Origin of the sequence: Paraburkholderia sp. BR14312, assembly GCF_040948675.1 — a bacterium.
GTDB lineage: Bacteria > Pseudomonadota > Gammaproteobacteria > Burkholderiales > Burkholderiaceae > Paraburkholderia > Paraburkholderia nodosa_A.
On the sequence record NZ_JBFPKI010000011.1, the window covers coordinates 226,906 to 284,576 of the forward strand.

Here is a 57,671-nt window from a genome sequence, read left to right on the forward strand (position 1 = left end):
GGCAGCCCGCGCTGCTGGTCGAACAGGAAGCGGCGCTCGTGCGTAATCTGCTGGCCGTGCTGGGCGGCAATGCGAAAAGCACGCCGCCCGCAGGCGACAAGCGTTTCGCCGACCCTGCGTGGCAGGACAACACGTGGTATCGCATGGCGCTGCAGGGCTATCTGGTATGGCGCGACGCCCTGAGCGGTTTTGTCGACCGCTCGACACTGGACCCGAAGAGCAAGGAGCGCGCGCAATTCGTGATGTCGCTCTTCACCGATGCGCTTTCGCCCACGAACACGCTGCTCGGCAACCCGGCGGCGCTCAAGAAGGTCGTCGATTCGGGCGGCGCGAGCCTGATTGGCGGGCTGAAGAACGCCATGTTCGACATGCTGAAGAATCAGGGCATGCCCGCTCAGGTGGACAAGAGCGCCTTCGAGGTGGGCAAGAACCTCGGTACTTCGCCGGGCGCGGTGGTGTTTCGCAACGAAGTGCTGGAGCTGATTCAGTACAAGTCGGCCACGGAGCAGGTCTATGGCCGTCCGCAATTGATCGTGCCGCCGCAGATCAACAAGTTCTACGTGTTCGACCTCTCCGAAGGCAAGAGCATGGTCGACTACCTCGTGAAGAACGAGTTCCAGGTGTTCGCGGTGAGCTGGCGCAATCCCACGGCAGCCCAGAGCCACTGGGATATGGATACGTACGTCTCGGCGCTGCTGGAGGCCATCGAGGCGGTGCGCGACATCACTGGCAGCGACGATGTGAACCTGCACGGCGCATGCTCCGGCGCGATGACGATTTCGGCACTGCTCGGGCACCTCGCGAGCCGCGGCGACAAGACGGTCAACGCCACTACATTGATGGTCGCCGTGCTGGACAGCACCGCCGATTCGCAGCTCGGCCTCTTCTGCACGCCCGAAGCGATCGCGGCGGCCAAGCAGAACAGCCTTGCGCGCGGCGTGCTCGCGGGCGAGGAGATGGGGCGCGTGTTCGCGTGGATGCGGCCCAACGATCTGGTGTGGAATTACTGGGTCAACAATTACCTGCTGGGCAAGGCGCCGCCCGCGTTCGACATCCTCTACTGGAACAACGATACGACCCGCTTGCCCGCGCGCTTTCACGGCCAGCTGCTCGACATTTTCACGGGCAACCTGTTCAGCAAGCGCCACGCGCTTACGGTGCTCGATACGCCGATCGATCTCTCCGAGGTCACGTGCGACACCTACGTGGTTGCGGGCATGACGGATCACATCACGCCGTGGAAGGGTGTTTACAACACGGCGCGGACGTTCGGCGGCAAGACGCGCTTCGTGCTCAGCTCGAGCGGTCATATCCAGAGCCTGATCAACCCGCCGGGCAATCCGAAGGCGAAGTACTTCATGAACCCGGAACTGCCTGCGGATGCGGATGCGTGGCTCGCAAGCGCCAAGCCCGAAAAGGACTCGTGGTGGGGCAACTGGCGCGAGTGGCTGGCCAGCCGCTCGGGTGAGCGCCGCAGCGCGCCGGCATTGCTCGGCAACGAGCGTCACGCTGCGCTCGCCGACGCACCGGGAACGTACGTGACCGAGGCCTGATATACGACCCGTCGTCCTTACGCTGTGCATTGTTTTTTCAACGTAGTACTAATGGAGCTTCAATCATGGAATCTACCAATCCGACTCATCTTTTCGCCGAATACACGAAGGTTCTCGGCCAGTTCAAACTGCCGGGTGTCGATGTGGCCGCTATTCTCGAATCGCGCCGCAAGGACATCGAGGCGCTGGCCCAGGCCAACAGCGCGGCGCTTGCGGGCGTGCAGTCCCTCGGTCTGAAACAGGCTGAAATCCTGCGCACGACCATGACCGAGCTGCAGTCGCTCGTGGCGAAGCTGGGCGCGCAAGGCGCGGCGCCGGGTGCGAATGCGGGCGAAGTCGTGCAGCAGGCGCTGCATAAGGCGCTCGTCGACATGCAGGAACTCGCGGATACGGCTTACCGAGCGCAGTCGGACAGCATCGCAGTCGTGACGAAGCGTGTGGCCGAGCACGTCGAGGAGCTGAAGGCGCTCCTGCAGCCGAAGAAGTAAGAGGGTACGGCGATGCAAAACGCCGATGTTTCCAATGACGCGTCCCGCAGCGAGACACCCGTGCAAGAGGTCGAGCAGATGAGAGCAGAGGCTTGCAGTCCCGATTCGAGCGGTGGCCCGGCCAGCATGCAGGTCCAGACCGTCGACATTGACGGTCAGGTCCTGCGCGTGGGCGTCCGTCACGGCAGCGACGCTTCCCCGCCGCTGCTCCTCTTCAACGGCATCGGCGCGAATCTCGAACTGGTGGAGCCGTTCGTCGAGGCGCTGGGGGACGTGGGCGTCGTCATCTTCGACGTGCCCGGTGTCGGCGGGTCGCCCGTGCCGCTCGTGCCGTACCGCTTCTCGACGCTTTCCGTGCTCGCGGACAAGCTCCTGACGCGGCTCGGCTACGACGGGCCGGTCGATGTGCTCGGGGTCTCGTGGGGCGGGGCGCTCGCGCAGCAGTTCGCGCGCCTCTACCCCACGCGTTGCCGCAGGCTCATTCTCGCGGCGACGTCGCCGGGCGTCATCATGGTGCCGGCGCGGCTCTCGGTGCTCGCGAAGATGATCGGACCGCGCCGCTACACCGACCGCAGCTATATGAAGCAGGTGGGCGCCGAGATTTATGGCGGTGCTTACCGGCGCGATCCCAGGTTGCTGGAGGAACATAGCCGGCATATCCATCCGCCGCGCGGCCGCGGCTACCTCTATCAGCTGCTGGCCGCGTCCGGCTGGACCAGCCTGCCGTGGCTCGGTGCGCTGCGTCAGCCCACGCTCGTGATGCACGGCAACGACGACCCCATCGTGCCGCTGACCAACGCGAAAATCCTGGCGGCCCGCATCCGCAACTCGACGCTCTACGTGATCGACGACGGTCACCTGTTCCTGATCGCGCGTGCGAAGGAAGTCGCGCCCGTAGTGCGCCGTTTCCTGCGCGAGGAACTGGCGTGAACGAGTCAGTCAGCGAACAAGTCAGCGCGATGACCGACGGCGACGAAAGCCGGCTGAATGCGGCTGACCAGGCACTGGCAGCACGCAAGACGCGGCGTCTCAAACGCATGCAGCGCACCGCGACAAGTCTGCTCGCGGTCGTGTTCACGGTGCTGCTCGCCTGCGTTTTCCTGCAGGCGAAATATCCTTGGCTGGCCGGACTTCCCTGGCTCAGGGCATTCGCGGAAGCCGGCACGGTGGGCGCGATCGCGGACTGGTATGCGGTGGTCGCGCTGTTCCGGCGGCCGTTTGGCCTGCCGGTTCCGCATAGCGCGATCATTCCACGAAATCAGCAGCGCATTGCGGTGAGCCTCGGCAAGTTCGTCGAGGCCAATTTTCTCGCGCCCGAGCTCATCATTGGCCGGCTGAGCGGGCATAACGCCGCGCAGGCGCTGGCCGTGTGGCTCGCCGAGCCGCGCAACAGCCGGGCCATCGGCGACGTGGTAGCCGACTCGCTGCCGCGCCTGCTGAACGGCATCGACGACGCGCACGTCGAGCAGTTCTTCGAGCGCGTGGCCACGCCGCAACTGCGCAAGCTCGACGTTTCCCGCGCCATGGGCGAAATCCTCGAAGTCCTGACCGAAGGCAATCATCATCAGCCGCTGCTGGACCGGGGGCTGGCAGGACTGGAGCAATGGCTCGCAGCTAACGTAGACCTCATCAAGGCCAAGTTCAGCGAAGCGTCGAGATACACGCCCGCGCCGCTCGATGCGTATATCGTGAGGAAGTTCGTCGAGGGCATCGTCGCGCTGCTGCATGAAGTGGCGGCGAGCCCGGAGCACGAGCTTCGACACCAGTTCGACGAAGCGGTGCAGGACCTGATCGTCCAGTTACAGCGTTCGTCCGTGTACCGGCGTTTTGGCCGGTCGCTGATGCGCGACTGTCTCCGCCATTTCAGAAACGAGGCCTATGCGCAGCGCTTGTTGGACCACGTGCGCGCGCGCGTGATCGCCGATGTCGAACGTGACGATTCCATTGTGCGCGGCGCGCTGGCAGGCGTGCTCGCAACGCTTGGCAGAAGCGTGAGCGAGGAGAGCGCGATCCAGAACAAGCTCAACGCGTGGTGGCTGGAACTGGCGCGCGAGCTGGTGGTGCGCTATCGCCATCGACTCTCGGCGCTGATCACCGACGTCGTGAAGGGCTGGAACGCGCAGGAGGTCAGCGGCAAGATCGAGGCGGAGATCGGCCATGATCTGCAATACGTGCGGATCAACGGCACGCTGGTGGGCGGGATGGTCGGCGTGCTGCTGCATGGGCTCGCGCTCGTGATCGTGAGGTGACGCCGGTGCGATTCAGACGGTCCCCACCAGTCCCAGCGATTGGGCCCGCGCCACCGCCTGCGCGCGCTTGTCCACCGAGAGCTTCACGAAGATGCTCTTCACGTGCGACTTGACGGTCTCCGGCGCGATGCCGAGCGTGCGCGCGATTTCCTTGTTCGACTGGCCGTGCGCAATCAGCCCGATGATGTCGCGCTCGCGTGCACTGAGTGCCTCGCGCTCCGAATTGCGCGCGCGCGTGTCGCCTGGCTGGTACAGTGCGCGGCTGCCGTCCAGCAGACGATCGACGTAGGCCAGCAGCGCCTTCGCTTGCGCCTCGCCGCGCAGCGCTTCACGCACGGTCTGTAGCAACGGCACGATCTGCGGCCCCTGATCGACGATGGACTGGTAGAGCCCCGCGGGCGCGGCGGCCTTCAAGACTTCGCGAAAGGTCTCGACGGCCCGCGCGCGCTCGCCTGCCGCCATCCAGACGAGCGCGAGCACCGTGCGCAGGCGCAGCGCGAGATAGCAGCCGTGCCGGCACTCGATGGCTTGCAGCGAGGCCGTCAATGTGTCGGCGGCGTCCTGCGTGCGGCCCTGTTCCATCGCGAGATATGCGCGCGCGAGCCCACGGTAGGTGGCGATCTCGGGAGCCGCGGACGTTGCGGCAGCGCTGGCCGCATCCGCAAGCCGGTCGAGCTGCGCCACGCTGGCCGCGGCTTCCACGATGCGGCCTTCAGCGAGGTTGAGCCGCGTGCGTTCGACGAGGGCGCCGGCGCTCAGGCGGTCCCATTTGCGCGCGTAGGCCAATGCCTGCGCCCGATCGATCAACGCATAGGCTTGCACGGTATCCGAACGCGCCCCGGCGGTGCGGATCAGCATCCGGTAGGCCATCAGGGCGCTGTCGAGCAGCACGGCCGCGTCGATCACGGGCATCAGGTCGCTCACCAGCGCCTCGGCTTCGTCCAGCCGGCCTTGCTCGTAGCGCAGTTGCCCGATCATCGGCGCGACCTGCGCGACGGCGATGGACTTCGGGCCGGCGTGCCGCTCCGCGAGCCGCATGGCTTCCTGAAAATAGCGCTCGGCCAGCGGGAAGTGCAGTTGCTGCATCTCCACGTGGCCCAGCAGCGTGAGCCGGTAGACCGACGCGAACACGTTGCGCGAGTCCTCTTCGATCGAATACGGAACCCACGGCACCGCGTAGAGCGCTTCCAGACTGCCCATTTTCCAGTGTGCGAAGCGCGCGACGTTTGAGGCCACGTTGGTGGTCCAGACGTCGGTCGATGGCCGCCTGAGGCAGCTTTCGGCAAGCGCGAGGCAGGCGTGCGCGTCGTCCTGAAGGGCGGCCACGACAGAGCGGATCGCCTGGCATTCCCAGTGCACTGAGTCGGGATCGGCGCTCGACGCGGCGTCTTTCTCGATCGTATCGAGCATGGGGAGCGCTTCGTCAAAGCGCATGGCGAGCGCCATTCCCCAGGCGATGGCGAGTGTGACCTTGATCTGCGAGCGCATCAGGTGCGCCGGGAACTGCCGCTGCCAGCCGAGCAGTGTGAGCAGGTCGCCTTTCGTGACCAGCGCCATTGCGCACCGGCCAATCAGCGAGACCGCCTCTTCGGCATCCCCCGCGGCGATGGCATGCCTGACCGCGTCTGTCCATTGCGCTTCCTGCGCGTACCACTGGCATGCGCGGCGATGCAGGTTGGCGACCTCGTCGCGGTGCTGTGTTTGCAGGCGCCGGTGCAGGTATTCGCCCATCAGATGATGGAAGCGGAACCAGGTGCCGTCGAGATCGAGCGGTTCGAGCAGCAACTGGCGCGCGGCGATCGACTCCAGCATGGCCTGGCTCGTCCTGACGCCGGTGAGCGCCTCGCACAGCGGCGCGCTCAGCCGCTCGAGTATCGAGGTGCGCAGCATGAATTCGACCATGCCGCCCGGCAGGCGCTTGACCATGTCCTCCAGATAGGCCGCAAAGGGGCGCGACGCGCCCGAGGCCGGCGCGACCTCCGCATCCGGTTTGTGTGCGGCGCGCGCCAGCACCGATGCGGAAATGCGCAATGCGGCGGCCCATCCCTCGGTGCGGGTAAAGAGCGACTTGATGCTGGATGCATGCAGCTTGCCCGGGCATTCGTGCTCGACAAAGCTGCGCGTTTCGTCGAAGTCGAAGCGCAACGTGGAGGCGTCGAGCTCCAGCAGGCTGTTGCCGGCTCGCAGGCGGCCGAGCGGCAGCGGCGGGTCGGTGCGCGTGCAGATCACCACGTGGACGTGCGACGGCGCGTTTTCGACCAGAAACGACACCGCGTCGTGGACGGCCGGCAGGCTGATCAGATGGAAGTCGTCGAGGAAGATGCAGACCTCGTCGGCGACCTCGACGAGCTCGTTGATGAGCGTCGAGACGATCGCCTGTGCCGGCACCAGCGACGCCGCTGTCGTGAGCCCGATAGCCGACGCGCCGACGTTGTCGCACGCCTGCTGCAGGGCCTGCGCGAGGTGATAGAGGAAGCGCGCGGGCTCGTCGTCTTCGCTGTCGAGCGACAGCCACGCCACCAGTACGCCCTCCCTGCGCAAGCGCTCGAGCCAGGTCAGCGCAAGCGAGGTCTTACCGAAGCCCGCCGGGGCCTTGATGACGGTGAGACGTTTGTTCTCAGCCTCCCCGGCGAGGCAGACCAGGCGCGGGCGGTCGATCAGGCCCGCGGGCAGCCGGGGCGGAAAGATCTTCGTCGCGAGCAAAACGGGAGGTCTGGCCGCGAATGCTCCTCCAGTCACCGCTCCTGACGCTTCGGTCACGTGCATGGGCTGCTCCGTGTCAGCGGGTTCGCCCCGGCTGCGTCCCCTTTTTTTTCGATCGGTCACCCCTGTATGGGGGATATTGCACCGCGTCAGCCTGAGAGACCATGGCATCTAACGAAGCGGACGGAAAAATGATAGCCCAACCGCTACGAAGCTGGTGCGGTTGAGCGCGACAAATTACGTTGCAGCGCACAAGGCCACAGCGTGGGAAGCACGGAGAACAGTTCGTTCTCCATACCATTGGGATGATCTAAAGGAGCGGAGCAGGCAATGAAAGTACTTGTACCAGTCAAGCGCGTCGTCGATGCAAACGTGAGAGTGCGCGTGAAAGCCGACGGCAGCGGTGCGGATGTCGCAAACGTGAAGTTCTCGATGAACCCCTTCGACGAGATCAGCGTGGAGGAGGCCGTTCGCCTGAAAGAGGCCGGCGCCGCGACGGAAGTGGTCGCCGTGTCCTGCGGCGTGCAGGGCTGCCAGGAAACGCTGCGTACGGCGATGGCGACGGGCGCCGACCGCGGCATCCTCGTCGAAACCGATGTGGAGCTGCAGCCGCTCGCCGTCGCGAGGCTTCTGAAGGCGCTGGTGGACAAGGAGCAGCCGCAGCTGGTGATGCTCGGCAAGCAGGCCATCGACGACGACGCGAACCAGGTCGGCCAGATGCTGGCTGCGCTGCTTGACTGGCCGCAGGCGACGTTCGCCTCGAAGGTGGAGATCGAAGGCGGCAAGGCGGTCGTGACCCGCGAGATCGACGGCGGCCTGGAGACGATCGAAGTCGACCTGCCCGCGGTCATTACCGCCGATCTCCGTCTGAACACGCCGCGCTACGCGAGCCTGCCCAACATCATGAAGGCGAAGAAGAAGCCGCTCGACGTGGTGAAGCCCGATGCGCTCGGCGTGGACGTCGCCCCGCGACTGCAAACACTGAAGGTCACCGAACCGCCGAAGCGCGAACCCGGCGTGCGCGTGGCCGACGCCGCGGAACTCGTGGCGAAGCTGCGCAGCGTGGCCCAAGTGATCTGATACGCCAAGGAAAAGGAAACAGAAATGACAGTCCTCATCATTGCAGAGCACGACAATCAGGTGCTCAAGGCAGCGACTCTGAACGCCGTGACCGCCGCCGCGCGTCTCTCGGACGACATCCATGTGCTCGTGGCCGGTTCGCAATGCGCGAACGTGGCCGAACAGGCGGCGCGCGTTGCCGGCGTGACCCGCGTACGCGTGGCCGATGCTGCCCATTATGGCCACGCGCTGGCCGAAAATCTCGCGGCGCTCGTCGTGAAGGTCGCGCCTGAATATAGCCACGTGCTCGCGCCGGCCACCACGACCGCAAAGAACGTGATGCCCCGCGTCGCCGCGCTGCTCGATGTCGCGCAAGTCTCGGACATCATCGCCGTCGAATCCGCCGATACGTTCGTGCGCCCCATCTACGCGGGCAACATTCTCGCGACCGTGCGCAGCGCCGACCGCATCAAGGTCATTACCGTGCGTACGACGGCCTTCGACGCCGCGAGCACGCAAGGCGGCGGCGCTGCCGTCGAACCGCTGGAGCCGGCGCCTGAAATGCCCGGTGCCCGTTTCGTGAGCCAGCAACTGACACACTCCGAGCGGCCGGAGCTGACCGCTGCGCGACGCGTGGTTTCAGGCGGACGCGGGATGGCGTCCGGAGAGAACTTTGCGCTGCTCGAAGATATCGCCGGCAAGCTTGGCGCAGCGGTGGGCGCTTCGCGCGCGGCGGTCGATGCGGGGTTCGTGCCCAACGACTATCAGGTGGGACAGACCGGCAAGGTGATCGCGCCGCAACTCTACGTCGCGGTGGGCATTTCGGGTGCGATCCAGCATCTGGCCGGCATGAAGGACTCGAAGGTGATCGTTGCGATCAACAAGGATGAGGAAGCGCCGATTTTCCAGGTCTGCGATTACTGGATCGTCGGCGACCTTTTCAAGGTGCTGCCCGAACTCTCGCACGAACTGGACAAACTGCAGCAAGGCTGACGAAGGAGCCGACCATGACGACCTATATTGCCCCCCTGCGCGACATGCGCTTTGTGATGAACGAACTGGCTGGCCTCGAGGCGATCGCGGCATTGCCCGGTTTCGATGACGTCTCGCCGGAACTCGCCGATGCCGTGCTCGACGAGGCGGCGAAGTTTGCGACCGAAGTGCTCGATCCCCTCAACAAGCCCGGCGACGCACAGGGTGCGCGCCTGACCGGGCATGGTGTGGCTGCCGCCGACGGATTCGCGCGTGCCTATGAGCAGTATGTTTCGGGCGGCTGGTGCGGCCTCGCCGGAGACCCGGAATTCGGCGGACAGGGCTTGCCTGAACTGATGCATGCAGCCGCGGTGGAGATGTGGAATTCATCGAACATGGCGTTCGCGCTGTGCCCGATGCTCACGGCGGGCGCAACGGAAGCGATCCGCCTGCACGGTTCGCAGACGCTGAAGGAGCGCTATTTGCCGAATCTCGTGAGCGGCGAATGGACCGGAACGATGAACCTGACCGAGCCACAAGCCGGCTCGGACCTCGCGGCGGTAAGAACGAAAGCCGTGCCTGAGGGGGAGCACTATCGTATCCACGGCCAGAAGATCTTCATCACGTGGGGCGATCACGACATGACCGGCAACGTGATCCACCTCGTGCTCGCGCGCCTGCCTGACGCGCCCGAAGGCGTGCGCGGCATCTCGCTCTTCCTCGTACCCAAGTTCCTGCTGAACGACGACGGCACGCCCGGCGCCAACAACGACGTGCGCTGCATCTCTCTTGAGCACAAGCTCGGCATTCATGCGAGCCCGACTTGCGTGATGAGCTTCGGCGAAAACGGCGGCGCGATCGGTTACCTGGTCGGCCAGGAGAACAAGGGCCTGGCGCACATGTTCACGATGATGAACGAAGCACGCCAGAAGGTGGGTATCCAGGGCCTCGCGATGGCGGAGCGCGCCTGGCAGCAGGCCCGCGAATACGCGAAGGAACGCGTGCAGGGGCGCCTCGCGAGCGGCAAGTCGCCCAACGCGGTGGCGATCGTGCATCACCCGGACGTGCGCCGCATGCTGATGACGATGAAGGCGCAGGTCGAAGCGATGCGGGCCTTTGCCTACGTGATGGCAAGCGACATGGATCGTGCGCACCGGCATCCCGACGGCGACGAGCGTGCGCGTCACCAGGCTCGCATCGATCTGCTGATTCCGGTGCTCAAGGGCTGGTGTACCGAACTGGGTGTCGAGATCGCGTCGATGGGCGTGCAGGTGCATGGCGGCATGGGCTACATCGAAGAAACGGGCGCCTGCCAGTTCCTGCGCGATGCGCGGATCGCGACGATCTACGAAGGCACGACCGGCATTCAGGCGGCAGATCTGGCCGGCCGCAAGCTGGCGGCCGATCGCGGCGCGGCAATGGCAGCGCTGATTGCACAGCTGCGCGAAGTCCTGCCCGCACTGGAGCGCAACGCCGATGCGCAAGTCGTATCGATCGGCACGCGTTTTGCCGCGGCCGTGCAGGCACTCGAAGACGCTACCGCCTGGATGCTGGGCGCGTTCGCCAAAGACGCCGATGAAGCACTCGGCAGTTCGGCGGATTACCTGATGCTCGTGGGCTATGTGTGCGGCGGCTGGCAGATGGCGCGCGCGGCGGCGGTGGCGTCGCAGAAGCTGGCGGCGCAGGAAGATCCGGAGTTCTATCAAGCCAAGCTCGCCACCGCACGGTTCTACGCGGAAAAGATCCTGCCCAAGGCGTCTGCGTTGCTGGAGGCGATCAAGGCCGGCACATCGGGCGCGGTCGTCATCGAACAGCTGTAAAGCAGTTGCACGGAATTTTCAGAAACCTCCGTTGAAGTCAATTCGGAATCCATATCAAAATGAAAGTGAAGAAATTCGTATGTCTCGCCCTGATGCCCGGGGCGATATGCAGTAGCGCGATGGCCCAGAGCGCGGGCAGCCTCATCACCAGCGTGGGTGGGGCGTGGCTCGACTTTGGGCAATCGTCGGCGACGCCCATGACAAGCACCACGGCGTTCGGCACCTATACTTCGCCGGGCACGGGCGGGCAGATCCACAATACGTTCACCGCCGAACTCTCGATGACGTATTTCGTCACGGACCACATCGCGCTCGATCTGGCGAGCGGCATACCGCCCAAGCTCAAGCTCTATGCGCAGGGCAGGGTGACGCCAGTCGGGCCGAGCGGTCCGGGGCTCGACCTGGGCAACCTGCAGCCGCTCGCCACCACGCGATCATGGCCGCCGATCCTCTTCGTGAAGTATTACCTTGGGGATGCGCAGTCGAAATTCCGGCCGTTCGCGGGCGTGGGCGTGAATTACACATGGTATTCCCATACCGAACTCAACTCGACTTTTAGCGGCGCATTGCAGCGGTTCGCCGGGCCGGGCAGCCATGTCGAAAGTTCCTTGAGTCCGTCCTGGAATCCAGCGTTCAATGCGGGCGCCTCGTACAATTTCAGCAAGAACTGGTACGCCACGGCGTCGGTCACCTATTTACCGCTCAAGACGAATGCGACAGTGACGGCCTATGCCGCCAATGGACAGCCTGCGCTCACGAACAAGACGCGAATCACTGCGAATCCATGGATTACGTTCGTGGGGGTTGGATACCGATTTTGATCAGACTGGGTGCGCGACTCGTTCGGCCCGGCGCTCGCGCCCCCCTCCATCGACATGGATACGCGGCTAACACCATTGTGCAATTGAGTTGCGGACCGCTTTGCGCTTAAGCTTCCATTGCTGGTCGAGCCGGCGAGCCGATCGTTCAAGGAGAAGATGCTCGTGAAAGTCTCTCATTTGCCTCGATGCGTCGCCCTCGGCGCAGCGTTCGTCTCGAATGCGATTTATGCACAGGAGATCGGCGCCAGCCTCGATTGCCATCTCGGTCCCCACACGTTCATCGAGCAACTGGTCGATGAAAAGGAGATCGATCCTGTACCCATGAAAGTGTCGGCCAACTCGGTCAACGCGTACCGGCTCAGGCCGAATCAGAACTTGACGGCACTCGGATTCAAGGTGCGGGCCGTCTTCGGCTTTTCCCCGAACGACGCCATGTTCACCCAGAAAATCAGCGAAGGTGAAACGCCCCATCGCGTCTATGGTGTCGTCGTCATGGCAGGGAAAGAGGCGGTCAGCGAACGCATTCGCGAAACGGGTAGCCCGGCGACGGTAAGGGAAGTCATGCCGCTCGTCATGACGGCGGTCGTTTGCGACAAATAGCCTTGCCCCCGAACACATCATACCCCGTGAATCATTCCCGCCGGCCGGTCAGAATAGCGGGTGACACTCGAAGGTCAACTCCGTTCCTTGTTGTTCCAGTTCGCGCCCGCTGCGTATGAAATCCAACCGGGTGCCGACCTGCATGCCGCGTTTGGTGCAGTAGTCACTGGCGCTGCTGACGGCCTTTCGATATGCGCTGACCCACGACAGTCGAGCGCCCCGCGTACTGGCGGTGACGGTAAACACATTCGGCTTGTCGGTAGCGGCGACATCCGAAGTGCTCGTGCAGGCCGCCAGTGATAGGACACAGGCGGCGAGCGACGAGCAGATGAGCGGATTTTGCAATCCGCTCCGGGCGATACCCAACAGGTCGAGGCTGCTCACAGCGACTGCCCGGATGCGACGGTCGCAGACGGCGCCTCGGCAATGGCCGCTGCGCGCTGCGCGAGAATCTTGACAATAAAGTCCCAGGCCATCAACAGGGCACCCATGGCGAACACGATGTCACCCGGCATGCGCATCCACTGCCAGAAGGTGGTGGTGCTGTAGAACTCGAGGCTTCGCGCATACGCATAGCCGTGCGTGTAAACCGCCAGCAGTTGCGGCCAGCCAACCGGGTAGAAGTTCATCGCGATCCACATTACGAGGCCGGCGTTGTAGAGCCAGAATGCCCATACGCCGCAGCGGTCGCTCCACGCGCGATGGCCGTTCAAATAGCGCAGGACCATGTAGATCAGACCAATGGCGAGCAACCCGAACGCGCCGAACATCGACGTATGCGCGTGGTTCAGCGTGAGGAAGGTGCCATGCTCGTAATAGTTGACCAGCGGCGCATTGAGCGTGCCGCCGCCGAACACCCCGGCGCCCACGAAGTTCCAGAATGCAGAGCCGAGAATGTAGAGATAGGCAAGTCGATACGGGAAATCCTTTTCGTGCTGGATGTGACGCTGCTGCTCGATGGCTTCCAGCACCAGCAGGAACAGCGGCAAGACCTCGAGGAACGAGAACATGCTGCCGAAACTCACCCAGAGGCTCGGTTCGCCTGCCCAGTACATATGATGGCCAGTGCCGAGCACCCCGCCGACCATAATGAGGATCCATTCGAACAGCACTGCGCGCTCAACCATCTGCCGCGACACCAGTTCCAGCGCCATGAGGAAGTAGCCGGTCACCGCTGCTGCGAACAACTCGAAGGCAAGCTCGACCCAGAGGTGCACGACCCACCAGCGCCAGAAATCGGTGATCGAGAACGACGGGTTGGGCGAGCCGAACGGAATCATGCCGAATACATAGAGCACCGTGACGCTCAGCGTGGCGGCCCAGAGAAGATGCTCGATGCGGAACAGGCCGTAGAGCGTTCCGCCGCTTTGCCTGAACAGCGCTTTGAGGGTGGGCCAGAATGCACGCAGCAATACCAGACACCAGACGGCGAGGCCAACAAAGAAGAGGATCTGCCAGAAGCGGCCCAACTCGAGATACGACAGTCCCTGGTTACCGAACCAGAACCAGTGTGCGCGGATGATGCCCATCACACCGAGGTAGTCGCCGATCAGCGCCCCCGCCACGATGACCACCAGTACCCAGAAGATGAGGTTCACCATCGCACGCTGCCCGGCAGGTTCACGCTTGCCGATCAGAGGCGCGAGGAAGAGTCCTCCAGCGATCCAGCTCACGCCGATCCACACGATCGGCGCCTGCAGGTGGACGCTGCGCAGGGCGGCAAACGGCAGCCATTTGTCCACTTCGATGCCGTAAAAGCTGGTGCGATCGGTGTAGTAGTGCGCCATGATCGAACCCGCGAGAATCTGCACCAGCAGGACAGCGGCCACCACCAAAAAATACTTCCAGAGCGCACGCTGACTGGGCGTGGGTTCCTTGAAGCCTCGCAGCACCGGTTCGAAAGTCTCATTCGCGGCCTTGGGCTCGATCCAGAGGCGAAAGATCATCAGGATCGCGCCAATCGCGAAAAATATCATCGTGAACGAAATCCACGTCCACTGGAACGTGGCAGCAGTGGGGGAGTTGCCGACCAGCGGCTCGGGCGGCCAGTTGACTGTCCACGAATAGTCCTTGCCGGGGCGGCGGGCGACGGTCGTGAGCGACGAATACAGGATGAAGCTCGCGGTTTGCGTTGCTGAGGACGCGTCGAGCGAACGTGCCCCCGTATACCCTTGCGCAAGGTTGTCGCTGAGCAGCGCTGCGCTGATGCGTGGCCGCAACGTCTGAATCGCCTGAGCCACGCTGTCCGGAAGCACAACCTGCTGCTGACTCAGATCGATGCCCTGAAGTTGTGCCTGCATGGTACGCGTGACGCTTGCCTGCTGATCGGCCGTCGCGGCGTCAAAGGACTTGCCGTAGCGAGATAACGCCAGATTGTTGCGCACCTCCTTCGCCAGCTCGACGAGGTACTTGGCGGTGAAATCCTCGCCAAAGTAGGACCCCATGCCGTACAGGCTGCCGAAATCCATCAGATCCGCTTGCTGAAATCCCGACTTGCCCGCGACGATGTCGGCGTAGCTCATCACCGGTGCGCGGTTGGGCGCGACCATCTGCTGTGGCAGTGGCGCTGCCTGCTGATAGGTGGCGCGCGTTGCCAGGATCATTCCCACCCAGCAGAGCGCGGTGACCACGATGAAAACCCAGATCAGGACCCGGCTCGTGCGATCTTGCGGACAACGATTGCCCGCGGTGAGCGGCGGCTTTGCATTCATGGTTCCATTCCTTCGCGAAATGCCCGTGGACAGTCTTCGGCGATCAAATACTCGTTTGCGTTCCGAGTATCAGTCCTTTGCGGCTGCCAAGTGGCGGATTGGATAGATCTGGAGGGTGATCGATTTCAATTTCAACAAGTGATAAGGAGTCCAAATGCGGGTGATAGCAATTGACCTCCTGCGCCACGAGAGCCGTGCAGCACCCGGAGCGGATATCATCATGTCGCAATTGCGAAAACAAGAAAATCGTACCAACGGCTCGCGTAGCCCCCCAGAAGGGTAGTGGGATCATACATGTGTATGTTGGGAGTCGTTCCGGGTTAGAAAAACGCGTTGCACGTTTCAGGCCGGTTGCGCCGGTGCGATTTGGATGGCTATGAATTCATTGCGGGGGACTTGTCATTGCGTGGCGGCGCGCCATGCCGAGCCACCACGATTCACTCAGCGTTGGCGCTTGCTTCAATCAAGGGCAATCGACATTGAAACGTTGCACCGTGCCCGGCGTTGTTGAATGCCAATATGGTTCCGCCATGTGCATCGATGATCGAACGGCACATCGCGAGACCTATCCCCTTGCCACCGCGTGTCGTCGTGAAAAAAGCGTCGAACAACCGATAGGCATGCTCCGGCGCGATTCCGATGCCGGTATCGCGCACGCTGACGGTCGAACTGACCGTCGCCGCGATCATCGACAACTGGGTCTCTGGCAGGGGGCGAGACGGCCATACCAGACGCAGTCTCTCGATGAAGCGCAAGCCGCGGTAGGCGCATCGCCGTGCCGGACCGCCTGTCTGCGGGAGGCTCACGCCACCTGCAAATCACTCGAGTTGTAGAGAACCAGTTGAACGTTCTTGCTGGATTCAGCAAAACTGCCTTTCAGATGTTCAACCCACGTTCTCACCTTTGCGTCGAGAAACATCTTCGACGCAAAGAGTGCGTAGATGCCAACGTGTTCAAACTGGCAGGCAGGCAGTATGTGCACGAGGCGTCCATCGCGGAACGCATCAACGGCTGCATGCAGCGGCAGTAAGCCCACTCCCATCCCAAGTTCGAGGGCATTGGCAAGCGAAGATTGTGAGCTGATGCACAGCCCGGGTTGAACGGAAACCGTTTCGCAGCCGTTTGCCCCTTGCGACGTCAATTCGACGTTGTCCGACCAGGAGGGGGCGAGACAAACGAGACTATGGTTCGAAAGGTCAGCGAGCCTGTTGATCATCGGATGCACGTCGAGATAGTTTGGAGACGCGCACATCACGCTGTAGGAGCTGCCAAGACGCGTACCGATAAGCGAAGAGTCGCGCAGCACCTCGGTCGCCACGACGGCCATGTCGAATTCACCGGCGAGAAGGTTGACCGGAGAGTCCGATAGCGTCAGCCCAACCTGCACGGACGGATGCCGCTCCCGATAGGATCTCACTGCGGGAACCAAATAGTGTTGCGCAAGCGATTGGGAGGCGTGAACCCTAAGGCAGCCTGTGGGACTGATGTGAATCGATTTGGCTTCAGCTTCTGCCTCGTCCAGGGCTTCGAGAATCGAGTGGCAACGCGCCAGATAGCGCTTGCCCGCGGGCGTCAAGGCAATCCGCCGCGTCGTGCGATGCAGGAGTCGCGTGGCAAGATGCTGCTCGAGGTCGAAAATGAGCCGCGAGACTGAACCCGTACTCATGTTCAGCTCCCGAGCCGCCAACGTATAGCTTGCGCCGTCGGCCACACGCTCAAAAATCCGCATGCTCTTCAACAAATCCATAATCGTCTCTCCGCTCCGGAGTTCAGTCCGAACCTCGATGAAAACCCTTTCGAAGGTTCGAGCCATGCATGTCGATTCGTACCGGATAAAAGGTAACGTAGAGGCGTTCTGGTTACAAATGTGGGATCGGTTGTGGAGATCACGTGATAGGCCAGGTGAATCATACGTTCGTATAACCGTGCGGAATGAAGCTTCGCTGCCATGCAGCGATTTCCCGCCAAGCGAAACGAGACACCTTGCTATGGCGCGTGCAGACCGGATTTTCGACCATGAATGGCATGCTCAGACCATCCAGACCGTGGGGGCAGGGATATTCTCACGATACGGGACCGTTGTATTCACCAATACGGGGCGCGGCTGCGCCGGTAACGTGGAATCGGTTTGCCTGTGAGTGGAGGTGCAGAGCGTAGCGGTTCGCAAGTCAGGTGCGGGAGAACGAGATGCGTGCTGAGCCGGTTTCGGCCGTTACGAACATGAACCCTGCCGACGGTCTGGTCTCGATGGTATACGTGATCGACGACGACGAGGCGATGCGCATTGCGCTCGTTGACCTGTTGCATTCAATCGGGCTACGCGCCCAGGCGTTCCCGTCCTGCCGCGAATTTTCGGCATTCCATAAGGAGCACGTACCGAGTTGCCTGATTCTGGACGTCAGGTTGCACGGCGAGACTGGGCTCGCATTCCAGGATGAACTCGTGAAGAGCGGTATTCGGATGCCAATCATCTTCATGACCGGGTATGGCGACGTCGCCATGTCGGTGAAGGCGATGAAAGCCGGTGCAGTAGACTTTCTCCCTAAGCCTTTCCGCGACCAGGACATGCTGGATGCGGTCACCGATGCGTTGACATGCGATAGCGAGCGGCTCGCGGCCCACCGGGCGCTCGCCGCGCTACGCACTTGCTACGATTCCTTGAAGCCTCGGGAGCAGCAGGTGATGCTGTTCGTCGTGGACGGCTTGATGAACAAGGAAATCGCCAACGAGCTGAAGCTCAGCGAAATCACCGTCAAGATTTATCGCGCTCAGGTTATGAGAAAAATGGCCGCGCGCTCGGTGGCGGATCTCGTCAGAATGACTGCAGCGCTCGGGATAGAGACGCCAAAAGGCAAGCCTGCATGGGTTGCTTGTGACGCGCAGGATAACTATTGATCTCCATCGCTTTCAGCGGCATGTCGGGCGGCTGTGTCGCTCGAAACGGTGCCGCTGCGCATACGCAATTGCTGCGGTGTAACCCCCATCCTTCTGCGCACCACGCGGGTAAAGTGCGACGCATCCGCAAAGCCAGCGCGGCGCCCTATTTCACCCACCGTTATCCGCGCGAATATCTTCGATTCGAGCATCCGCAGCGCACAATTCATCCTCGCATCGAGCAGTTGATCGGCGAAGGTCTGCTGGCATCCCGTTAGCGCTCGATGTAGTGTGCGCACCGAGATGCCGAGCGAGTCGGCGACAGCTTCGGCGGTCAGGCCATGCTCGTGGCAGCGCTGGGCGAGGCAGTCGCTCACGCGATCCCGCAACGATCGCTCGGCAGGCTTGCTGTGCGGCTCCTGGCCGCTCATCTCATGGGCGATGAGCGCCAGCAGGGCGCCCACCTGGTCGGCGAGCACGCTGCGCGGGATGGGCGCGTTCGCAACCGCCTCAGGCAACAGTTGGACCAGGTAGGCGGCAAGGGCGGCACCCCAGTTGGAATTGCCCGGAATGCGCCTTCCGACAAGAAAACCAACGTCGGGAACCCAGCGCCTGAGCCACTCGACGGGAATGCCGATATTAAGAAATTCGTACCGGCGCATCAGATCAATGCCGCAAATGAGGTCCGAATCGACGAGTACGAGGTCACCGGGCGCGAGGCGCAGATCATTGCGATGCGAGACGTGATAGGTGTGGTTGAGGCTCATCATCAGGTGATACTGGCGCTGGCCGCTGCGCGCCAGTTCGCTGCGCCCCCGTCCGCAGGTGTGCGGGGTGCCCGACTGCAGCACTACTGTCAGCGGCCCGCAGGCCGCCACAGTCATGTTCGCTTCGAACTCGCGTGGATTGCTGGCCCGGACATACACGGGAATCATGGCCGAAGTCAGCACATCCGCCCAGACATCGAGACGGTGCGGGGCAGGCAGGTCGCGGGTCGACCGCCGCGCGACCTTTGCAATTCCAATGCCACTCATGAGCGAACCCCCGGGTTGGGTGGGAATGGGAAAAGGGCTGCCACGCCGCTGCAAGAAGTATAGGTGCTCGCCCAGACGAGGTTGTGCACAAGGCGGCGCGCCGTTGTAGCGAAATCCTTAATGAAGACTCGCAACGGCAGACTAAGGCTGGCGTAAAGCATGATTCAACCACCGCTCCAGTTCGTCGGGATCCATTGGCTTTTCGAGCAAGGCAAACGCTCCCGTTGCCAGAACTTCGGCACGCAGAGAGGCAGTTGCAGCCGCGGTAACGAAAACGGCAGGAGGCGCGAGTCCCAGCTCCAGGAGGCGGCTGTACATTGCCAGCCCGGACATGCCCGGCATTTTGATATCCGAAATGAGGAATACCGTGTTGTGAACGTCCTCTGAATCCAGGAATCGCTCCGCGGAATCGAATGCCCGCACGATCCACCCGTATGCTTGCACGAGGCGCGCAGTCGCCGAGCGGAAAGGCTCGTTGTCATCGACGATAGAAACGACCTGGGGCGCACGCATGCAGCGATCCCTCGATTAGCTTTGCTCAGTGAACGCTACGCCATCGTGCATCGGTACCAGGCTGCGAGCCAAGCGATGAAGATTGTTCGTTGGTGTAATCGGCTTACACCAAAGTATGACTTGCCTGGCACTCGTATGGGCAGCGCTGGTACATACCATCGCGACTTCGCCCGCTGAATTGCAGTCCGTTCGATTTTCCCACCGTCGAGTTGATCACGGTACGGGAAAATCGGGCGGATTAGTGCGTAGATAGTGCGTGACCGGCAATCCCGGTGGTGGTGAAATCGTCCGTGAGTTGAACAGTTCGTGTGGAATCCACAGACTCATGGAACAGACACTTGCACACCAATCGTTCGAAACGATTGTCTATGAACAGCGGAACGCATCCGCGCTCATCATGCTGAATCGCCCAGAGGTCCTCAATGCGTTGAACCAGAAGGCCATCCGAGAATTGAAAGCGGCATTCGAATACGCGCGGGACGATGCGCGCATTGGCGGGGTCATCGTGACCGGCGCAGGCGATCATGCATTCATTGCGGGAGCGGACATCGGCGAACTGGCCGCCGCAACGCCTGTCGAGGCAGTGCATGCAGCACGCGCCGGACAGGCTTTGCTCGATCTCGTCGAAAACCTGGGCAAGCCCGTCATCGCGGCAGTCAATGGTCTCGCGCTCGGCGGCGGATGTGAAACGGCGTTGGCGTGCACGATCCGCCTGGCAACCCCTAACGCGAGATTCGGGCAGCCCGAGATCAAGCTCGGTCTCATTCCCGGCTTCGGCGGAACGCAGCGCCTTCCTCGCGTGGTTGGCAAGAGCGTTGCCCTGCAACTCATCCTCACGGGCGAAATGATTCCAGCGGAAGACGCACTGCGCATTGGGCTCGTGAGCGAAATTGTCGAGCCATCGAAATTGATCGACCGCGCGCAGGAAATGCTCGCGAAGATCAACGCCAATGCGCCGCTTTCGGTGCGCCATGCGATTGCGGCGGTCAATCGCGGTCTCGATGGCTCACTCTCCGAGGGGCTTGCGCTCGAAGCGGCCTTGTTTGGGGTATGTGCCTCCACCGATGACAAGACGGAAGGCACGAAAGCCTTCCTGGAAAAGCGGCCTCCGAAGTTCACAGGTCGATAAATCGCGGCTCTCGCCACTCCCTTCACGACCGTTTGCGCCGGGCGCGCAAGCGATCGGAAGCGGGCAGAACAAAATTATGGAGGTGACTCGATGAACGTCGGCAATCACATCTTCTCCGGGTTGAAGGTGCTCGACCTTGCGAGCTATATTGCGGGCCCTGCCGCGACGACGATCCTTGCGGACTTCGGCGCCGACGTGATCAAGGTCGAGCCGCCGGGCACCGGAGATGTCTACCGCTACTTTTCGGCGATGCCGCCAAACCCGACGAGTGACGTCAACTATGCGTGGCAACTGACGAACCGCAACAAGCGCGGCATCGCGATCGATCTGAAGAAGCCCGACGCCAAAGAAGTGCTGCATCGCCTCGTGCGCTGGGCCGACGTGGTCGTCGTGAACTTTCCTCCGCGTGTCAAGGCATCGCTCGGCTGCACCTACGAAGACTTCGCGCCGCTCAACGACAAGCTCATCTACGCCGACGTCACGGGATATGGCTCCGAAGGCCCGGAGGCCGACACGCCGGGATTCGATGTCACCGCATACTGGGCGCGCTCCGGCCTGATGGAAGTGACGCATGACGCCGGCAGTCCGCCGACGCTACCGATCCCGGGAATTGGCGACCATGCGACGGCCACGACGCTCTATGCAGCGATCGTGACCGCACTCTACGTGCGTGCTACGACCGGCAAGGGCAGCCATGTCTCGACCTCGCTGATCGCCAACGGTATCTGGGCCGCGGGCGCGTGGGTCGAGGGCGGCCTGAACGGCGGCCACTTCTTCGCTCAGCACGACCGCAAGTCGCCGCCCAATGCGCTGCTCAATCCTTACCAGACCGCCGACAAGCGCTGGATTCTGCTCGTCGCGGCGCAGCGCAAGGACTGGCCGGGCTTCTGCAAGGCGATCGGCAAGCCCGACCTGCTGGAGGACCCGCGCTTCGTCGACGAAAACCGCATCGCCAACTCCGCACAACTGGTCGAGATTCTCGACCCGATGTTCGCGAGCCGGCCGCTCGCGTACTGGAAGCAGGTGCTCGATGCCGGCCGCGTGATCTTCGGTGTCGTTCAGGTCGCACGAGAAATCATCGACGACCCCCAATTGCCGGCCAACGGGATCATCGTACCGCTCGCGCAGCCCGGCGGGAAAGTAGCCCGCACCGTCAGCAGCCCGTTTCAGGTGTTCGGCTCGCCGAAAGTGAAGCCCACTGCGGCCCCGCAACTCGGCGAACACGGTGCGCAAATCCTGCAGGAACTGGGGTTCGACGACGCCGAGGTCGCACGCCTGAACGATGCGGGCGCCGTCGCACGATTCAAGCGCGCGTCGTGAGCGAGGCCGTCGCGCCTTTCACCCCGCACGGCAACTATGGAGCATTCCATGACTGAAGACGAAGTGCGCGCATCGGCCTACGCGATGCCCTTGACGAGCCCCGCCTATCCCAAAGTGCCGTACCGGTTCGTCGATCGCGAGTTCGTGATCATCACCTATCGCACCGATCCAGAGGCGCTTGCGCGAGTGGTCCCGGCTCCGCTCATGCCTGGCGAGCCGATCGTCAAGTACGAGTTCATCAACATGCCCGATTCGAGCGGGCTGGGCTCGTACACCGAATCCGGCCAGGTGATTCCCGTTACGCTCAACGGCGTGGCCGGCGGCTTCACGCATGCGATGTATCTCGACAGCGAGGCGGGCATCGCCTCCGGCCGCGAACTGCTGGGTTTTCCCAAGGTGCTCGCGCAACCGAAGCTGGAGGTGCGCAACGACGCGCTCGTTGGCACGCTCGACTATAACGGCGTGCGCGTTGCCACGGCCACGATGGCCTACAAGTACAAGGCGCTCGATCTCGCCTCGGTCAGGAAGACTCTCGAGGCGCCAGGCTATCTGCTTAAGATCCTGCCGCACGTGGACTGCACGGCCCGGGTGTGCGAGATCGTCAGGTATTACATCGAGGATCTGACTGTAAAGGGCGCGTGGACAGGCCCTGCCTCACTGGAACTGCATCCGCACTGCTTCGCGCCCGTCGCCAAGCTGCCGGTGCTCGAGGTTCTGTCGGCCGTGCATCTGCTGACCGACCTGTCACTCGGCAACGCCGAAGTGGTCTACGACTATCTGTCCCATACGCAGTCCTGATCATCACCAACGAGACACACCATGCCAGAAACAAAGCTTCCTCACGCGCTGCCAGCGCCCGATAGCGACTTCTACATGATCCACCAGGTCTTGAGCGACGATGAGCAGGCGCTCCTCAAGAAGGTGCGGAGCTTCATGGAAGGGACCGTGGCGCCCGTCATCAACCAGTACTGGGCCGACGACAAGTTCCCGTTCGAGCTGATCCCCGGCATTCAGGATCTGGATATCGTCGGCATTGGTTTCGAGGGCTATGGCTGCCCCGGCGGCAGCGTTCTGCTCGACGGCTTCATGGCCATGGAAATTGCGCGTGTCGACGCCTCGATCGCCACGTTCTACGGTGTGCACAGCGGCCTCGCCATGGGTTCCATTTACCTCGGCGGGTCGGAAGAGCAGAAGCAGAAGTGGCTGCCGCCCATGGCCCGTCTCGAGAAGGTGGGCTGCTTTGGCCTGACCGAGCCGCTGGTCGGCTCGGGCGCCGGCGGCGGGCTTCTCACGACCGCGAAGCGCGAAGGCGATACCTGGGTGCTCAACGGCCAGAAGCGCTGGATCGGCAATTCGCCATGGTGCGATCTTTCCATCATCTGGGCACGTGACGTCGACGACAACCAGGTGAAAGGATTCATCGTGGAAAACAAGACGACGCCGGGGTTCTCGGTTTCGAAGATCGAGCGCAAGGTCGCGCTGCGGGTTGTGCAAAACGGCGTCATCACGCTCGATAACTGCCGCGTGCCGGAAGAGAACCGCCTGCAGGGCGACTCGACCTTCCGCGACACGGCACGCGTGCTGCGCCTGACCCGCCAGTATGTGGCGTGGGAGTCGGTGGGATGCAGCATGGGCGCATATGAACACGCGCTGAAGTATGCTCAGACGCGCGAACAGTTCGGCAAGCCGATCGCATCGTTTCAGATGGTCCAGGACCTGCTCGCGAAGATGCTCGGCAATATCACGGCCTCGCAGTGCATGGTCGTGCGTCTCGCGCAACTGCAGGACCAGGGCAAGCTAAAGGACGAGCATGCCTCGCTCGCCAAGGCATTCTGCACGGTACGCATGCGCGAGACGGTCGGCTGGGCTCGCGAAGTTCTGGGCGGCAATGGCATCGTGCTCGACTACAACGTCGCGCGCTTCATGGCCGACTCGGAAGCCCTCTATTCCTATGAAGGCACGCGCGAGATGAATTCTCTGATCGTCGGCAAGGCGATCAGCGGGTTCAGTGCGTTCGTTTAACGCCACGGAGTGCTTACCATGAGCAAGACAATCGAGCGCGTGACGATCATCGGGACCGGGGTCATCGGAGCGAGCTGGGCGGCGCTGTTTCTCGCCAAAGGTCTGGACGTCGTCGCGACCGACATCGCCCCCGATGCAAAGCAGAAACTCGACGAATTCATCGCAGCCGCGTGGCCCGCGCTGGAGGAACTCGGGCTCTCGCCCGGCGCGTCGCCTTCGAAGCTTCAATTCACGGCGAACTTCGAGGAAGCCATAGCCGGGAGCGATCTGGTTCAGGAGAACGGTCCGGAGCGCATCGACTTCAAGAAGGACCTCTACCGGCGGCTCGATGAAGCGTTGGCGCCGGAGGCGATCATCGCTTCGAGTTCGTCGGGCCTGACGATGAGCGAGATTCAATCCGCCTGCCCGAACCATCCCGAACGCTGCGTAATCGGTCATCCATTCAACCCGCCGCATCTGATACCGCTGGTCGAGATCGTGGGTGGCGCGAAGACCTCCGAAGAGACCATTGATCGCGTCAGCGCATTCTATCGCGGCCTCGGAAAGCGGACCATCCGCTTGCACAAGGAGGTTCCGGGCCACGTCGCCAATCGCCTTCAGGCGGCCCTCTTTCGCGAAGTGGTGTATCTGATTGCGGAGGGTGTCGTGAGCGTCGGCGATGCCGACGTGGCCGTTTCGTGGGGCCCGGGCCTGCGGTGGGGGATCATGGGGCCAAGTCTTCTCTACCATCTCGGCGGCGGGCAGGGCGGTATCGAACACTTCTTCGAGCAGTTCACCGGCCCGTTGACAGCCTGGTGGCACGTGCTCGGAACACCGGAACTCACGGCGGACGTGCGGGAGACCATCATCAAGGGCGTGCACGAAGAAGTCCAGTCGCGCTCGTTGCACGAGCTTGCAACGTATCGCGATGAGGTTCTGATGGGATTGCTTCGGTTGCGCAACAAGGAGTGACGCCTTTCACCGAAGGCGCGGATCTGTGAGGTGTGAAGATGAAAAGCCTGCAGCGTCTCATCGTAATTGCGCTTGTCTTCGTGGTGGCCGCTTGTGCCGGTTTGCCGCCACAGACGAACCAGCCACAGACGTTTGCGCTGCAACACACGGAAAGCACCCGGCTCGGCACGCTCTTCGTTCCCGACGAGCAGAAGCATCCGGGCGACACGGCGTTTCACCTGCTGCAAGACCCGACCGATGCGATAGTGGCCCGCATTATGCTCGCCGGAAACGCCGACCGTTCGCTCGATCTGCAGTACTACATCTGGCACGACGATCTGGTTGGCCGTGAACTGGCGGCGGCGTTGCTCAAGGCCGCAGACCGGGGCGTACGCGTTCGTGTCCTGCTCGACGACCTGGGCACGAACGCGGACGACCGGGTGCTGCTCACGCTCAACTCGCACCCGAACCTGCAGATACGGCTATTCAATCCGGTCGCGAGCCGCAACTTCAAGTCGGTTGCGACTGCACTCGAATTCTCGCGTGTCGACCGGCGTATGCACAACAAGGCGATGATTGCGGACAACGAAGCCGCCATTCTTGGCGGGCGCAATATTGGCGACGAATACTTCGGGGCCTCGAGCGTGGTGGCCTTCGGGGATCTGGATGTACTGGTGCACGGCGCGGTTGTCCACCAGGTGTCTAACGCTTTCGATCAGTTCTGGAATTCCGAATCGAGTTATTCCATCGAGCAACTGATGGGACACGCGGCGGATCCGTCCGCGTTGGCCGCCTACCGCGCGAAACTGGACGACTACATCAATTCGGTGCACGACTCCGCTTATGTCGTGCAAGCGAGAGCGCGGATGGCCGCAGTGCTCGACCCCGGCAGCACCGACTTTGCGTGGGGGCAAGCCACGCTTCTGTACGACGACCCGGCCAAGGTCACGCGCGATCCGAACGATCCGAATGGCCACCTCATGACGAAGTTCGCGGCCCTGAACCTCAAACCCACGCGGGAGATGCTGATCATTTCGCCATACTTCGTGCCGGGCAAAGAGGGGGTGGCATGGATCAGCGATCTGACTGCTCGCGGCGTGCGCGTCACGGTGCTGACCAATTCGCTCGCTGCAACCGACGTCGTTGCGGTCAATGCCGGCTACGAGCACTATCGCGAAGATCTCCTCAAGGCCGGCGTACACCTGTATGAGCTGAAACCCGTTGGCTCCGTGCACGTGAAGTCGCAACGAAAGATCTTTGGCTCATCAAGGGCGTCGTTGCATGCAAAAACCTATGTGTTCGACCGGCAAAGCGTTTTCATCGGGTCGATGAATCTCGATCCGCGCTCGAGTCGCCTCAACACGGAGATCGGCGTACTCTGCAATAGCCCGGCAATTGCCGGCCAGGTGGTCGAGGACGTCGAACCGCATCTGGGCGAGGTCGCGTGGCGAGTGGAGCTGCGCACCGACGCGAACGGCTCGAAACGGATCGTCTGGATCGACACCGCCGAAAACGGCGCGGTAACGGAACTGGACTCGGAGCCGGATGTCACTTTTGGACGGCGTACGAGCATCTGGTTCATGGGTCTGCTGCCGATCGAATCGGAGCTATGAGTGCTGGCGCGCTGTTTGCCGCCGGGCGTGAGGGGCATGTAACCGTACGAAGGTAGCCATGTGGATCTTCCGTGTCGATGAGCCGCGTCTTGGGCGTATCCGCATTCGGGAGTGGCGCCGCCGTGCGCGCCACACCGTGGGCCTGCTCCTGCTGTTGCTAGGCGGCGCGGCTACGGGTCTGGTCATGCTCGACAGTTCGAGTAATCCGTTTCCCAACAAGCTGTTCAACGCCATTTGGGATGGGGTCAATCTCGTCACGACAGTCGGCGACTTTGCCGAGTTCAACGAGAATCAGAAGATCTTCATGCTGCTGGCCATGCTCGCAACGCTGGTGATAGGCGGATTCGCGGTGTCGAAGCTAACCGGCATGCTATCCGGCGACGACGTCATGGCGTATCGGGAGAATAGAACCATGGAACACAAACTCGAACAGCTCGCCAATCACGTTGTCGTGGTTGGATATCATTCCCTCGGGACGCTGGTTGCCGATCGTTTGCGCGATGCGGGGCACACCGTGCTGATCCTCGTAGGTGATCAAGCGCAGGCCGAACGCGCGGCGGACCATGACCATCTGGTCGTACTCGGTTCGCCCGATGCATTTGACGAAGTGCTCAAGCGCGCGCGGCTCGATAGCGCCAAGGCGCTCGTCGTCACGACACCCGACAGCAACAACAACCTGGCCATCACGTTGCTCGCGCATACGCTCAATCCCGCGCTGCCGATCGCCGTGCCGGGTGAAAATCCCCTGAGAAAAGGACTGTTCGAGAACGCGGGCGCGTCCAATGTGATCATCCTCGATGTGATCATCGCGGATGCGCTGGTCGGCAAGCTCACAAACCGAGTGGAGGCGACAACATGAAATCTGCTGCTTCGATGGAACCGCGGCTGCATCGCATGCCCTTCTTGCAGGGCCTCTTGCCCATCAACTCCACACAGTTGCCGCACGATATCGTCGCTGGGATCACGCTGGCGGCGCTTGGCATTCCCGAGGTGATGGGGTACACGAAGATTGCCGGCACGCCCACGGTCACCGGCCTCTACACGATCCTGCTGCCGCTGGTCGCATTCGCCTTCTTTGGCGCGTCGCGTCAACTGGTGGTCGCCGCGGACTCCGCCACCGCCGCCATCCTTGCCGGCATGTTGACCGCCGTCGCCGCGCTGGGCAGCAAGGAATATATTGCGCTGACCAGCACCGTTGCGCTGGCGGTCGGGGTGATGCTCGTGATCGCGCGCGTCTTCCGGCTGGGTTTTCTCGCGGACTTTCTTTCCCGAAGCGCGCTGATCGGTTTCCTGACCGGCGTCGGCGTGCAGGTCGCGGCAGGCGAGTTCGCCGGACTGCTCGGGCTCGCGAAGCAGGGGCATGGCCCGATCATGCAAATCGTGTCTGTGTTTCAGCGCGTCGGCGGTATCAATGTGCCGACTGCTGTGCTGGCGATCGCCGTGCTCGTGGTGATCGTAGGCTGCAAGCGGTTTGTGCCGCGTGCGCCTGGTGCGCTGATCGCCGTGATCGGCTCCATCGTGGCGAGCGCGGTGTTCAATTTCGCCTCGCGTGGCATCGCGGTCACGGGCGACGTGCCGGGCGGATTGCCTTCATTGTTCCTGCCGCCGGTGCATATGAATGAAATCAACCAGGTGCTCGCCACCGCGGCATCGTGCTTCATCGTCATCATTGCGCAGAGCGCAGCGACCGCGCGCGCATATGCCAACCGCTACAACGAGAAGGGCGACGACAACGCCGACATCATCGGTCTCGCCGCCGCAAACGCCGCGGCCGCGTTCACCGGCACTTTCGTTGTGAACGGTAGCCCGACCAAAACCGAGATGGTGGACGAAGCGGGCGGCCGCACGCAGATCGCCCATCTCACGACCGCTGCAATCGTGCTGATCGTGCTGCTGTTCCTCACGAAGCCGCTCAGCTTTCTGCCTGGCGCCGTGCTGTCGGCCATCGTCTTCATGATCGGCGTGAAGCTGATCGACATGAAGGGGATGGCTGAGCTGTATCGCATGCAGAAAGACGAGTTCGTCGTGGCGTTGCTTGCCGCCGGCGTGGTCGTGTTCGTCGATGTGATGCACGGCATCCTGGCGGCCGTCGTGCTGTCGCTGATTGCGCATGCGCGGCATAGCTACCGCCTGCGCACGCGTGTGCTCACGCGCGGCCCCGCAGACCGGTGGATCGCGCATCCTGTTACGCCCAATCTGCTCGCGGCGCCCGGTATTGTCGTTTACCGGTTCGAAGCGGACATGTTCTATGCGAACGCCGGCCGCTTCACTGAGGAAGTGCTCAAAGTCGTCAACGAAGCGAGCCCAACACCGCGCTGGATTGTGGTCGATGCCACTGAGATGTACAACATCGATTACACGGCGGGCAAGACCTTGGTCCAACTCGGCGAGGAACTCGACAAGCGGGGCGTGGGTATCGCCGCCGTCGCGCTTGCCACAGGCGTGCGGCATCAGATCGAACGATACAAGGCACTGCGTGCGCACGGTGCGCATCGCGAGATCTTTGCTACGGTGGACGCGGCCGTAGTGGCCCTGCGTGATTTGTCGCCATCGCCCCAGCCATCGGCACCGGGACCCGAATCTCCTTCGGACACGAAGCCGGATTGAGGCAGGGGATGTGGGAAGTAAGGTGTGAGAAGGCCGCCTTGACGGTCAATTGAAAGGAGGGAGAGATGCTCAATACCGTTGGCGCGAAGCAAAACGAGCCTGCCGCGGAACACGTCGATTCGAAGACCGTGGCGGCACCAGGCGATCCGTCCACGATGTTTGCGGGCCGCGGGTCGCTCGCCATGAGAGTCGAGCAGGGCAAGGCGGCGCGAAAGACGATGCCGCGCGAGAGGCTCGCCGACTGCAAGGTCGAGGATCGGGACCCGCTCGCGCTGCTCGAAGCGTCCAACGTGGGGCGCGTGACGGAACTCATTCCCATCCGCTACGGGCGCATGGTGCAGAGTCCGTTCGCGTTCTATCGCGGCGCTGCGCCGCTCATGGCCTTCGACCTGTCGAAGCTGCCTCACTCCAGTGTGAACGTGCAACTCGGCGGCGATGCGCATCTGGCCAATTTCGGGCTGTTCGCGAGCCCGGAGCGGCGCATTCTTTTTGGGCCGAACGACTTCGACGAAACGCTGCCTGGGCCCTTCGACTGGGACGTGCGCCGGCTGGCGGCTTCGTTTGTGATCGCAGCGCGCGAGCGCGGCTTCGCGACACGAGATCAGCGCGGCGTCGTGCACCGGTTGTGCGAGACGTTCCGGCAACGAATGACCGAGTTCAGCCGCATGGACACGCTCGACGTCTGGTACTACCAGTTCCAGGCCGAGAGCATGCTGGCTATCGCCGATACGGACCAGGAACGAAAAAAGGAACGGGCCGTGATTGACGCGGCCCGGCTGCAGTCGTCGCGCTCCGTGATGAATCATTCGACCGAGACGGTCAACGGCAAGCTGCGCATCAAGGACGTGCCTCCGCTCGTGTATCACGTCCCGCTGGAAAGTCCGCACGACCAGAAGCAGTACGATTCGATGGTGCGGCGTTTCTTCGCCGACTACCGGCTGACGCTTCCCGATGACAGGCGCGCGCTCTTCGATCGATATGAACTGGTGGATGTGGCCATTCGCGTCGTGGGGATCGGCTCGGTCGGCACGCGCTGTTATGAGGCGCTTTTCATGGCTGATGGCGAGTGTCCGCTGTTTCTGCAATTGAAGGAGGCGCGGGCTTCGGCGCTGGAGGGCTATTTGCCGCCGAGCCGGTATCCGAATCACGGACAGCGCGTGGTGAACGGGCAGCGCCTGTTGCAGTCGGCGAGCGATATTTTCCTCGGCTGGTCGAAGATGCAGCATACGGGCAACGACTTCTACGTGCGGCAACTCCGCGACATGAAGGGCGCATTCGACTTCACGACGTTCGATGTCGAAGACCTCAGCGAATATGCGGCGTCCTGCGCCCATGCACTGGCGCATTCCATGGCGAAAGCGGGCGATCCGGCGCTGCTCGTGGGATATGCCGGCAAGTCGGATGCATTCGACCAGGCCATCGAGCGCTTCGCCCTTGCGTATGCCGATCAGAATGAGAAGGACTGGTCTGTGCTGAAGGCGGCAGTCAAGGCTGGACGTATTCAGGTTCACACGTGATTCATGTGGCTGCTGCCGGTCGCGTCGCAGCCACGAACGCCGCGCCGCCGCTCAGCCGAAGGTATCTTCCGCGTCATCGCCCGCGTAATGACCCGGAAGCACGACTTGAAAAACGGTGCCGCCAGCCATGCTTGCGTCCGCCCACATTCGTCCCCGGTGGACTTCCACGATCGACCGGCAGATCGACAGCCCCATGCCCATGCCGCCGGACTTCGTGGTGTAGAACGGTTCGAAGATTCGCTCGATATTCGCGGATGCGATGCCAGGCCCCGAATCGCGCACCGTGATGCGCACGCCACCCGAATCGTCCGGCGCGGTGCCAATGAGCAGTTCCCGCGGCCCGGCACGGCTGCCTGTCATCGCTTCTACGGCGTTGAGTATCAGGTTGAGCATCACCTGCTGCAATTGAACGCGGTCTCCACGGACCAGCGGCAAGTTATCCGCCAATGCCAGTTCTACCTCTACTTCGTTCTTCGTCAGATCGCCCCGGATCAGTTCGACGACCTCGACGATGGCTTCGTTGATACGCAGAAGATCTTTGTGTTGGGGGGTCTTCGTGACGAGGTCGCGTATACGAGAGAGAACATCGCCCGCCCGCATGGCATCGGCGACTACACGATCGAGCGCCTGTTGGGCCTCTTTCAGCTTGGGCGGCTCGGCGCGCAGCCATCGCATGGCGGCCTGCGCATTGACGGCCGACGCGGCAATCGGCTGCTTGATTTCGTGTGCGATCGAGGCGGTGAGTTGACCGACGGTCGCGAGCCGGTTCGCATGCGCGAGCGAAGCCTGCATCTCGCGATAGCGTTGTTCGGCCTCGCGTGTTTCGGTCTCGGCGCGCTTTCGCTCGGTCAGATCCAGCACGAATGCCACGCCCTGATCGGATTGTTCGCCGAAAGCGGCTAAGCCGATCAGGATCGGCACGCGTTGCCCATCCTTGCGGGTATATTCCTTTTCGAAGGGCTGCACGATCCCGGCCGTCTTCAGTTCGATGACGGTGCGCAAATCGCGCTCGCGCCACTCGGGTGCGCTCAGGCCATCCCGTTTGACCCGGCCGGCGACGATGTCGTCGCGGTCGTAGCCCACCATCCGCAGAAAGGCATCGTTGGCCTCGACGATCTGGCCGTCGAGTCGCCAAATGAAGATCCCGATGATATTGGCCTCGACGAGGCGCCGGATCTTCACCTCGCGTTCCGCCAGGTCGAGATACAGCCGGGAGTTTTCTAACGAAATGGCGGCTTGTGATGCCAGCAGTTTCAGCATGGCGATGCGCGCCGAGGTAAATACGTGCGACGCGAGATTGTTTTCGAGGTAAAGCACGCCGACCAGTTTGGCTCCGTTGATCAGCGGCAGGCAAAGCATCGACCTCGGGCGAAACCGGGTGATATAGGGATCGGCAGAGAACAGGTTCTGGACCGATGCATCGCCGAGGATCACACTTTCGCGAGTTCGCGCGACGTAGTGAACGACCGATTCCGGCAATGCAGCGCCGGTCCCTGGCTGCGCGACGACCCTGTCACAGCCGGCGAGGGCTTCGGCCTCGACCCGCAGGTCATCGTCCCGCGGCGTGATCAGGAGACCGCGCCCGGCGCCCGCATACTCGATCGCATGACGCAATAGCGTATCGATCAGGCGCTCAGGAACCACTTCGCCAAACACTGCCTGCGAGATCTTGATGACGGCAGTCAGATCCAGATACTCCGCAGGCGCGCCGATCGTGATTGCCGGGCGCGCGTCCGATTCATCCTCCAGGAGCTGCGGGAATAGCTCATCGAGTTGCTGCACCTTGGCGTCGGCGCCCCAGCGAAGATAGCCGCAACGCGCCTGGCGCATATGGAGGCGCGCGACGGCTTCGAACCCGCGCGCTGCGTAGAACCTTGCTGCCCGCTCGCAGGCGAGCGCCTCGTTGTGGACGAACCCGCTATCGCGAGCCGAGCGTATCGCGAGTTCGTAAAGGCGCATGACTTCTTCGAGGTCCGCCCCTTGCAGACGGGCCATTTCCGCCGCCACCAACGCTCGTCGGTTCTCGAAATTCTCCGGACAATTTTCGGCCCACGCCTGTAGTTTTTGGTGATCGATAGCCATCGCGTCCAGATGCTGTCTGCGCTGAAGCGGTGATCCGGCCTCGCAGATTGCAGCGCGCGAAAGGGCGTCGAAAAAATAGAATTCCACTATCTCAAGCGATCCTAAATGTTTCGTCAGGACAGTTTGAGCCATCGATGAGGATTCGAGGGCGATCGCATAGTCGCCCGCAAGGAAGCGGGCCTGAAGCTTTCGAATCCAGTACCAGCATGCAACCGCCGCCAAAGCGGGTTTGCTCGAGAAATTCAGCTCGAACTGGCGTTCGTCAAACTGATCATCGTCGAACGATCCGAATTTCCGCGTTGATCCGCGAAGCGTCCTGGCAAGCTGGAGCTGTGGCGTGATGAGATCCGCGGCGAATCCGAACCGAACCGACCGCGCGAATTCGAGGCCATGTTCGGCGCCACGTTGCACCTCGACAAGCGGATCGCCGGCCAGTAGAAGATTCGTGTTGAGGTGGGCACAGCTGTACGCCGCATAAGTGTAGTCGCCGATCGCACACGCAACGTCGAAGGCGCGATGCTGAGGTTCACGGGCCGTCCGGACGGGGTTCGTCCATGGCGCGACGAGACCGAACGTCTCATAGGTTCTTGCCTGAAAGCGCTTCATCGCGCGTTGTTCGACCAACTCATAGCCGAGCCGCGCGAACTGGAATCCGGCCGCATAGTCACCGAACTGGAAACCGGCTATCAGGCCAAGCCGTACGTAAGCGGCGCATGACGCGTCGCAAATGCCCCGCTCGAGGCCAAGATTCACAGCTCGACAGATCACCAGAGAATAGAGATTGAGGTCGGTAAACAATGCAGCGGGAAAGACCTTGGTCAGCACGTCGAGAACGGCAAGGCATGCAAGGTCGCTCATGACGGGGATGTCGATGAGCGCTTCGATCGTGCGGTCGCCCAGCGTTGACCAGATTCGCTCGTATTCCTCTCGCGCCTGCTCCGCTGTGGGATGAGGAGACCAGTCGACACCCTCATGTCGCAGAAAATCGAGGCCAACCGCGACGGTGCGATCACTCTGACCAAGCATGACGTAGACATCGGCTTGCTGGCTCGCAACCATTGCCCGTTCGACGGTATCTTCGGCTCGCGTTGACAATATCGCCAGGCGGCTTTCGGCGGACTTGAGGTCCCCCGTCAGCATTTCGCATTCGGCGCGGTGAATGGCGAGGGAGAAGGCGAGTTGATGCTGGCACGCCCACCCGTCGTCCGTCAGGAACTCCGCGCCTGTCTTCAGGTAATTGAGCGCTGACGAGTAGGCCGCCGACATCATGGCGTGCTTGCCGGCAAGCAGGTTCAGTTGGGCAACCCGATGACGCTCCTCTGGCGTCACGATCAGTGCTTTCGCACGATCGAACTGGCTGACGATTTCGAAGACTGACTCCTCCCGTTGCGCCGGCGGAAGTCGGGCCGCGAGCAGCCGCCCGATTCGCAGGTGCATATCTGCCCGGCTGGTGGCCGGAATCAGGGAATAGGCTGCCTCGAGTATCCGGTCGTGAGTGAATCGGTAAGCGCTCTCCTGGCGGATGACCAACTGTTGACGGACCGCCTCCCACATATTGGCACCCACCGTTCGCTCCGAGGTCTCGCACACGGCAGCAAGCGTGGCGGCCTCGGCGATGTTGCCGAGGCATGCCAGCAACTGGAGGGTCTTCAGGGTTCTGGCCGGCAGGCGGCCCAGCTTCCCGACCATGAGTTCGACCACGTTGTCGGTGCAACCCCTGGCGTAGATCTGGCGAAGTTCCCACGACCAGTGCCCCTTCGCGTGGTTGAAGCTGAGCAATCCCTCATCGGCGAGCACCGTCAGGAACTGGAGTGCGAAGAACGGGTTGCCGCTCGTCTTCCCTTGTAGCAATCGCGCAAGCGGTGCTGCGCGTTCCGGTTCGCAGCGCAACGAATCGGCGATCAACTGCCCGAGCACGTCAGGCACGAGCGGTTCAAGCTTGATCTCATGCACGACTACCCCCGCCTCGCGGATTGCGGCGAGCTTGCGGGTGAGTGGATGCGTCGCAGCGACCTCGTTATCGCGGTAGCTACCGATCAACAAGAAGTGGTGCAAGTCCGATCGCGTCAGCAAAAATTCGAGCAGGTCGAGCGTCGCCGCGTCGAGCCACTGGAGATCGTCGAGAAATAGCACGAGCGGGTGCTCAGGTGTGGCGAAGACGCTAATGAAGCGCCTGAACACGAGCTGAAAGCGGCGTTGTGCATCTTCGGGAGGAAGCTCAGGAACCGGCGGTTGTTCGCCGACGACGGTCGCGAGCGCCGGCACCAGGTTCACGATCAAGGCGCCGCCTGGGTCTAGCGCTGCGTCCAGTGTGGCACGCCAGCGGCTCAAATCGGCTTCCCTGCTACCGAGGAGTGGCCGGAGCAGGCTTTGCAGGGCCTGCGCCAGCGTCGCATGGGGGACGTCCCGCTTGTATTGATCGCACTTCCCAGCGGCGAAAAGGCCTCGCGAAGGGCCCAGTTCCTTATGCAGTTCGTGAACGAGGGCCGACTTGCCGATGCCCGATTGACCGGTGACGAGCACCAGTTCCACGTTGCCGCCGCCGCTCACGCGATCAAAGGCGCGGAGCAGCGTGTCGAGTTCGCGTGTCCGCCCATAGAGCTTCTCGGGAATCAAAAGCCGGTCGGGTGTGTCACGCGCGCCAAGCGGGAAATCGTCAATACGTCCCCCCGTTTCCCACTGTGCCAGGCAACAGCGCAAATCGTGCTCGACGCCGAACGCAGTCTGGTACCTGTCTTCGGCGCTCTTCTCGAGCAGTTTCATGACGATCGTCGAAACGGGGCCTGGTACCGACCGCTCGCGCTGCGCTGGAGGCACGGGCTGACGCGCGATATGGCAGTGCACCCATTCCATTGGATCGGACGCGCTGAACGGCAAGACACCCGTCAACATCCTGTAATAGGTGACACCCAGGGCGTACAGGTCGCTACGCGAATCGACCGACCGGTTCATTCGTCCAGTCTGCTCAGGAGCCATGTAGGCGAGGGTTCCCTCGATGAACTCCGGGCGCCTTGGCGTTTGCCGCTCCCGTGGGATCTGCGTTGCGATGCCGAAGCCCGTCAACCTTGCCGCGCCGGCCGCGCAGTTCACGACGATGTGGGCCTGCTTGATGTCCTTGTGAACGAGACCTCGCGCGTGCAGCTTGCCTAGCGCAGCGACGATTGCAATGGCGAGCCGAAGAAAGTTTTCCGTGTCGATTGGCGAGGCGAGCCGCTCGAGCGGCTCGCCGCCAGGATCCTCCAGCACGAGCGCCACGAGGCCATGTTCTCGCACCAGCAGGAGCGGCCGCACCGCCGCCGCTTCGTCGAGTTCGTTCGCCAGCGCGTACTCGTGCGCGAGGCGATCGACGACAGCCTGACTGGGATGGGCGTCCACAGGCCGCACGACCAGTACGGACTCGCGCATGCCATCCGCGCTGAGTCGCCATCCCCGATAGAACGCGCGCTCGCCATCTTCCCATACGAACTGAAAGGGATCGCTTGTATCGATGTCAAATGAACTGAATGAAACACTCAACTCGCTCGCTCCCGTGTCGGGTGGTCTGTCCTCGCTTGAACCGGAAGGGTCTACCCAGGCCGCGCCGTCTGTCCTGGGTTCCTATGATCATTGGGCTGCGGATCAAAGACGACCGGCGCGTCGTCGTCAGTCACGTCAGTCATGCTGCAATCGTACTCCCGGCGAAAGCGTTGCTTTCGGATTTAGAACCTTCACGGCCGCCCGGCAGGTTTAAATATCGCATAACTGATTGTTCTAGCGCTCGCCCGTAACGGCGCCCCACTTTGCGCGCGGCTCTGTGAGCGTTGTTAAGCGACTAAGGAATTCATTGCCGCGCTGGAACCTGGTACCCGGCCCGGGCTATCCTTCAGTTTTTCGGACTGCACTATACTTAAGCGTTGCTGTAGCGAGCATTTATTGGATAAGATCCGGGGCGTTAAAGGAAAATTTCTCTACCAGACGACACAAGCTCGAACACGGTAGGACCACGGTGTCTGCCGATGTTGGTCGCTTTGGGGTGGCGCGGTATGGCATCCGGTTCGTTGTAGCGGACACACCAGGCAGCGTTCCCACATGGAGAAAGAGGATGAGTGCGATACCGGTTTCGACTTCGATCGCCGGGATGGGCGGGGGCGCACAATCGGTGGTCTATGTCATCGACGACGATGAGTCGATGCGCATCGCGATGACGAACCTGCTGGATTCCTTCGGCCTGCATGTCGAGACTTTTGCCTCGCCCAGGGAATTTCTCGCATTCCCCAAGGCCGACATACCTTCCTGCCTGATTCTCGACGTCAGATTGCGTGGCGAAAGCGGCCTTGCCTTCCAGCAGGAAGGCGCAAAGAGCGACCTGCGCATGCCGGTTCTGTTCATGACGGGGTACGGCGATGTTCCGATGTCGGTCAGGGCAATGAAAGCTGGAGCGCTGGACTTTTTCACCAAGCCATTTCGTGAGCAGGACATGCTGGATGCCGTTGTCCAGGCACTGGCGCGCGACCATGAACGGCTCGTCGCGGAACAATCGGTGGCATCACTTCGCAAGGCTTACGAATTACTTTCGTTGCGCGAGCGAGAAGTCATGGGTTACGTCATAGCGGGTTTGCTGAACAAGCAGATCGCCTCTGAGATGGACGTCAGGGAAGTGACGGTGAAGATCCATCGGGCGCAGGTGATGAAAAAGATGGCGGCACGCTCCGTGGCGGAGCTTGTCAGGATGGCAGCGGCCTTGGGGGTCGAGCCAGAAGCCTGAGCGACGGTCTCTTCGGCCCGGGGTGCGTTCTACATGGTAGATCTCTCTACTTATCGGTTGACCACGCTGCGGACCGGCGAGTACACGCTGCGCCGCGGCACTCGCGACGGGCTGAACCCTATTTTGCTCGTCACGCCGGCTGAATCAGAGCGTGCGGAGCTGGTTAAACGGCTAGAGCATGAATATTCGCTCGAACCCGAGCTCAGCTCCGACTGGGCGGCGCGGCCTATCGCGCTGTTGCACTTCGAAGGCAGTGCGACGCTTGTGCTCGAGGACCCGGGCGGGGAGCCGCTTGATTGTCTCGTCGGTCATCCGTTGGACATTCCAAGCTTTCTACGTGTCGGGATCGCGCTCGCACAGGCGCTTGACCGCATGCATGAGCGAGGGCTGATGCACCTCGACATCAGGCCCGCGAACGTCGTTGTGGACATGGTCCGTGGCCACGCATGGCTGACCGGGTTCAGCATCGCTTTGCGGCATCCGCGTGAGCATCGGCTTCCTGACCGGCCCGAAATCATTGCTGGAACGCCTGCCTATATGGCACCCGAGCAGACGGGCCGGATGAACCGCTGCGTCGATTCCCGCAGCGATCTCTACGCGTTGGGCGTCACGCTGTATGAAATCCTGACCGGTGCGCTACCGTTCGCCACGAAGGATCCGATCGAATTGATCGATTGCCACGTCGCGCGCCAGCCCATTTCGCCCAGCGACGGTCCGACCGGGGCACCCCTGCAGATTTCGAGCGTATTGATGAAGCTTCTGGCAAAGACTGCCGAGGAGCGCTATCAAACGGCCGCTGGGGTGGCGGCCGACCTTGGAAAGTGCCTCGCAGCATGGGAGGCTGCCGCCCAGATCGAAACACTCGATTCTGGTCAGCGCGGCCCCGGTCTCGCGCTCGCTGCCCAGTTCGAAGAGCGGCACCCTGAATTGCGCGAGCGTGCGCCGGCCGCCTTGTTGCCGACAATCGAAGCTTCGACCGAGCAGATCGACCTTGGCACCGTCGTCAGAATGTCTCAAGCCATAGCCAGCGAGATCGTTAGCGACAAGCTGATCGAAACACTGATGGTGCTGGCCGTCGAGCACGCTGGAGCAGACTACGGGCTGCTGGTTTTCCCCCAGGAGGGGAAACTTCGCGTCGAAGCCGAAGCGAGTATCGATCGCGGGGCCGTGCGGGTGCACATCGTGCCGGCGCCGGTCACGTCGGCGAAGGCGCCGGTATTCATCCTCAATCAGGTCGCGCGCAGCAAGCAGCCCGCGATTGTCGACGACGTGCGAACGCTCTGCGCCCAGCCTGCCGACGCGTACTTCAGTCACAAACCCGTGCGCTCCATCCTGTGCCTGCCGCTGATCAAGCAGGCCGAGCTGATCGGCATGCTGTACCTCGAGAACAGTCTCGCCTCGCATGCTTTTCAGCCCGCCCGGATCGCGGTGCTGGAACTCCTTTCGTCGCAGGCGGCGATCTCGCTGGAAAACGCGCGTCTCTACGCCGAGCTGGTTCACGAAAACGCGGATAGATGCGATGCCGAAGAGGCGCTCAGAGCGAGCGAGGCATCGCTCAACGAGGCACAGAAGATAAGCCACACCGGCAGCTGGCGGTGGCGGCCCGAAACCGGCGATGTTTCGTCTTCGGAAGAGCTGCGGCGCATCTTCGGGTTCGAAACGAAGGAGCAGGCGTCGTATGAGTCGTTCTTGGGGCGCATCCGTCCTGAAGAACGAACGTCGTTCGAGCGGGTGCTCGAAGGCGCCGTACGCGAAAGACGGCGATTCCGGCACGAGCATCACATCGAACTCCCGGGCGGAGCCGTCAGATATCTGCAGGTGGTGGGGCAGCCCGATATCACGGCATCCGGGGCACTGGAATTCATCGGCACCGTAATGGACATCACGGAGCGCAAGCGTGCGGAGGAGGCGCTCAGCGATGCGCAAACGGAACTCTCGCGCATCGCCCGCCTGACGACCATGGGCCAGTTGGTCGCTTCGATTGCCCACGAGATTAATCAGCCGCTGGGTGCGATCTCCGCTAACGGCACCGCATGCATGAACTGGCTCAACCGCGAGAATCCCGATCTCGATAGCATGCGCGGCGCGATGGCCCGCATCGTTCACGACGCGCACCGCGCGAGCGACGTGATCCGCGGATTGCGCGCGCTCGTATCGAAGTCGGGGCCGCAACTGACGAAGGTCGACATCAACGACGCCATCGCGGACGTGCTGGCACTGACCCGGGTCGAACTGCAGGAGCAGGGCGTGGCGCTTCGCACCGATCTGGCGGCAGACATCGGTTTCGTATTCGGCGACCCGGTGCAACTGCAGCAGGTGCTGCTTAACCTGATCATGAACGGGATCGAAGCGATGGCCGCAGCGACTCCCGATCCGAAAGCGCTCACGATCACGGCACAGGCCGCGGAAATGGGCGGTATCCGCGTTGCCGTTCAGGACACCGGCGCAGGGCTCGATCCGGCGACGTCCGACCGGCTGTTCGAGCCATTCTTTACGACGAAGCTAGTCGGTATGGGCATGGGACTATCGATATGCAAGTCGATCGTCGAAGCCCATGGCGGCCATCTATGGGCGAGGCCGAATGCGCCGCATGGCGCAGTCTTTCAGTTCGTGCTGCCGAACTGTGCCCCATAGGGTCCGTTCACATTAATAACGGGTTCGTGCCGGCGCTTCGCGAGTCGTGGCGATGCGCCATGCGACCCTTCAATTTCCCCTTCCTGCTTGTCCATTCGCAGCCGTTCGGCCTCGGTGGGACGCGATTGTCGAAATGCACAAAGACTCTCGTTGCATTCTCCAATGTTTTGCGGTCGTGACATTGCTAGATTGAATTAACTTCTGCCTGAATACCCAGGCTGGGCGGCAGCATGGCGTGCGAGCGACAACGGGGTCCCTCGCGTTCGTGACGCTACGCATTGCGCATCTGACGATAAGGAATGTCTCAGTGACGAAGCAATTCAACCGTGTTGCGGTGATTGGCACGGGAGTGATCGGCGCGAGTTGGACCGCATTGTTTCTCGCGAAAGGACTCGACGTCGTCGCATTCGACCAGGGGCCGGACGCCGAGCAGTGCTTGAAGCAATATGTCGACGCGGCGTGGCCGGCGCTCGATGCGCTTGGCCTCGCGCCTCGAGCCTCGCGCTCCCGTCTCACCTTCACGCGCGACTTGCCGGGCGCCGTGGCGGACGTTGGCTTCGTCCAGGAGAATGGTCCCGAACGGATCGACTTGAAGCGCGCGATGTACGAAGGGCTGGACGTTCTACTTCCACCGGACGTACCCATCGCGTCGAGTTCCTCCGGCCTCACGATGAGCAACATCCAGGCGGGCTGCAAGTCGTATCCACAACGCTGCGTGATCGGGCATCCGTTCAACCTGCCGCATCTCATTCCGCTCGTCGAGGTCGTCGCAGGCGAAGAGACGTCAGAGGAGACCGTCAACAAGGTCACGGCCTTCTATACCTCGCTTGGCAAGCGCACCATCCGTGTTCGCAAGGAGGTGCCGGGTCTTGTGGCGAACCGGCTACAGGCAGCGTTGTGGCGGGAGATGGTGCATCTCGTGGCGGAGGGCGTGGTGAGCGTGTCGGATGCCGATACCGCAGTGTGTCATGGCCCCGGACTGCGATGGGGATTGATGGGACCGACCATGCTGTTTCACCTCGGCGGCGGAAAAGGCGGCATCGAGAATTTCCTCGATCAGTTCACCGGACCGATGACCGCGTGGTGGAAATCGCTAGGGTCGCCCGAACTGACGCCGAATATGCAGCAGGCGATCATCGACGGTGCGCGGCGCGAGGCAGCGGGCCAGTCTGTTGGCGACCTCACGGCGCAATGCGAGCGCATGCTGCTTGACCTGCTGAAACTGCGCCAGGGTGCGGACTCTGAGGCAAGCACCTCATGAAAAATGCGTGTGCCCGATAAGCGCTGTTTCTTCCGTTCGTTCGTGTTCTGCGCCGGCCCCTATACCAAAGGATGAGTCGGGCAAACAGCGAGTCAGGACCACCGACCCCTTCGTACAATAGATTTCTTCGCGTTGCCGGGCTACCTTGCAAGCGTGGACGGTACAGTTTCGCGGCTCGCTTTCGATGCCCCGCTCACTGGCGCCGGTTCGAGAACGAAGGTGCGACGCGAAGAGGCGGGAAATGTTCGGGCAAGCCGAAAATGACTTTGGATTCCTGATTCATACGACTTCGGAGCACGTCGTGCGCGGTGGCGTCCAGCATTCTGGCACTCGGCTCCAGGCTTCCACTTGCGTTCGCCGATGCGATGTGGATCCCGCTGATCTCGCTGGTCGACTGCGGGGGCAAGCTCGTTTTTCTGGTTTTCGCCTGTGCACCGCCCCACGAGAATGGCACGCGGGCCACGTCGCTCTGACAGGTCGGGGGCGTTTGGAATGAGACTTACCGAGCGATTCGTATGGGCGTTGCTTGTGCTGGCAGTGTGCTGGGTTCTGGATATGTCGGCGCACGAACGACACCGAGGGTTCTATGAACGATTGTTCAACGAGCAGTGCGACGCTCGCGACTATGTCGTCGAGATATATCGCACTGCATGGGCACCAAAGGATAAGAAATCAGCGGGCGGCGAGGACGTATCACTACGGCTGCCGCTCGCGCGCGCGAACGACGATGACGCGTGCGATCCCCTGCAGGACGGCGCTGAATCGTCCATAACGAAAACTGCGCAATGAAGACATTGCACATCGCCGCTTGCGCGTGATTGGCCAGGAGGAGAATCGTATGAATGAGTCGCAAGGTTCGGTGGATAACAGCAGTGCCGATGGGTCATCCGACGTTGCGGTGGCGGCACTGGTCACCGCGATCGAAGTATCCGTTCTCGACGGGACGCTCGATAGTCGGTGCGCCTCCAGCCTCATCTGCCGATTGAAAGAAGAAGCGACTCACATAATCGAGAGTGGCTATTCCACGCCTGCAGGCCGTTCAGAAATGGAACGCGCTTTTGGTGCCGTCGAGGCCGCGCTGCTAAGCCGTGACGCGCACCGTTTCGTGGCGACTTATGCAGCCTTGCGAGCAGGGGACGCTTTTTCACACGTTGGCGCGCAACTGCAAGGGGCGAAATCCGGTTGGCAGGCGGAGTGACAGATGCCACTCACCACGGTCGGAGATCCGAAGCGTCCAATTGGCGCCGCCGTGATAGCAACGATGTCCGTTTCAGGGTGCGCAAACTACGCGCCTTCGCTCAACGTGCTCGGCGCGTACTTTCCCGACTGGCTGTTTTGCATCGTCGCGGGCGTCGTGTTGACGGTCGTCATCTATCTGGTTCTGAAGCGCTTCGCGGTGGACCACCTGCTGGCGCCCTCCGCCGTGGTGTATCCCACGCTGGTCGCATTCCTGTCACTCGCCCTCTGGCTGGCGTTGTTCCAATATTGAATCCGCTTCAGGTGAGCTAATGGCGACAGGTGCGAGCAAGACCAGGAAGAAGGCATGGCCGGCGGTTCTCCTGGTCGTGGCGGCGCTGTTGCTGCTCTTTTTCGTGATCCGGCTGCTGGACCGCTCGCCTCGCACCGACGATGCCTATGTCTATGCGGATACGATCGACGTCGTGCCCGAGGTCAACGGCCGCATCGTCGAACTGGCGGTGCGCGACAATCAGGCGGTAGAGCAGGGCGATCTGCTGTTCCGCATCGATCCACGCCCGTACGAGGATGCGCTGGCGAGAGGCAAGGCATCGCTCGTCGCGCTCGATCGTCAGATCGAGCTGACTCAACGCACGGTCAACGCGCAGCAGTACAACGCACAGTCGGTGCGTGCGGCTGTCGAACGCTCCCGTGCCGCGGCGAATCAGGCGTCCGACACCTTGCACAGGATGGAGCCGCTGCTCTCGCACGGCTATGTGTCGGCAGAAGATGTCGACCGCGCACGCACGGCGCAGCGCGCAACCGAGGCCGAACTCAGCGCCGCGCAGCTACAGGCCCAGCAGGCGACAGCGGCGGTGAGCGGGGTGGACGCGCTGGTCGCGCAGCGTGCCGTCATCATGGCCGAGATCGCAATTGCCGAACTGCACCTCGAATACGCAACGGTGCGCGCACCATTCGACGGACGGGTTGTCTCGCTGAAGACATCGACGGGGCAGTTCGCTTCCACACTCAAACCGGTCTTTACGTTGATCGACACGCGCCACTGGTATGTAGTCGCGAACTTTCGCGAGACCGAACTCAAGGGTGTGCGCGCAGGCACGCCCGCCACCGTCTACCTGATGAGCGACACCGGGCAGCGCTTTCACGGCGTAGTCGACTCGATCGGCTACGGCATCGCTTCGGATGAGGCCGGCCTTGCCCTGCCTGGCGGTCTGCCGCACATCGAGCGCACGCTGAACTGGGTGCACGTGTCGCAACGCTTCCCAGTGAAGATCCTCGTGGGCAATCCGAACCCGGAGCTGTTTCGCGTCGGCACGTCAGCCGTGGCCGTGTTGCGGCCTGGGCGCGGTAATCACGGCGAAGGCCACTAAGGAGTACGGATGGCCGCTGCCGACTACCTGCCCGCCACGCTGCGCGATGCCGGCGCATTCCTGAAGCAGGAGCTAGCGACGTTCCCCGGGCGGATGAACGTGACGCTGCGCTGCATGCTGACGAGCGCAATTGTGATCGTCGTGTCGATGGCACTCGAAGTGCCCGAACTTGCGTTGTCGTTGCTGGTGGTGTTTTACGTCACGCAGTCGAACGTGGTGTTCACGCGGCTCGTCGGCATCATGTTCATTCTCGGATCGACGCTCGGCATCGGCCTGTCGATCTTGCTGCTGAAGTTCACGTACGACTATCCTTTAGTGCGCATCGTCATTGCGAGTCTGGTGTTCTTTTGCAGCGCGTACCTGATTCGCGTGCTGAAAATCGGCGTGGTGTTCTTCATTGTCGCCATTGTCGTCATCTACGTGCAGAGCTTCGTCGACCGGACCGACCAGGCCGACCTGCTGATCCGCGCAGTATTGTGGGTGTGGGTGGCCGTCAACTATCCGATCGCGCTGACGTTACTGGTCAATACGCTGCTGTTGCCCGCGGAACCGCAGTTGCAACTCAAGGCGGAGATCCATCGGCAACTCGAGGCGCTCGATGCCCGGCTCGTGGAACTGATCGAGGGCGGCGCGAGCAATGCGCCGCTAACGTCGCTCACGCCGGCGGACGTCCAGCAAGGCGCGCTGACGCTGCAAAAGCTGCTGCGGTTCGCGACGATGCGCGACGCCCACTATCGCGAGCATCAGGCGACGCAGCTTGCATGTATCGCGACGGTATCGCGTCTTTATCGCGCGGCGAGCGAGCTGCCGCCCGAGTGGCGAGGCGCGTCGGCGGCCCAACTGAAGATGCTGCACGAACTGCATGCGAACGTCCGCGCGCTCGACGAATCGGTGGCGCTGGGCGAGCCGTATCGCTACGTGAGCACCGTCACCGCTGTTGAGCGCAACGCCGCCGACACGATTCCCGTAGCCGCGGAATTGCAACGGGCGCTGTATGCCTACGCCGACCTCCTCGCGAGCGGCGCGACGCCAGGCGCTTCCGCTCCGAGTGAACCGATGGTCGCGCCCGACGCCTGGACTAACCGGGCCTATGCACGTTTCTCACTGAAGACGCTGCTCGCGGTGTTGATCTGTTACGTGTTCTACAACGCCGCAGACTGGCAGGGCGCCCACACGATCATGCTGACCTGCCTGATCGTCGCGCTGCCAAGCCTCGGCGCATCGGCGCAGCGTGCGTTGCTGCGGCTCGCCGGGGCCGTGATCGGCAGTGCGCTCGCGTTGTTCATGGTCGTGTTCGTCGTACCGCGCCTCGACGAAATAACGGGTCTGCTGCTGATGACGCTGCCCGTCATCGCGTTCGGGGCGTGGATTGCGGCGGGCTCGGAGCGAATCGGCTACGCCGGAATCCAGTTGGTGTTCACCTTTTCGCTGGCGTTGCTCGCGCGATTCGGCCCAGTCATCAATCTCACGGAAATCCGCGACCGGATGGTGGGCATCCTGCTCGGCGTTGGCGTCGCGACCTTCGTGCAGATGTCGTTCTGGCGGGAAGGCGAGGGCGATGTGCTGCGGCAGAAGCTCGCCACCATGCTGCGGGCGATCGCGGCTCAATTGCGCTCACCGCAAACCGGCGTGACCGGGCACGACGAATTACCCTATGCGCAGCGCCAAATGCAGGCGTGGGCCGTGCTGGCCGATTGCGAGGCGACGCTCTCCCGTGTCGCACTCGAGCCCGACTGGCGGGAGACGGACCAGCCGCAACTGACGCTGCGCGCGCAAACTGTTCTCGCACAGGGGCGCGAGATCATGCTGGCGGGTGACGCGTTGCGTACGCTGGTGGCGCAGGTCGAATTGTCCGACCCGGGAATGGCAGAAGCCGTGCGCCTGGCCCAGGACCAGGCATCAGCCGAGCTTGCGCGATATGCGGAGGAACTCGCGGCGAATCCACCGGCAGCCCGCGCACCGCGACGCATCGAGATCGTTGCGCAAGCCGGCGAACCGGCGCTCGCGACCGGCGGACCGCTCATCGAGGCCGCGGACGACCTGTCGCGGCAGGTCGCGGGATTGCCGGAATGGGCTGCTGACGCCGGCCTCCCGGAGGCCGCCGCGGCGCCATCGTCACAGGCCCTGCGATCATGATTGCGCGGGTGAATCGGCGAGGCGTGTCGTGGCACCGACGCTGCCTGTGCATCGTGTGGATGGCGTCCGTGCTGCCAGGCTGCGCGCTAATTCGCCATGACAGCCCGCCGTATGCCGAGATCGCGCCCAGGCAGATCAATCTCGCGAACGATATCCATCTCGCGCGCGACGGCTGGCCCGCCGCCCTCTGGTGGACGCGCTACAACGACGCGCAGCTCGACGCGTTAATCGACCAGGCGCTCGCCAATGCACCGACGATGGTGATCGCGCGCACCCGCGTGGCGCAGGCAAAGTCTGACGTCGACCTCGTCAGGACAGGATCGAGCCTGCAAGTCAGTGCGATCGCCTTGCTCGATCGCGAGCATGTCTCGGCAAACGGTTTCCTGGGGCCGTTCGCGCAGAACGAGCCGGCGTTGGGTCTCACGGGCCCGTGGTACACCGAGGGCGTCGTCGGACTGGGCGCGAGCCTGAACGTCGACATTTGGGGCAAGCAGCGCGCGCAGATCGCGGCTTCGATTGGCGTGACGAACGCGAGGCTTGCGGAGACATCGGCGGTCGAACTCGAAATATCGGCCGATGTCGCGCAGCTCTATTTCGGCATTCAGACGAATTACCAGCTTATCGATCTATTGAACGAATCGCACGAGATCGCGCAGTTTGCGGTGCAGGCCCACGAGGCGCGCGCGGCGCGCGGCCTCGAGCCCCGTACGCAGTTCGAGGAGGCCCGCGCGCAGCAGTTGGCCATCGAACGGCAGATCGTATCCACGCAGGCGCAGATCAGACAGTTTCGGGAATCGTTGCGGGCGCTGGCGGGCGCGGGGCCCGAAGGCTTGCCGGAGATCAGGTCCGTTGCGCTTCCGGCCTCGCAGGCTATCTTGCCGGCGACGCTCTCCTATGAGCTTCTCGCCCGGCGCCCCGACTTGCAGGCCATGCGCTGGTATGTGCAGTCGTCCTTCGACCGGATCGACTCGGCGAAGGCTGCCTTCTATCCGAGTTTCGACATCAAGGCGTTTTTCGGCTACAACGCCTTGCATCTCGCCGATCTGTTCACGCACGCAAGCCGGCAGATCAACCTGATTCCGGGCCTGTACCTGCCGATCTTCGATGGCGGCATGCTCAATGCGAACTTGAGCGGCGCGCGCCAGGGGAGCAACCTGTTGATCGAGCAGTACAACCAGGCCGTGCTCAATGCGGTTCGCGATGTCGCGCAGACGGGTAGCCGTTTGCAGGCGCTCGACGCCGAAACCGAATTGCAAAAACAGCGCATCGAATCGGTGACGTTCACGAGAGACAGTGTCGAAGCGTCCTGGCAGCGCGGACTGACCAGCCAGCTCGCGGCGCTCGAAGCGCGCCAGCCGGTGATTGCCGAGCAGGTGGCACTGCTCGCGCTGAACGGGCAGACGCTCAGTCAGGAGGTCGCGTTGACGAAGGCGCTGGGCGGCGGCTATCGAGCCGATGCGCCCGTCGAACCGAAGCCTCGCTGAAGATTGATGTCCGCACGATGCGCCCCGAGGAAACTGAGCCCGGGGCGCAAAAGGTAGGCAATCAGTGAAAGGCAGACTTCCGGCGCGACCCTTCAGCACTTGGCCGGCGACCTGTTCTCCGGCGGGTGTTGGTGCAGCTTCGGTGCGGTCGCGCTGCCGCCGTGAGTCTCGAGGTACTTGCACGCATTGACGATGTCACGCGCGAGCATCTGCGCCACATTGTGATTGATGTGCGGGCGGACCACCACGCGCAGGCTCTTGACCTCCTCGGCGTTGGCCGGCATCGAATACGCGGAAAGCACCCAACCCTTTTCACGGACCTTATTGGACACATCGAATTCGTTGAACTTCGTAACGCCCTTGTCGAGCGTGACGGCCACCACCGGAATGCGCTGCTGCTCGTTCATGATGGTGAAATAGCCGCTGTCGACGAGTGTCTGACGCAAGGCGATGGCGTTGTCCAACGTCTGGCGCATGATCCGCTGATACCCGTCGAAACCCAGGCGCAAGAACTGATAGTACTGAACGGCGATCTGGAAAGCGTTGCGGCTGAAGTTCAGCGTGGCCGTCGGCATTTCGCCGCCCAGGTAATTCACGTAGAACACGAGGTCCTCATTGAACACACTGCGTTCGCGGAAGATCACCCAGCCCAGTCCCGGCGGCGTGAGCCCGTACTTGTGCCCCGATGCGTTGATGGATTGGACGCGCGGCAGCCGGAAGTCCCAGCGGTAGTCAGGATAGAGAAACGGATTGACGAAACCTCCCGACGCGCCGTCGATATGCATCGGAATCGAAATGCCGGTCCTCGCTTCATAAGCGTCGAGCCAGTCGTGGATCCCCTCAATGTCGTCGTCCTCGCCGGTGAAGGTCTGCCCGGCGATGGCAACGACAGCGATCGTATTTTCGTCTACGTACTTCTCCAGTTCGTCCGCCGTTAGCCGATAGTTACCGGTCTTGAGCGGAACGATCCGCGGTTCCACGTCGAAATAGCGCAGAAACTTCTTCCAGACGATCTGGACGTTGCCGCCCGTCACCATATTGGGGCGTGTGGCGTCCTTGCCGTCCCGCTCCCGCTTCTGGCGCCAGTTCCATTTGTGGGCGAGACCGGCGAGCATGCACGCTTCCGATGAGCCGACCGTCGCGGCGCCATACGGTTCGACGCCCTCCGGCCCGTTCCAGAGTTGGTGCAGCCATCGCACCATGCGCGTTTCCATGGCGAAAAGCTGCGGATACATGTCGTGGTCGATATAGTTCTTGAACATGTTTCGCTTGGCGATCTCGACCGCTTCGGGCTCAGCAAAGGTCGTGACGAACGATGACATGTTCAGCATCGGGTTCGTGTCGGTCCATTCCTGACTGAGGACGAGTGCCTCTGCTGCCCGCGCAGCGATGCCGTGTCGGGGAAACTCGTTTTCCGGAACGTTGATATTGAACTCTTCGTACGACGACACTGCTGCAATTGGCGTAGCCATTGACTATCTCCTGGGGTTGAACATGCCATCGGCAAGATGTGCCTTGCCGGGTAAGGCAACTGCTGGGACGGCGTGACAGGGCACGCCGGGTGCGCTTCATTGAATGCGTACGGGGCGGTGGGGGCTACTTGAGTATCATGACGACGACCATGCCCCAGATCGTCAGCAGCGTATTGCCGACCGCGTATGTGACGGTGTAGCCGAGCCCTGGGACCTGGCTTCTCGCGGCGTCGCAAATCATCCCCAAGGCTGCCGTTGTGGTGCGGGCGCCGGCGCAACAACCCAGCACGATTGCGGGATGGAACCTGAACACGTACTTCGCGATGAACATGCCTAGAATCAGCGGAACCGCGGTCGCTAAGATGCCCCACAGAAAGAGGCTGACGCCGAGTTGCTTCAGGCCGAGCACGAAACCGGGTCCCGCCGTGATCCCCACCACGGCGATGAACACATTCAGTCCTACGGAGTTCATGAACCAGATCGTGGGCTCGGGGACACGTCCGAATGTCGGGTGGATGGCGCGCAACCAACCGAACACGATGCCGGCGATCAAGGCACCGCCCGCCGTTGAGAGTGTCAACGGAACGGCCCCGATATTGATGGTGATCGCGCCAACGAGTGCACCGATCGTGATCGCCAGCCCGACGAAGGCAACGTCCGCGGCATTGGTCGCCCGGTCGAGCGTGCCCAGTGCTTTGGCTGCTGCAGTCGTGTCCTGGGTCCGGCCAACGAGCGTGATCGTGTCGCCGCGGTGAAGCTGCGTGCTGGGAAGCACGGGAATCGGCGTCTCGGTCGGGCCGCGCTTGATCTTGCGGATGAAGACGCCTCGCGCCGCGGGAAGCGTGGACAACTGCTGAAGTGTCTGGCCGTCGACATCCTTTGTGGAGACATAGACATCGACTCCCTCGGCAGGAACCGCGAGGAGTTCGGCGTCGTCGATCTCCGCCCCGTTAGCGCCCAGCGCGGACACGAGCTGGTCGCGGCGCCCGGCGACAGCCACGACGTCACCCGTTGCAAGGACATAGTCGAGCCTTGCTTCCTCGATTGCGGTGCCGCGTCGGATACGTTCGATAAACAGACGCATGCCCTCGGTCTCCAGGGCTTCGACCTGGCGGACGGTCAGACCGACGAAAGGGCTCTCGCTCGCAATGCGAAACGCGCGCAGTTCGTATTGGTGCCACGCGCTACCCGCGCTGACGATCTGCTGCGTGCCGCCGAGGCTGGCTTCGTATTCCTTGCACGCCTTGACGAGATCGATTCGCAGGAGCTTCGGGCCGAGTTGGGCGAGGATGATGGCGGAGCCGACCGTGCCGAATATATAGCTGACGGCATAGGCGGTCGGCATGGCATCGAGCAACGCCTTCGTTTGCGGGGCGGGCAGTCCGAGTCGGCCGATGGCGTCCGTCGCCAACCCCATCGACGCGGAAATGGTCTGTGAGCCAGCGAGAAGGCCGGCGGCGGAACCGACGCCGTATCCGGCGATTTTGGCGGCGGCAATGGGGGCGGCAAGACACAGAACGCACTGGACAACCGAGAAAAGCGCCTGAGGAATACCGTCCTTAGCAATGCCTCTGACGAACTGCGGCCCGACTCCGTATCCTACGGCAAAGAGGAACATCAAAAAGAATATCGACTTGACATTGGCGGAGATCGGAATGCCCAGCTGTCCGATAGCGATGGCCGCAAGCAACGTCGAGGTGACGGCACCGAGACTGAAGCCCCGATAACTCTTTCCCCCCACCCAATAACCGATCCCTAGCGACATAAAGATCGCTATCTCAGGATGGCTGCGCAGCGTTAATACCAGCCAGTTCATTTGGTGATCCTCCGTAGCATGTGCTTCAAGAAGTCAATAAAAAGAGAACAACGTTGCATTCCTAAGTAAAATATCGAGAACATTTGTGCGCTCACTTCGATTGTGGCGGCGGTGTTCACGTTCTCCGCCGACTTCTGCGTCACTTGTCACGGGGCGTCATGCAAGCCGCTGCCCGGCGTCAGATGCCACGTGCGGATCGTGGGCGCCTCGCGGCGACATTTGCACACCGGGTGGGGGCGGGGTCGTCGAGCGCTTTCGTGGGGAATCGCGAACGTGCGTTGTGTGCATACGCGTTGCTGCCCACAAAATCCATGTGTGTAGCGTACTGAATATATTGGACTCCTGATGTTCGAGGGATAGCATATGGCCATCGAATGCGCGGTGGGGGAAGCTCAATTTCCTTCCGTCGATGACACCAAAGATACGCATGCAAGGCGAGAAAAACCATCGTACGAACGGGTGGCGTGGTTCTTCATTCGCGTGAGCGGTTCATACAGGGGTATGTTTGGGTCATCTGACCTTGGCGCGGCCAGAGTGCCAGCGGGAGCGGGGCGAAGCAGGTCGTCAGGAAGCGCGAAGTCGTTCGCCGAGGGAGGTAAATACGCGCCACTCACGTTGGCTATACGAAGATATACTTTTCCTGGACCAACGCCTTAATCCAGCAACCACTTGCACGTTTGTCGATACGCAGCCGCTGCGGTATTTTTCACTCGTCGCTATTTGTCGGGCGTCGTTCGACTCGCCCGCACAAGCTTTCAAAAGGCTTCTAAAACCCCGATGCCCCATTGGGCCGCAATCAGAATAGGGCGGCAACAATCGGCCGTGAGGGCCGAACGAAAGACCTGAAATTAGGAGAAGCCGTTGAGTTCAGGATCTGGCTTGACTTCGACGAAGGGCGCGTCCGATGGTCTGCCGTCGATGGTGTACGTGATCGACGATGATGAAGCGGTGCGAATCGCACTTGACGCACTTCTGCGCTCTGCCGGATTGCATGTGGAGACTTTCTCAGCCAGCCGCGAGTTTCTGGCGTTCCCGAAAAAGGCTGTGCCGAGCTGCCTGATTCTCGATGTGAGGCTGCAAGGCGAAACGGGGCTTGCATTTCAGAAGGAGCTTGCAAAAAGCGAAATCCGGATGCCGGTTGTTTTCATGACCGGATACGCCGACGTTGCGATGTCGGTCAGAGCCATGAAAGCCGGTGCCTTCGATTTTCTCGCCAAGCCGTTTCGGGACCAGGAGATTCTCGACGCCGTTACCGACGCACTGGCGCGCGACGGCGAACGTGTCCAGGCCGAACAGGCGCTTGTCGCGCTGCGCGCTGCCTATGCTTCGTTGACCACTCGCGAACAGGAGGTCGTCCGTTATGTCATCTCGGGCCTGATGAACAAGCAGATTGCGGCGCAGATGAAACTCAGCGAAGTCACCGTCAAAATTCATCGAGGACACGCAATGAGAAAACTGGCTGCGCACTCGGTTCCGGATCTTGTCAGAAAGGCGCAAGCACTTGGCCTCAAGCCGCAAGTGAACGGACCTTCCTGAGAGCGTCGTCGTGTTGGGGACGTCGTCCCGGCGCCATCGTGCGGGGCCGGGTGCGCCAGCGGGCGATTACAGATTGCCTTGCGGCGGCGGCTCCTGCAACGCGAGGCTGAGCCAGCGCACCACGTCGTCGGCGGCAACGGGTTTCTCGAGCAAGACCAGTGCACCGTTTTCAATAACTTCGGCGTGCAGATCGGGAGTTGGAAACGCGGTGATGAAAATGGTGGGTGGTGCATTTCCCTGGCGACGAAGCCGGGCGTGGAGCGCGACACCGGACATGCCAGGCATTCGTACGTCGGAAATCAGGCAGGAGGTGTCTTCCACGTGTGCGGATTCGAGGAACTCCTCGGCAGATGCGAAGGTGCGTACGTTCCAGCCCAACGAACGAACAAGGTTCGCAGTCGCGATACGGACTGCCTCATCGTCGTCAACGATCGTAACTACCTCAGACGTATCCACGAGAAGGACCCCGATCGTCGAGAAGAAGGAAGGTGTGATATCGGCAGTGCATTGCGAAGAATAGTACGTGCATGCCGGAACAGAAATAATACGGATGTATGTAGCGCACGTGATGGAGTGCCAGGCATTTGCCGAATACTTCTCTTATGAGGGTATTCGTGCTCCGAGCCTTGCCGCTTGCTCTGTCGCGAAACGAGAACTACATGGAACCCGCAAGGCCTCGACTCGCGAAGTCGGCCTGGCGATCTGGTGTAGCGGTCCAGGGCAGTGCACCGCCGGCCTTACGCTCCAACCTTGAAAACGAGAATTCTTGCCAGGAGGTCAGATGGAGGAACGCAAAGAACTGAGCGGCCTGACTAACGAGCTCTTTCGGCAAGTCGTGGAGGCGGCTCCCAACGCCATGGTGATGGTGGACCGTGCCGGCAAGATCGTTCTCGTGAATGCGCAGGCGGAGAAGCTGTTCGGCTATGCGCGTGAAGAATTGATGACGAGAGGTATCGAAGCGCTTGTGCCCGAGCGTTTCCGATCTGGTCATCCGGATTTCCGGAGCGCATACTACACCGACATGAGGAGCCGCCCGATGGGGACTGGCCGCGACCTCTACGCAATGCGTAAAGACGGCTCCGAATTTCCCGTTGAAATAGGACTCAATCCTGTCTCAACCGACGAAGGCACGTTCGTCCTCGCGGCCGTCGTCGACATCACTGAGCGCAGGAGGCAGGAGGAACGTTTCCGGCAGGTGGTGGAAGCGGCGCCTAACGCAATGGTGATGGTGGACCACGATGGCCGGATCGTTCTCGTGAACGCACAAACGGAGAAGCTCTTCGGCTATCCGCGCAACGAACTGATCGGGCAAAGCATCGAAGCACTCGTGCCGGAGCGTTTCCGTGCGCACCACCCGGAGTATCGCGCGTCGTTCTACAGCAATCTGACGAGCCGACCCATGGGAGCCGGCCGTGACCTCTACGGGCTGCGCAAGGACGGCTCGGAATTTCCCGTCGAGATCGGCCTGAATCCGCTGTCGACCGACGAAGGGAAATTCGTCCTCGCAGCCGTGGTCGACATCACGGCGCGCAAGCACGCGGAAGAGGAGTTGCTTAGAAAAACCGACGAATTGGCCCGCTCGAACAAGGACCTTGAACAATTTGCCTATCTGGCTTCGCACGACCTGCAGGAACCCCTGCGAGCAGTCGCCGGCCCCTTGCAGATGCTGCAGATGCGATACAAGGGGCAACTGGATAACCGTGCCGATGAATTCATTACACACGCGGTCGATGGCGCGACGCGGATGCAGGCGCTCATTAACGATCTGCTCGCCTATTCGCGGGTCGGCCGCTCCGACGACGCGCGCCAGTTGACTGACTGCGCGCAGATCCTCGATCAGGCGCTCAAGAGCCTGAGCGTCACGATGGAGGAAAGCGGCGCCGAGGTGAGGAAGGAAACGTTGCCTACCCTGGTGGCGATTCCGACGCACCTTACGCTTCTGTTCCAGAATCTCATCGGCAACGCCGTCAAGTTCCGCGACAAGTCACGCCCTGTACGGATCGACGTGGGTGCGAAGCGCCAGGGCGAGGGGTGGCTATTCTGGGTCAAGGACAACGGGATCGGTATCGATCCGCAATACTTCGAACGGATTTTCCTGGTCTTTCAACGCTTGCACACGCGCGCAGAGTATCCCGGCACCGGGATTGGCCTGGCGCTTTGCAAGCGGATCGTCGAACAGCACGGCGGCCAGATCTGGGTCGAGTCTGCTCCGGAGGAGGGCGCGACGTTCCTTTTCACGCTGGGCGTCAAGAACACAATCTGAAGCCGAACACGAAAAAGAGGAGACTTACGATGTTTTCCGAAAATAGCGAGCAGATGTTTCATATCCTGATGGTGGAGGATAGCCCCACAGACGTGATGATGACGCGCGAGGCGCTGGAATACTACAAGGTGCTCAATCCACTGCACATTGCGGAGGACGGCGTGGAGGCCATCGAGTTCCTCAAGCGTGAAGGAAAACATGCAAACGCACCCCGTCCCGGCCTGATCATCCTGGATCTCAACCTGCCACGAAAGAGCGGCCAGGAAGTGCTTCAAGAGCTGAAAACCGATCCGGAGTTGATGAACATTCCGGTCGTCGTGCTAACCACGTCCAAAGCCGAGGAGGACGTGGCGAAGTCGTATGGCCTGCACGCCAACTGCTACATCACCAAGCCCGTGGACTTCGAGAAGTTCGTTCAAGTCGTGCGCAGCATCAACGACTTCTGGCTTCGCGTCGTGACGCTACCCCCCGTTAAATCGTGAACATCGATCATGAAATACATATCCTCCTGATCGAGGACAGCGCGACTGACGCACTGTTGATCGACAGGGTGCTCGAGGACGTGGTGGAGTTCAAGTACCACGTGGTGCGCACCGAATCCATGGCGGAGGGCGTCGCGTGCGCGCGGACCACGCATTTCGACGTGGTAATCCTCGACTTGGGGCTGCCGGACGCAAAAGGGGGGCTCGACACCTTCAGGAAATTCCATCAGATGGTGCCCGGCATGCCGGTGCTGGTCCTTACCGGACTGGACGATAATTCGGTCGGTCTGCTGTCCATCCAGCACGGTGCACAGGACTATCTCCTCAAGAAGGATATCCGCGCTTCGGAACTGAGCCGCGCGATCCGTTACGCAATCGAACGCCACCGCGTCGCGGTCGAGCTAAGGGCGAGCGAGGAACGCTTTCAGCTCGCAGTGAGGGGCGCGACAGCGGGCTTGTGGGACTGGAATCCGCAGACGGGCGCGATGTACTTTTCGCCCCATTTCAACGCAATCATGGGCTACGAGGAAAACGACCTGCCGAATGAAGCGAGTGTGCATCAGGAGGCAATTCATCCAGAAGACATCGAGCGGGTGACGGCCTGCCTCACGGCGCATCTGGAGCACAAGAACGCCTACGACGTCGAATATCGTATTCGCACCATGTCGGGAGAATACCGATGGGTTCAGTCTCGCGGACAGGCACTCTGGAACAATTCCGGCCAGCCCTATCGGATGGTGGGCTGGATCATCGACGTCACGGAGCGAAAACTGGCCGAAGCGGCACAGCGCGATTCACGCGAGCGGGCGGCGGACGCGTTGCAGCAAACCCAGGCCGATATGGCGCGCCTGAACCGCGTCTTGATGCTCGGCGAAATGGCGGCCTCGATTGCGCACGAGGTCAAGCAGCCCGTGTCCGCCGTCGTCATGCATGCTACGGCCGGATTGCGCTGGCTGGACGCCCAGCCTCCGGAGCTGGAGGAGGCACGGCAGTCGCTGAATCACATTCTCAAGCAAGGCAACCGGGTCGTGGAGGTTGTTGGCCACGTGCGATCTCTCGTCAAGCAGGCGCCGCCGCGCGAGGACCCGGTAGATATCAACGAGGCCATTGTCGAAGTGTTGGCCCTGATCAACGCCGAGTTGCAGAGAAACAGCGTGCGGTTGCAGACTTGCCTTTCCGCAAACCTGCCGCCTGTGCTCGGGGACCGGGTCAAGATGCAGCAGGTGATCGTCAATCTTGTCATGAATGCTGCGGAGGCGATGAGCGCAGTGAGTGACAGACAGCGCGAGCTGACGATCGTCTCTGAGCGGAGTGACTCGAACGATGTGATAGTCGAGGTGTGGGACACCGGTTTAGGACTTCCACCAGGGAGTACAGAACAATTGTTCCGCTCGTTCTACACCACCAAACCCAACGGAATGGGCATGGGACTCTCCATTAGCCGATCGATTGTCGAAGCCCATGGCGGGCGACTGTGGGTCACGCCTCGTGAGCCGAATGGCACGGTGTTCCGGTTCACACTGCCGATTGAGGCAAATTGAGGCGAATATCGCACAATAGCCGAAATCCGTGCTGTTGCCAGTTGCAGGTCCTTCTACAGGGAAGAGTCTACTCATGATAGTCAGCATCCCGACGATCAGCGCGAGCTTGCGTGAACGTACGGCTTTGCTTGCAGCGAACCCGACGGCCGTGAATGAGCGCATGTATGAGACGCTGATGAGCCTCGAAGGTTACGAGAACCTGATGCCATCAGTCAGACAGGACATTGCAGCGTCGATCGACTTGACGGCCGGTTTGTGGTTCCAGTCGCTTCTGACGGGTCGACCACCATCGGCGGACGACATGGATCGCTTCCGCGAATTCGGCCGCCGACGCGTTCACCAGCGCGTACCGCTGCAATCCGTGCTGCGTGCCTTCCGGCTCGGATCGCGCGAAATCTGGCGCACTTACATTGCGCTGGGCGAGGACGATGGAAGCCTCGTCGACGAATTGCTGTTCGTCATCTCGCCGTATCTTTTCGACTTTTTTGACGTCATGGCGCAGAGCATCGCGCAAAGCTATCTCGAAGAGCAGTATCAACAAGCGCGCTGGCGTGAGGCGTTGCGTCATCAGCTTTACAACATTGTCTTTTATACACCGGATGATCACGACGGCTTTCGGGAAACAGTGGAGGCGTTGGGTCTCGATTCCACTGCGCCACGCGTGGCGCTCGCCATCGACATCGAACTACCCGAGCATACGTCGTACGAACGTGAACGGGAACTCGACCGCATCGCACTGGCGTCAGCGCGTCATCTTGCTGCCGCGCCAGGCGATCTGGTGCGAGCGTGGCATCGTGGCAGGCTGATTCTGTGGGCACCCTGCCTGCGAGGCGATTCGATCAACCGTATCGATCGACTCACGGCAGAACGGGCCGGTGCGCTGGCGGCTGCGGTGCCGGAGCTTCATCGTATCGGCGTTGGCCTGATGAACGAAGGCGCGTCGGGTTGGGCGGCCACGGTCGACGAAGCGATCCGGGCATTGGACTTCACACCCAAAAGCCAGGGGCAGTCGCAGGTCGCAATGTATTCTAGTATCCTCATTGAAGAAAGCGCGCGTCTCGCATCGAACGCGCGGCGCTACCTCGTCTCCCTGCTCGAACAGCTAGCCAACGAGCCTG

Annotated in this window: 44 protein-coding genes (2 of these 44 only partly in view); 33 read left to right on the forward strand and 11 right to left on the reverse strand. The window is 61.9% G+C overall.

What is annotated here, in order from left to right; translation table 11 throughout:
* From AB3X98_RS29105 to AB3X98_RS29120, 4 genes are all read left to right on the forward strand, one after another.
* Positions 1–1,553, forward strand: the 3' portion of a protein-coding gene (locus AB3X98_RS29105; protein ID WP_368603428.1) for an alpha/beta fold hydrolase. The gene continues 154 nt to the left of window position 1, outside the view; only the last 1,553 of its 1,707 coding nucleotides appear in the window; its start codon lies beyond the left edge, outside the window; its stop codon occupies positions 1,551–1,553.
* A 65-nt stretch (positions 1,554–1,618) separates the two neighbouring features.
* Positions 1,619–2,041 (forward strand): TIGR01841 family phasin, encoded by a 423-nt coding sequence (gene phaP / locus AB3X98_RS29110; RefSeq protein WP_176365821.1) that lies wholly within the window; start codon positions 1,619–1,621, stop codon positions 2,039–2,041.
* Between the two features lie 78 nt (positions 2,042–2,119).
* Entirely contained in the window at positions 2,120–2,971 is an 852-nt protein-coding gene (gene phaZ / locus AB3X98_RS29115) for a poly(3-hydroxyalkanoate) depolymerase (RefSeq protein WP_368603429.1), read from the forward strand.
* A complete protein-coding gene (locus AB3X98_RS29120) occupies positions 2,968–4,290 on the forward strand; it encodes a DUF445 domain-containing protein (RefSeq protein ID WP_368603430.1) in 1,323 nt (440 codons plus the stop codon). The genes phaZ and AB3X98_RS29120 overlap by 4 nt, the downstream gene beginning before the upstream one ends.
* Before the next feature lie 12 nt (positions 4,291–4,302).
* Here AB3X98_RS29120 and AB3X98_RS29125 read toward each other — a convergent pair whose 3' ends face one another.
* Positions 4,303–7,056 (reverse strand): LuxR C-terminal-related transcriptional regulator, encoded by a 2,754-nt coding sequence (locus tag AB3X98_RS29125; protein WP_368603431.1) that lies wholly within the window; start codon positions 7,054–7,056, stop codon positions 4,303–4,305.
* Positions 7,057–7,323: 267 nt separating this feature from the next.
* On the opposite strand from AB3X98_RS29125, the gene AB3X98_RS29130 reads away from it, so the two are divergent.
* The 5 genes from AB3X98_RS29130 (at position 7,324) to AB3X98_RS29150 (ending at position 12,265) form a co-directional block, all read left to right on the forward strand.
* A complete protein-coding gene (locus tag AB3X98_RS29130; RefSeq protein ID WP_368603432.1) occupies positions 7,324–8,073 on the forward strand; it encodes an electron transfer flavoprotein subunit beta/FixA family protein in 750 nt (249 codons plus the stop codon).
* Positions 8,074–8,097: 24 nt separating this feature from the next.
* Positions 8,098–9,045: an electron transfer flavoprotein subunit alpha/FixB family protein gene (locus AB3X98_RS29135; protein WP_368603433.1), complete on the forward strand. Its 948-nt coding sequence runs from the start codon at positions 8,098–8,100 to the stop codon at positions 9,043–9,045.
* 14 nt (positions 9,046–9,059) lie between these two features.
* On the forward strand, positions 9,060–10,844 hold the full coding sequence (locus tag AB3X98_RS29140; protein WP_368603434.1) for an acyl-CoA dehydrogenase C-terminal domain-containing protein: 1,785 nt from the start codon (positions 9,060–9,062) through the stop codon (positions 10,842–10,844).
* Positions 10,845–10,903: 59 nt separating this feature from the next.
* Entirely contained in the window at positions 10,904–11,665 is a 762-nt protein-coding gene (locus AB3X98_RS29145; protein ID WP_368610356.1) for an OmpW family protein, read from the forward strand.
* 156 nt (positions 11,666–11,821) lie between these two features.
* The gene (locus tag AB3X98_RS29150) at positions 11,822–12,265 is read left to right on the forward strand and encodes a hypothetical protein (RefSeq protein ID WP_368603436.1); all 444 of its coding nucleotides are present in this window, start codon (positions 11,822–11,824) and stop codon (positions 12,263–12,265) included.
* A gap of 48 nt (positions 12,266–12,313) precedes the next feature.
* On the opposite strand, the gene AB3X98_RS29155 is transcribed toward AB3X98_RS29150, so the two are convergent.
* The 4 genes from AB3X98_RS29155 to AB3X98_RS29170 all read right to left on the reverse strand — a co-directional run bounded on the left by AB3X98_RS29155 (position 12,314) and on the right by AB3X98_RS29170 (position 16,723).
* Positions 12,314–12,649, reverse strand: coding sequence for a hypothetical protein (locus tag AB3X98_RS29155; protein WP_368603437.1), 336 nt, complete (start codon positions 12,647–12,649; stop codon positions 12,314–12,316).
* Positions 12,646–14,976: a nitric-oxide reductase large subunit gene (locus AB3X98_RS29160; RefSeq protein WP_368603438.1), complete on the reverse strand. Its 2,331-nt coding sequence runs from the start codon at positions 14,974–14,976 to the stop codon at positions 12,646–12,648. Before AB3X98_RS29160 ends, AB3X98_RS29155 begins: the two co-directional genes overlap by 4 nt.
* 437 nt (positions 14,977–15,413) lie before the next feature.
* Complete coding sequence (locus AB3X98_RS29165) at positions 15,414–15,665, reverse strand: ATP-binding protein (RefSeq protein ID WP_368603503.1); 252 nt, start codon at positions 15,663–15,665, stop codon at positions 15,414–15,416.
* A 113-nt stretch (positions 15,666–15,778) separates the two neighbouring features.
* On the reverse strand, positions 15,779–16,723 hold the full coding sequence (locus tag AB3X98_RS29170; protein WP_368603439.1) for a LysR family transcriptional regulator: 945 nt from the start codon (positions 16,721–16,723) through the stop codon (positions 15,779–15,781).
* A gap of 440 nt (positions 16,724–17,163) precedes the next feature.
* Here AB3X98_RS29170 and AB3X98_RS29175 point away from each other — a divergent pair, with 440 nt between their 5' ends.
* The gene (locus AB3X98_RS29175; RefSeq protein ID WP_368603440.1) at positions 17,164–17,871 is read left to right on the forward strand and encodes a response regulator transcription factor; all 708 of its coding nucleotides are present in this window, start codon (positions 17,164–17,166) and stop codon (positions 17,869–17,871) included.
* Here AB3X98_RS29175 and AB3X98_RS29180 read toward each other — a convergent pair.
* The gene (locus AB3X98_RS29180; RefSeq protein WP_368603441.1) at positions 17,865–18,884 is read right to left on the reverse strand and encodes an AraC family transcriptional regulator; all 1,020 of its coding nucleotides are present in this window, start codon (positions 18,882–18,884) and stop codon (positions 17,865–17,867) included. The genes AB3X98_RS29175 and AB3X98_RS29180 overlap by 7 nt on opposite strands.
* A gap of 141 nt (positions 18,885–19,025) precedes the next feature.
* Positions 19,026–19,397, reverse strand: coding sequence for a response regulator (locus AB3X98_RS29185; protein WP_368603442.1), 372 nt, complete (start codon positions 19,395–19,397; stop codon positions 19,026–19,028).
* Between the two features lie 325 nt (positions 19,398–19,722).
* Between AB3X98_RS29185 and AB3X98_RS29190 the strand changes: the two genes are divergently transcribed.
* The 9 genes from AB3X98_RS29190 to AB3X98_RS29230 all read left to right on the forward strand — a co-directional run bounded on the left by AB3X98_RS29190 (position 19,723) and on the right by AB3X98_RS29230 (position 30,535).
* The gene (locus AB3X98_RS29190; RefSeq protein WP_368603443.1) at positions 19,723–20,526 is read left to right on the forward strand and encodes an enoyl-CoA hydratase-related protein; all 804 of its coding nucleotides are present in this window, start codon (positions 19,723–19,725) and stop codon (positions 20,524–20,526) included.
* A 90-nt stretch (positions 20,527–20,616) separates the two neighbouring features.
* A complete protein-coding gene (locus tag AB3X98_RS29195; RefSeq protein WP_368603444.1) occupies positions 20,617–21,846 on the forward strand; it encodes a CaiB/BaiF CoA transferase family protein in 1,230 nt (409 codons plus the stop codon).
* 48 nt (positions 21,847–21,894) lie between these two features.
* Entirely contained in the window at positions 21,895–22,644 is a 750-nt protein-coding gene (locus AB3X98_RS29200; RefSeq protein ID WP_368603445.1) for an acetoacetate decarboxylase, read from the forward strand.
* Between the two features lie 21 nt (positions 22,645–22,665).
* Complete coding sequence (locus tag AB3X98_RS29205; protein ID WP_368603446.1) at positions 22,666–23,868, forward strand: acyl-CoA dehydrogenase family protein; 1,203 nt, start codon at positions 22,666–22,668, stop codon at positions 23,866–23,868.
* An 18-nt stretch (positions 23,869–23,886) separates the two neighbouring features.
* On the forward strand, positions 23,887–24,819 hold the full coding sequence (locus AB3X98_RS29210; protein ID WP_368603447.1) for a 3-hydroxyacyl-CoA dehydrogenase NAD-binding domain-containing protein: 933 nt from the start codon (positions 23,887–23,889) through the stop codon (positions 24,817–24,819).
* 38 nt (positions 24,820–24,857) lie between these two features.
* Positions 24,858–26,411, forward strand: a complete 1,554-nt coding sequence (locus tag AB3X98_RS29215; protein WP_368603448.1) for a phospholipase D family protein — start codon at positions 24,858–24,860, stop codon at positions 26,409–26,411.
* A 184-nt stretch (positions 26,412–26,595) separates the two neighbouring features.
* The gene (locus AB3X98_RS29220; RefSeq protein ID WP_368610357.1) at positions 26,596–27,270 is read left to right on the forward strand and encodes a TrkA family potassium uptake protein; all 675 of its coding nucleotides are present in this window, start codon (positions 26,596–26,598) and stop codon (positions 27,268–27,270) included.
* Positions 27,267–29,018 (forward strand): SulP family inorganic anion transporter, encoded by a 1,752-nt coding sequence (locus AB3X98_RS29225; RefSeq protein ID WP_368603450.1) that lies wholly within the window; start codon positions 27,267–27,269, stop codon positions 29,016–29,018. The genes AB3X98_RS29220 and AB3X98_RS29225 overlap by 4 nt, the downstream gene beginning before the upstream one ends.
* A 65-nt stretch (positions 29,019–29,083) precedes the next feature.
* Positions 29,084–30,535, forward strand: coding sequence for a DUF2252 domain-containing protein (locus AB3X98_RS29230; protein WP_368603451.1), 1,452 nt, complete (start codon positions 29,084–29,086; stop codon positions 30,533–30,535).
* Between the two features lie 51 nt (positions 30,536–30,586).
* Here AB3X98_RS29230 and AB3X98_RS29235 read toward each other — a convergent pair whose 3' ends face one another.
* Positions 30,587–36,133: an AAA family ATPase gene (locus AB3X98_RS29235; RefSeq protein ID WP_368603452.1), complete on the reverse strand. Its 5,547-nt coding sequence runs from the start codon at positions 36,131–36,133 to the stop codon at positions 30,587–30,589.
* A 565-nt stretch (positions 36,134–36,698) separates the two neighbouring features.
* Here AB3X98_RS29235 and AB3X98_RS29240 point away from each other — a divergent pair.
* The 9 genes from AB3X98_RS29240 (at position 36,699) to AB3X98_RS29280 (ending at position 47,443) form a co-directional block, all read left to right on the forward strand.
* Entirely contained in the window at positions 36,699–37,361 is a 663-nt protein-coding gene (locus AB3X98_RS29240) for a response regulator transcription factor (protein WP_368603453.1), read from the forward strand.
* A gap of 33 nt (positions 37,362–37,394) precedes the next feature.
* On the forward strand, positions 37,395–39,995 hold the full coding sequence (locus AB3X98_RS29245; protein ID WP_368603454.1) for an ATP-binding protein: 2,601 nt from the start codon (positions 37,395–37,397) through the stop codon (positions 39,993–39,995).
* A gap of 307 nt (positions 39,996–40,302) precedes the next feature.
* Positions 40,303–41,256, forward strand: coding sequence for a 3-hydroxyacyl-CoA dehydrogenase NAD-binding domain-containing protein (locus AB3X98_RS29250; protein WP_368603455.1), 954 nt, complete (start codon positions 40,303–40,305; stop codon positions 41,254–41,256).
* 492 nt (positions 41,257–41,748) lie between these two features.
* A complete protein-coding gene (locus tag AB3X98_RS29255; RefSeq protein ID WP_368603456.1) occupies positions 41,749–42,045 on the forward strand; it encodes a hypothetical protein in 297 nt (98 codons plus the stop codon).
* Between the two features lie 49 nt (positions 42,046–42,094).
* On the forward strand, positions 42,095–42,454 hold the full coding sequence (locus AB3X98_RS29260) for a hypothetical protein (RefSeq protein WP_368603457.1): 360 nt from the start codon (positions 42,095–42,097) through the stop codon (positions 42,452–42,454).
* Positions 42,455–42,457: 3 nt separating this feature from the next.
* Positions 42,458–42,745 (forward strand): YtcA family lipoprotein, encoded by a 288-nt coding sequence (locus AB3X98_RS29265; RefSeq protein ID WP_368603458.1) that lies wholly within the window; start codon positions 42,458–42,460, stop codon positions 42,743–42,745.
* A gap of 19 nt (positions 42,746–42,764) precedes the next feature.
* Entirely contained in the window at positions 42,765–43,823 is a 1,059-nt protein-coding gene (gene mdtN, locus AB3X98_RS29270) for a multidrug transporter subunit MdtN (protein WP_368603459.1), read from the forward strand.
* Between the two features lie 9 nt (positions 43,824–43,832).
* Positions 43,833–45,959, forward strand: coding sequence for an FUSC family protein (locus AB3X98_RS29275; RefSeq protein WP_368603460.1), 2,127 nt, complete (start codon positions 43,833–43,835; stop codon positions 45,957–45,959).
* Between the two features lie 23 nt (positions 45,960–45,982).
* Positions 45,983–47,443, forward strand: coding sequence for an MdtP family multidrug efflux transporter outer membrane subunit (locus tag AB3X98_RS29280; RefSeq protein WP_368610358.1), 1,461 nt, complete (start codon positions 45,983–45,985; stop codon positions 47,441–47,443).
* A 92-nt stretch (positions 47,444–47,535) separates the two neighbouring features.
* Here AB3X98_RS29280 and AB3X98_RS29285 read toward each other — a convergent pair whose 3' ends face one another.
* Positions 47,536–48,915 (reverse strand): glutamate decarboxylase, encoded by a 1,380-nt coding sequence (locus tag AB3X98_RS29285; RefSeq protein WP_368603462.1) that lies wholly within the window; start codon positions 48,913–48,915, stop codon positions 47,536–47,538.
* A gap of 124 nt (positions 48,916–49,039) precedes the next feature.
* A complete protein-coding gene (gene aspT / locus AB3X98_RS29290) occupies positions 49,040–50,731 on the reverse strand; it encodes an aspartate-alanine antiporter (RefSeq protein WP_368603463.1) in 1,692 nt (563 codons plus the stop codon).
* Positions 50,732–51,649: 918 nt separating this feature from the next.
* Between aspT and AB3X98_RS29295 the strand changes: the two genes are divergently transcribed.
* Entirely contained in the window at positions 51,650–52,267 is a 618-nt protein-coding gene (locus AB3X98_RS29295) for a response regulator transcription factor (RefSeq protein ID WP_368603504.1), read from the forward strand.
* A gap of 66 nt (positions 52,268–52,333) precedes the next feature.
* Here AB3X98_RS29295 and AB3X98_RS29300 read toward each other — a convergent pair whose 3' ends face one another.
* Positions 52,334–52,723, reverse strand: a complete 390-nt coding sequence (locus tag AB3X98_RS29300) for a response regulator transcription factor (RefSeq protein ID WP_368603464.1) — start codon at positions 52,721–52,723, stop codon at positions 52,334–52,336.
* Positions 52,724–53,048: 325 nt separating this feature from the next.
* Between AB3X98_RS29300 and AB3X98_RS29305 the strand changes: the two genes are divergently transcribed.
* The 4 genes from AB3X98_RS29305 to AB3X98_RS29320 form a co-directional block, all read left to right on the forward strand.
* Positions 53,049–54,530 (forward strand): PAS domain S-box protein, encoded by a 1,482-nt coding sequence (locus tag AB3X98_RS29305; protein WP_368603465.1) that lies wholly within the window; start codon positions 53,049–53,051, stop codon positions 54,528–54,530.
* 29 nt (positions 54,531–54,559) lie between these two features.
* Positions 54,560–55,012, forward strand: coding sequence for a response regulator (locus AB3X98_RS29310; RefSeq protein WP_368603466.1), 453 nt, complete (start codon positions 54,560–54,562; stop codon positions 55,010–55,012).
* A complete protein-coding gene (locus AB3X98_RS29315; protein WP_368603467.1) occupies positions 55,009–56,553 on the forward strand; it encodes a PAS domain-containing protein in 1,545 nt (514 codons plus the stop codon). The genes AB3X98_RS29310 and AB3X98_RS29315 overlap by 4 nt, the downstream gene beginning before the upstream one ends.
* A 73-nt stretch (positions 56,554–56,626) precedes the next feature.
* Positions 56,627–57,671, forward strand: the 5' portion of a protein-coding gene (locus AB3X98_RS29320) for a PucR family transcriptional regulator (RefSeq protein ID WP_368603468.1). Its footprint extends 197 nt past the window's final position; the window shows 1,045 of its 1,242 coding nt (coding positions 1–1,045); its start codon is at positions 56,627–56,629; its stop codon lies beyond the right edge, outside the window.

What these genes read in the sequence shown, in the direction of transcription:
- phaP (WP_176365821.1), top strand. Translation starts at nt 1,619, where the DNA reads ATGGAATCTACCAATCCGACTCATCTTTTCGCCGAATACACGAAGGTT.
- phaZ (WP_368603429.1), top strand. Translation starts at nt 2,120, where the DNA reads ATGAGAGCAGAGGCTTGCAGTCCCGATTCGAGCGGTGGCCCGGCCAGC.
- AB3X98_RS29125 (WP_368603431.1), bottom strand. Translation starts at nt 7,056, where the DNA reads ATGCACGTGACCGAAGCGTCAGGAGCGGTGACTGGAGGAGCATTCGCG.
- AB3X98_RS29130 (WP_368603432.1), top strand. Translation starts at nt 7,324, where the DNA reads ATGAAAGTACTTGTACCAGTCAAGCGCGTCGTCGATGCAAACGTGAGA.
- AB3X98_RS29135 (WP_368603433.1), top strand. Translation starts at nt 8,098, where the DNA reads ATGACAGTCCTCATCATTGCAGAGCACGACAATCAGGTGCTCAAGGCA.
- AB3X98_RS29140 (WP_368603434.1), top strand. Translation starts at nt 9,060, where the DNA reads ATGACGACCTATATTGCCCCCCTGCGCGACATGCGCTTTGTGATGAAC.
- AB3X98_RS29145 (WP_368610356.1), top strand. Translation starts at nt 10,904, where the DNA reads ATGAAAGTGAAGAAATTCGTATGTCTCGCCCTGATGCCCGGGGCGATA.
- AB3X98_RS29150 (WP_368603436.1), top strand. Translation starts at nt 11,822, where the DNA reads ATGCTCGTGAAAGTCTCTCATTTGCCTCGATGCGTCGCCCTCGGCGCA.
- AB3X98_RS29160 (WP_368603438.1), bottom strand. Translation starts at nt 14,976, where the DNA reads ATGAATGCAAAGCCGCCGCTCACCGCGGGCAATCGTTGTCCGCAAGAT.
- AB3X98_RS29165 (WP_368603503.1), bottom strand. Translation starts at nt 15,665, where the DNA reads ATGATCGCGGCGACGGTCAGTTCGACCGTCAGCGTGCGCGATACCGGC.
- AB3X98_RS29170 (WP_368603439.1), bottom strand. Translation starts at nt 16,723, where the DNA reads ATGGATTTGTTGAAGAGCATGCGGATTTTTGAGCGTGTGGCCGACGGC.
- AB3X98_RS29175 (WP_368603440.1), top strand. Translation starts at nt 17,164, where the DNA reads ATGCGTGCTGAGCCGGTTTCGGCCGTTACGAACATGAACCCTGCCGAC.
- AB3X98_RS29180 (WP_368603441.1), bottom strand. Translation starts at nt 18,884, where the DNA reads ATGAGTGGCATTGGAATTGCAAAGGTCGCGCGGCGGTCGACCCGCGAC.
- AB3X98_RS29185 (WP_368603442.1), bottom strand. Translation starts at nt 19,397, where the DNA reads ATGCGTGCGCCCCAGGTCGTTTCTATCGTCGATGACAACGAGCCTTTC.
- AB3X98_RS29190 (WP_368603443.1), top strand. Translation starts at nt 19,723, where the DNA reads ATGGAACAGACACTTGCACACCAATCGTTCGAAACGATTGTCTATGAA.
- AB3X98_RS29195 (WP_368603444.1), top strand. Translation starts at nt 20,617, where the DNA reads ATGAACGTCGGCAATCACATCTTCTCCGGGTTGAAGGTGCTCGACCTT.
- AB3X98_RS29200 (WP_368603445.1), top strand. Translation starts at nt 21,895, where the DNA reads ATGACTGAAGACGAAGTGCGCGCATCGGCCTACGCGATGCCCTTGACG.
- AB3X98_RS29205 (WP_368603446.1), top strand. Translation starts at nt 22,666, where the DNA reads ATGCCAGAAACAAAGCTTCCTCACGCGCTGCCAGCGCCCGATAGCGAC.
- AB3X98_RS29210 (WP_368603447.1), top strand. Translation starts at nt 23,887, where the DNA reads ATGAGCAAGACAATCGAGCGCGTGACGATCATCGGGACCGGGGTCATC.
- AB3X98_RS29215 (WP_368603448.1), top strand. Translation starts at nt 24,858, where the DNA reads ATGAAAAGCCTGCAGCGTCTCATCGTAATTGCGCTTGTCTTCGTGGTG.
- AB3X98_RS29220 (WP_368610357.1), top strand. Translation starts at nt 26,596, where the DNA reads ATGCTCGACAGTTCGAGTAATCCGTTTCCCAACAAGCTGTTCAACGCC.
- AB3X98_RS29225 (WP_368603450.1), top strand. Translation starts at nt 27,267, where the DNA reads ATGAAATCTGCTGCTTCGATGGAACCGCGGCTGCATCGCATGCCCTTC.
- AB3X98_RS29230 (WP_368603451.1), top strand. Translation starts at nt 29,084, where the DNA reads ATGCTCAATACCGTTGGCGCGAAGCAAAACGAGCCTGCCGCGGAACAC.
- AB3X98_RS29240 (WP_368603453.1), top strand. Translation starts at nt 36,699, where the DNA reads ATGAGTGCGATACCGGTTTCGACTTCGATCGCCGGGATGGGCGGGGGC.
- AB3X98_RS29245 (WP_368603454.1), top strand. Translation starts at nt 37,395, where the DNA reads ATGGTAGATCTCTCTACTTATCGGTTGACCACGCTGCGGACCGGCGAG.
- AB3X98_RS29255 (WP_368603456.1), top strand. Translation starts at nt 41,749, where the DNA reads ATGAGACTTACCGAGCGATTCGTATGGGCGTTGCTTGTGCTGGCAGTG.
- AB3X98_RS29260 (WP_368603457.1), top strand. Translation starts at nt 42,095, where the DNA reads ATGAATGAGTCGCAAGGTTCGGTGGATAACAGCAGTGCCGATGGGTCA.
- AB3X98_RS29265 (WP_368603458.1), top strand. Translation starts at nt 42,458, where the DNA reads ATGCCACTCACCACGGTCGGAGATCCGAAGCGTCCAATTGGCGCCGCC.
- mdtN (WP_368603459.1), top strand. Translation starts at nt 42,765, where the DNA reads ATGGCGACAGGTGCGAGCAAGACCAGGAAGAAGGCATGGCCGGCGGTT.
- AB3X98_RS29275 (WP_368603460.1), top strand. Translation starts at nt 43,833, where the DNA reads ATGGCCGCTGCCGACTACCTGCCCGCCACGCTGCGCGATGCCGGCGCA.
- AB3X98_RS29285 (WP_368603462.1), bottom strand. Translation starts at nt 48,915, where the DNA reads ATGGCTACGCCAATTGCAGCAGTGTCGTCGTACGAAGAGTTCAATATC.
- aspT (WP_368603463.1), bottom strand. Translation starts at nt 50,731, where the DNA reads ATGAACTGGCTGGTATTAACGCTGCGCAGCCATCCTGAGATAGCGATC.
- AB3X98_RS29295 (WP_368603504.1), top strand. Translation starts at nt 51,650, where the DNA reads ATGGTGTACGTGATCGACGATGATGAAGCGGTGCGAATCGCACTTGAC.
- AB3X98_RS29305 (WP_368603465.1), top strand. Translation starts at nt 53,049, where the DNA reads ATGGAGGAACGCAAAGAACTGAGCGGCCTGACTAACGAGCTCTTTCGG.
- AB3X98_RS29310 (WP_368603466.1), top strand. Translation starts at nt 54,560, where the DNA reads ATGTTTTCCGAAAATAGCGAGCAGATGTTTCATATCCTGATGGTGGAG.